The 44,489-nt window shown below is 69.8% G+C and carries 36 protein-coding genes and 1 pseudogene; 15 read left to right on the top strand and 22 right to left on the bottom strand.

The features are described from left to right. Positions 1 to 316: 316 nt before the first annotated feature. Positions 317 to 1,084 carry a hypothetical protein gene (locus AWB92_RS14900; protein ID WP_142282100.1) on the bottom strand — a complete coding sequence of 256 codons (768 nt, stop codon included), beginning with the start codon at positions 1,082 to 1,084 and terminating at the stop codon, positions 317 to 319. 143 nt (positions 1,085 to 1,227) lie between these two features. Between AWB92_RS14900 and AWB92_RS14895 the strand changes: the two genes are divergently transcribed. After that, a complete protein-coding gene (locus AWB92_RS14895) occupies positions 1,228 to 3,036 on the top strand; it encodes an MFS transporter (protein WP_085186619.1) in 1,809 nt (602 codons plus the stop codon). Here the strand turns inward: AWB92_RS14895 and AWB92_RS14890 are convergent. Continuing rightward, the gene (locus AWB92_RS14890; protein WP_085186617.1) at positions 3,033 to 6,425 is read right to left on the bottom strand and encodes a TM0106 family RecB-like putative nuclease; all 3,393 of its coding nucleotides are present in this window, start codon (positions 6,423 to 6,425) and stop codon (positions 3,033 to 3,035) included. The genes AWB92_RS14895 and AWB92_RS14890 overlap by 4 nt on opposite strands. 170 nt (positions 6,426 to 6,595) lie before the next feature. Between AWB92_RS14890 and AWB92_RS14885 the strand changes: the two genes are divergently transcribed. Together AWB92_RS14885 and AWB92_RS31070 are read left to right on the top strand one after the other, a co-directional pair. Further along, positions 6,596 to 6,952: a hypothetical protein gene (locus AWB92_RS14885; protein WP_085186623.1), complete on the top strand. Its 357-nt coding sequence runs from the start codon at positions 6,596 to 6,598 to the stop codon at positions 6,950 to 6,952. A 167-nt stretch (positions 6,953 to 7,119) separates the two neighbouring features. Further along, entirely contained in the window at positions 7,120 to 9,858 is a 2,739-nt protein-coding gene (locus tag AWB92_RS31070; RefSeq protein ID WP_085186615.1) for a PE family protein, read from the top strand. Positions 9,859 to 9,886: 28 nt separating this feature from the next. Here AWB92_RS31070 and AWB92_RS14875 read toward each other — a convergent pair whose 3' ends face one another. Further along, on the bottom strand, positions 9,887 to 10,480 hold the full coding sequence (locus AWB92_RS14875) for an LppP/LprE family lipoprotein (protein WP_085186613.1): 594 nt from the start codon (positions 10,478 to 10,480) through the stop codon (positions 9,887 to 9,889). 106 nt (positions 10,481 to 10,586) lie between these two features. Between AWB92_RS14875 and AWB92_RS14870 the strand changes: the two genes are divergently transcribed. Both AWB92_RS14870 and AWB92_RS14865 read left to right on the top strand, forming a co-directional pair. Then, entirely contained in the window at positions 10,587 to 12,254 is a 1,668-nt protein-coding gene (locus tag AWB92_RS14870) for a DEAD/DEAH box helicase (protein ID WP_085186611.1), read from the top strand. Next, positions 12,251 to 13,393: an acyltransferase gene (locus AWB92_RS14865; protein WP_085186609.1), complete on the top strand. Its 1,143-nt coding sequence runs from the start codon at positions 12,251 to 12,253 to the stop codon at positions 13,391 to 13,393. Before AWB92_RS14870 ends, AWB92_RS14865 begins: the two co-directional genes overlap by 4 nt. Positions 13,394 to 13,587: 194 nt before the next feature. Here AWB92_RS14865 and AWB92_RS14860 read toward each other — a convergent pair whose 3' ends face one another. Both AWB92_RS14860 and AWB92_RS14855 read right to left on the bottom strand, forming a co-directional pair. Then, the gene (locus tag AWB92_RS14860; protein WP_142282104.1) at positions 13,588 to 14,166 is read right to left on the bottom strand and encodes a TetR/AcrR family transcriptional regulator; all 579 of its coding nucleotides are present in this window, start codon (positions 14,164 to 14,166) and stop codon (positions 13,588 to 13,590) included. Beyond that, positions 14,157 to 15,377: a cytochrome P450 gene (locus AWB92_RS14855; protein WP_085186605.1), complete on the bottom strand. Its 1,221-nt coding sequence runs from the start codon at positions 15,375 to 15,377 to the stop codon at positions 14,157 to 14,159. The genes AWB92_RS14860 and AWB92_RS14855 overlap by 10 nt, the downstream gene beginning before the upstream one ends. 84 nt (positions 15,378 to 15,461) lie before the next feature. Between AWB92_RS14855 and AWB92_RS14850 the strand changes: the two genes are divergently transcribed. Together AWB92_RS14850 and AWB92_RS14845 are read left to right on the top strand one after the other, a co-directional pair. Beyond that, positions 15,462 to 15,932 carry a MarR family transcriptional regulator gene (locus tag AWB92_RS14850; protein WP_085186603.1) on the top strand — a complete coding sequence of 157 codons (471 nt, stop codon included), beginning with the start codon at positions 15,462 to 15,464 and terminating at the stop codon, positions 15,930 to 15,932. Further along, the gene (locus AWB92_RS14845) at positions 15,929 to 16,750 is read left to right on the top strand and encodes a class I SAM-dependent methyltransferase (RefSeq protein WP_085186601.1); all 822 of its coding nucleotides are present in this window, start codon (positions 15,929 to 15,931) and stop codon (positions 16,748 to 16,750) included. Before AWB92_RS14850 ends, AWB92_RS14845 begins: the two co-directional genes overlap by 4 nt. Before the next feature lie 11 nt (positions 16,751 to 16,761). Here the strand turns inward: AWB92_RS14845 and AWB92_RS14840 are convergent, their stop codons facing one another. Beyond that, the gene (locus AWB92_RS14840; protein WP_085186599.1) at positions 16,762 to 18,129 is read right to left on the bottom strand and encodes an FAD-linked oxidase C-terminal domain-containing protein; all 1,368 of its coding nucleotides are present in this window, start codon (positions 18,127 to 18,129) and stop codon (positions 16,762 to 16,764) included. 9 nt (positions 18,130 to 18,138) lie between these two features. Further along, complete coding sequence (locus AWB92_RS14835; RefSeq protein ID WP_085186597.1) at positions 18,139 to 19,380, bottom strand: MFS transporter; 1,242 nt, start codon at positions 19,378 to 19,380, stop codon at positions 18,139 to 18,141. A 62-nt stretch (positions 19,381 to 19,442) separates the two neighbouring features. Here AWB92_RS14835 and AWB92_RS14830 point away from each other — a divergent pair, with 62 nt between their 5' ends. The 3 genes from AWB92_RS14830 (at position 19,443) to AWB92_RS14820 (ending at position 22,582) form a co-directional block, all read left to right on the top strand. Then, complete coding sequence (locus AWB92_RS14830; RefSeq protein ID WP_085186595.1) at positions 19,443 to 20,270, top strand: uracil-DNA glycosylase; 828 nt, start codon at positions 19,443 to 19,445, stop codon at positions 20,268 to 20,270. Continuing rightward, positions 20,267 to 21,385, top strand: coding sequence for an FAD-binding protein (locus tag AWB92_RS14825; protein ID WP_085186594.1), 1,119 nt, complete (start codon positions 20,267 to 20,269; stop codon positions 21,383 to 21,385). The genes AWB92_RS14830 and AWB92_RS14825 overlap by 4 nt, the downstream gene beginning before the upstream one ends. 165 nt (positions 21,386 to 21,550) lie before the next feature. Further along, positions 21,551 to 22,582, top strand: coding sequence for an LLM class flavin-dependent oxidoreductase (locus AWB92_RS14820; RefSeq protein ID WP_085186593.1), 1,032 nt, complete (start codon positions 21,551 to 21,553; stop codon positions 22,580 to 22,582). On the opposite strand, the gene AWB92_RS14815 is transcribed toward AWB92_RS14820, so the two are convergent. From AWB92_RS14815 to AWB92_RS14805, 3 genes are all read right to left on the bottom strand, one after another. Then, positions 22,579 to 26,475, bottom strand: a complete 3,897-nt coding sequence (locus tag AWB92_RS14815) for a bifunctional diguanylate cyclase/phosphodiesterase (RefSeq protein WP_241523458.1) — start codon at positions 26,473 to 26,475, stop codon at positions 22,579 to 22,581. The two genes, AWB92_RS14820 and AWB92_RS14815, sit on opposite strands and share 4 nt — an antisense overlap. A 135-nt stretch (positions 26,476 to 26,610) precedes the next feature. Further along, positions 26,611 to 27,060: a nitroreductase family deazaflavin-dependent oxidoreductase gene (locus tag AWB92_RS14810; protein ID WP_085186589.1), complete on the bottom strand. Its 450-nt coding sequence runs from the start codon at positions 27,058 to 27,060 to the stop codon at positions 26,611 to 26,613. Positions 27,061 to 27,064: 4 nt separating this feature from the next. Next, positions 27,065 to 27,499: an HIT family protein gene (locus AWB92_RS14805; protein ID WP_085186587.1), complete on the bottom strand. Its 435-nt coding sequence runs from the start codon at positions 27,497 to 27,499 to the stop codon at positions 27,065 to 27,067. Between the two features lie 37 nt (positions 27,500 to 27,536). On the opposite strand from AWB92_RS14805, the gene AWB92_RS14800 reads away from it, so the two are divergent. The 3 genes from AWB92_RS14800 to AWB92_RS14790 all read left to right on the top strand — a co-directional run bounded on the left by AWB92_RS14800 (position 27,537) and on the right by AWB92_RS14790 (position 30,926). Next, entirely contained in the window at positions 27,537 to 28,928 is a 1,392-nt protein-coding gene (locus tag AWB92_RS14800; protein WP_142282099.1) for an amidase, read from the top strand. Positions 28,929 to 28,938: 10 nt separating this feature from the next. Further along, the gene (locus AWB92_RS14795) at positions 28,939 to 30,066 is read left to right on the top strand and encodes an adenylate/guanylate cyclase domain-containing protein (protein WP_085186583.1); all 1,128 of its coding nucleotides are present in this window, start codon (positions 28,939 to 28,941) and stop codon (positions 30,064 to 30,066) included. A 275-nt stretch (positions 30,067 to 30,341) separates the two neighbouring features. Next, positions 30,342 to 30,926 (top strand): hypothetical protein, encoded by a 585-nt coding sequence (locus AWB92_RS14790; protein ID WP_068109228.1) that lies wholly within the window; start codon positions 30,342 to 30,344, stop codon positions 30,924 to 30,926. A gap of 17 nt (positions 30,927 to 30,943) precedes the next feature. Here AWB92_RS14790 and AWB92_RS14785 read toward each other — a convergent pair whose 3' ends face one another. The 10 genes from AWB92_RS14785 to AWB92_RS14740 form a co-directional block, all read right to left on the bottom strand. Beyond that, entirely contained in the window at positions 30,944 to 32,830 is a 1,887-nt protein-coding gene (locus AWB92_RS14785) for a serine/threonine-protein kinase PknH/PknJ (RefSeq protein ID WP_085186582.1), read from the bottom strand. 88 nt (positions 32,831 to 32,918) lie between these two features. Further along, complete coding sequence (locus tag AWB92_RS14780; protein WP_085186580.1) at positions 32,919 to 33,560, bottom strand: class I SAM-dependent methyltransferase; 642 nt, start codon at positions 33,558 to 33,560, stop codon at positions 32,919 to 32,921. Beyond that, entirely contained in the window at positions 33,560 to 35,284 is a 1,725-nt protein-coding gene (locus tag AWB92_RS14775; protein WP_085186621.1) for a serine/threonine-protein kinase, read from the bottom strand. The genes AWB92_RS14780 and AWB92_RS14775 overlap by 1 nt, the downstream gene beginning before the upstream one ends. 87 nt (positions 35,285 to 35,371) lie before the next feature. Beyond that, positions 35,372 to 36,073 (bottom strand): C39 family peptidase, encoded by a 702-nt coding sequence (locus AWB92_RS14770; RefSeq protein ID WP_085186578.1) that lies wholly within the window; start codon positions 36,071 to 36,073, stop codon positions 35,372 to 35,374. A 175-nt stretch (positions 36,074 to 36,248) separates the two neighbouring features. Continuing rightward, on the bottom strand, positions 36,249 to 36,617 hold the full coding sequence (locus AWB92_RS14765; protein ID WP_085186576.1) for a DUF732 domain-containing protein: 369 nt from the start codon (positions 36,615 to 36,617) through the stop codon (positions 36,249 to 36,251). 93 nt (positions 36,618 to 36,710) lie between these two features. Continuing rightward, positions 36,711 to 37,844, bottom strand: a complete 1,134-nt coding sequence (locus AWB92_RS14760; protein WP_085186574.1) for a BTAD domain-containing putative transcriptional regulator — start codon at positions 37,842 to 37,844, stop codon at positions 36,711 to 36,713. An 87-nt stretch (positions 37,845 to 37,931) separates the two neighbouring features. Continuing rightward, the gene (locus tag AWB92_RS14755) at positions 37,932 to 38,618 is read right to left on the bottom strand and encodes a hypothetical protein (RefSeq protein ID WP_085186572.1); all 687 of its coding nucleotides are present in this window, start codon (positions 38,616 to 38,618) and stop codon (positions 37,932 to 37,934) included. Positions 38,619 to 38,641: 23 nt separating this feature from the next. Beyond that, on the bottom strand, positions 38,642 to 38,965 hold the full coding sequence (locus AWB92_RS14750) for a DUF732 domain-containing protein (RefSeq protein WP_085186570.1): 324 nt from the start codon (positions 38,963 to 38,965) through the stop codon (positions 38,642 to 38,644). Between the two features lie 50 nt (positions 38,966 to 39,015). Beyond that, complete coding sequence (locus tag AWB92_RS14745; protein ID WP_085186568.1) at positions 39,016 to 40,893, bottom strand: ABC transporter ATP-binding protein; 1,878 nt, start codon at positions 40,891 to 40,893, stop codon at positions 39,016 to 39,018. Continuing rightward, positions 40,890 to 42,644, bottom strand: a complete 1,755-nt coding sequence (locus tag AWB92_RS14740; protein ID WP_085186566.1) for an ABC transporter ATP-binding protein — start codon at positions 42,642 to 42,644, stop codon at positions 40,890 to 40,892. Before AWB92_RS14740 ends, AWB92_RS14745 begins: the two co-directional genes overlap by 4 nt. Before the next feature lie 140 nt (positions 42,645 to 42,784). Between AWB92_RS14740 and AWB92_RS14735 the strand changes: the two genes are divergently transcribed. Both AWB92_RS14735 and AWB92_RS14730 read left to right on the top strand, forming a co-directional pair. Next, positions 42,785 to 43,321, top strand: a complete 537-nt coding sequence (locus AWB92_RS14735; protein ID WP_173817424.1) for a DUF3558 domain-containing protein — start codon at positions 42,785 to 42,787, stop codon at positions 43,319 to 43,321. Continuing rightward, positions 43,318 to 43,863: a DUF3558 domain-containing protein gene (locus AWB92_RS14730; RefSeq protein ID WP_085186564.1), complete on the top strand. Its 546-nt coding sequence runs from the start codon at positions 43,318 to 43,320 to the stop codon at positions 43,861 to 43,863. Before AWB92_RS14735 ends, AWB92_RS14730 begins: the two co-directional genes overlap by 4 nt. On the opposite strand, the gene AWB92_RS14725 is transcribed toward AWB92_RS14730, so the two are convergent. Both AWB92_RS14725 and AWB92_RS30555 read right to left on the bottom strand, forming a co-directional pair. After that, positions 43,860 to 44,363, bottom strand: coding sequence for a histidine phosphatase family protein (locus AWB92_RS14725; protein WP_085186562.1), 504 nt, complete (start codon positions 44,361 to 44,363; stop codon positions 43,860 to 43,862). The two genes, AWB92_RS14730 and AWB92_RS14725, sit on opposite strands and share 4 nt — an antisense overlap. Positions 44,364 to 44,372: 9 nt before the next feature. After that, positions 44,373 to 44,489 (bottom strand): annotated as a pseudogene (locus tag AWB92_RS30555) (hypothetical protein); the annotation flags it as partial.

Genomic DNA, 44,489 nt, shown 5'->3' with positions numbered 1-44,489 from the left:
GGGCCGCGGGGGCGCTGGGGGCCGGCTCGGTGGTGGTCTCGGGGTTGTAGTCCACCAGGAACTCATGCCAGCTGGGGTCGACCGACGAGGGGTCGTCGCGGAACTTGCGGTACATCTCCTCGACCAGCCATTCGTTTTGCCCGAATGGTGAAATGTTGCTCACGGCCGCTATTCGCCTCAATTCTTTTGTCCTGCAGGCGCGCTGTACGCGTTATCGGCGGGCAACTCAATCCCGCGACGGTGCGGGAGCGTTTTCGCCCCAATAAAGGCTAACCTTTCGCGGGCAATCCGCGAGAGGCACCGGGTGAGGCCGCCGTTAGCCGGCCTCGTGGACCGGCGGCAGCAGCCGCAGCGTGGTCGGCCAGCGCGAGGGCGGCAAGCCGAACGCGTGTCGGGCGTTGTGGACGATCTTCTTGCCCACCATCCGGTTGCCGGCGCCGCCGACCACGGCGCCGATGCCCACCGGCAGCGCCTTGCCGAACATCAGGGCGCCCTTGCGCAGCGTGTAGCGCTTGACGAAGTAGCCGAGCATCCGGGTGTTCAACCGCGACAGCGTCGGCAGCGGCAGTGACGCCATGCCCTCGGCCAGCCAGCCGCCGTTGGTGCGGCCGGGCCCGATCAGCTCGCCGATGGCGCGCTGGCTGTCGTCGCCGACCAGGACGGAAAGGACCAGCGCGCGGCGGCGTTCGCGGTGGTCGGCCGGGATGTTGTAGACGACGGCCTTGGCCAGCACGAACAGCGCGGTGGCCTCGATGAAGAAGACGGTCTCCCCGGCGCCCGCGGACACCGCCGTCAGCGTCCCGACCCCGGGGAACGTCGCGGCCGAGCCGACCGCGGCGCCGCTGGCCGTCAGGGCCGCCAGGAAGCGTTTCTCCAGCTTGGCGTCGATTTGTGCCGGGGTGGCGGCCGGGTGCGCGCGGCGCAGTCGCGACACGTAGGCCTCCGCGGCGGGGCCGTGGATCCGCGTGCTGCGCTCGATGACCTGCGCCAATGCCCGCGCCGACGCCTTGGGCCGGCCGTCCTTGCCGGCCGCCACCTGCTCCGGGTTTGACATGCGTGACGCTCTGTTTCGTCGGGCGCGCATCCTGCTCATCCTGTTGGTCTTACCGATGTCCATTCCAGGCTAACCCGCGGTCACCGATCCGCGGCCGAGCGGCGCATTTGCCCAACCGGGATAATGCGGGCTGGGTGACGATTCGAGCCGTCGGTGCGAGGGGGTTGAGCCACATGAACACGGCGACGCCTTGGTCGCCGGGGGGGAACCGGCGCGCGGTGCCGAGTCGCGCGCAGTTCATGGAGGGCTGGAACTCGCTGCTCGCGGCGGGCCCGCGGAATCCGTGGAACGCGCTGTTCACGATGATCATCGGCTTCTTCATGATCATGGTCGACTCCACGATCGTCGTCATCGCCAACCCGACCATCAAGCTCGACCTGCACACCGGGTACGCCACCGTGGTCTGGGTGACCAGCGCCTATCTGCTGGGCTGCGCGGTGGTGCTGCTGGTGGCCGGGCGGCTCGGTGACCGGTATGGCACCAAGAACCTCTATCTCATCGGGCTGGGCCTGTTCACCGCCGCGTCGCTCTGGTGCGGGCTTTCGGGCAGCGTCGCGATGCTGATCGCCGCCCGGGTGGTGCAGGGCGTCGGCGCCGGGGTGCTGACCCCGCAGACTCTGTCGATGATCACCCGGGTCTTCCCGGCGGAGCGGCGCGGTGTCGCGGTCAGCGTGTGGGGCGCCACCGCCGGGGTGGCCACCCTGGTCGGGCCGTTGGCCGGCGGCGCGCTGGTCGACGGGCTGGGCTGGCAGTGGATCTTCTTCGTCAACGTCCCGATCGGCGTCGCCGGGCTGGCGCTGGCGGCGTGGCTGGTGCCGGTGCTGCCCACCCAGGCGCACCGCTTCGACCTGGTGGGCGTCGCGTTGTCCGCGGTGGGCATGTTCCTGATCGTCTTCGGCCTGCAGGAGGGCCAGGCCGGTCACTGGCAGCCGTGGGTGTGGGCGATGATCGTCGCCGGGGTCGGATGCATGTCAGTGTTCGTGTACTGGCAGGCCGTCAACACCCGCGAGCCGCTGATCCCGCTGCGCGTCTTCGCCGACCGCGACTTCGGCCTGTGCAACGCCGGGGTGGCCGTCACCGCGTTCGCGATGACGGCGATGATGCTGCCGCTGCCGTTCTTTTTGCAGGGCGGGTGCGGGCTGTCGCCGACGCGTTCGGCGCTGGTAATCGCCCCGATGGCGGTCGTGGGCGGCGCGCTGGCGCCGTTCGTGGGCATGATCGTCGACCGGTACCACCCGGGGCCGGTGCTCGGGTTCGGCTTCTCCACGATGGCGGTCGGGCTCACCTGGCTGTCGTTCGAGATGTCCCCGTCGACGCCGATCTGGCGGCTGCTGCTGGCGTTCGCCGTGATCGGCGTCGGTAGCGCCTTCGTGTGGTCGCCGCTGACGGCGACCGCGACGCGCAACCTGCCCACCGAACTCGCCGGCGCGGGTTCGGCGGTCTTCAACTCGGTGCGGCAGCTCGGGGCGGTGCTCGGGAGCGCGGGCATGGCCGCGTTCATGACGTGGCGGATCGGTTCCGAGATGCCGTCCGACGCACCCTCGGCCTCGGCCGAGGACGCCGCCGCCGTGCAGCTGCCCGAGTTCCTGCGCGAGCCATTCGCCGCGGCGATGGCGCAGTCGGTGCTGTTGCCCGCGTTCGTCGTGCTGTTCGGCGTCGTCGCCGCGGTGTTCGTGCTCGGGTTCGCGCCGTCGGCGGACGCGGGCGGTGAGCCGGCGGACGGGGGCGACGTCGTCGACGACGACTATGACGACGACGAGTACGTCGAACTTCGGCTGGTTCGTGAACCCGACGTCGCGCCCCAGCCGCCGGCCCGTCCGGTGCCGGTGCACCAGCCGGTGCCGGCCGGGCCGATCGGCTTCGCGCACAACGGGTCTCGCGTCGACGGCGGGAAGCGGTTTCGCCCGATGGCGTCGCCGGGCCACCGCTACCGCCCCGATCCCGACGACGACCCCGCCGGTTACGGCCGGCACTCGGGCTAGTCGCGCGTCAGCGCCAGGAACGCGCCGAGGTCGATCAGGCCGGCGGGCGTGCCGGGCAGGTACTCGGTGAGCAGCCGCGAGCGCACGATCACCGCCGCGTACTGCGCCCTGCTGATGGCGACATTGAGCCGGTTCCGGTTGAGCAGGAACGAGATCCCGCGCGGCACCACGTCGACCGACGAGGCCGTCATCGACACGAAGACCACCGGCGCCTGCCGGCCCTGGAGCTTGTCGACGGTTCCGACCCGGACCGCGCCGAGCTCGGCCTGGGCGAGCCGCCGACGGATCAGCGTCACCTGGGCGTTGTAAGGCGCCAACACCAGCACGTCGTCGGCGGCCAGCGGGCGGGTGCCGTGTTCGTCGGTCCACGCCCGGCCGAGCAGCCCGCCGATCTGGGCGGCGATCGCGTCGGCCTCCTCGGCGCTCTCCGTCGAATTGCCCTGGTGTTCCACGACACTCACGTGCACCCCGGGGCGTTGCCCGTCGAGGTGGCGCTCTTTGGTGCACTCGTGCGATTGCAGCCGGCCCTCGTAGGACAGCGCGGAGACCGCGGCGCAGACCGCCGGATGCATGCGGTAGGACAAGTCCAGGAAGTAGCCCCGCTCGTCGGGCAGCGTGCGCCGGCCGTCCACCAGCCAGTCCAGCGCCGACGTGTCGACCGGTTCGGGATGCGTGCCCTGGCTGACCTGTGGCAGCTGCTGCGGGTCGCCGAGCAGCAAGAGGTTGGCGGCCGCCGGCGCAACGGCGATGGTGTTGGCCAGGCAGAACTGGCCCGCCTCGTCGATCACCAGCAGGTCCAGGCTGCCCGGCAGCACCCGGTTGGCGTTGGCGAAATCCCAAGCGGTGCCGCCGATCACGCAGCCGTCGTGTTCGGCGATGAAGGACGGGTATTCGTTGGACTCGATCTCCCGCCAGCGCGGGGCGTCGTGCCCGGCGGACTTCTTGGCGACGCGGCCCGGATCCAGCCCGGCGTCGATCACGCAGCCCAACAGGTTCTCCACCGTGGCGTGCGACTGCGCCACCACGCCGACGCGCCAGCCATCTTCGGCGACAAGGCTTTTGATCACCCGGGCCGCGGTGTGCGTCTTGCCGGTGCCCGGCGGCCCGTGCACGGCGAGGTACGACGAGTCGAGATTGAGCGCGGCGGCGGTGATGTCGGCGACGGTGTCGCCGGTGCGCGGCAGCGGGGATTTCGTGCGTGGCGCGCGGCGCAGCAGGACGTCGATCACGGCGGTGAACGGCAGTGCCGGCAGGTCGGCGGCCAGGGCGGCGGCGGTGGTCTCGATCGATGCCCGCAACGCCGTGGTGGGAATGGGCGGCCCCGGGGTGAGCGCGAACGGCAGCTGGTCAAAGGTGTTGCCGTCGTTGCCGACTCGCTCGACGATGGTCACCTCGGTGGGCACCGCCGGATCGTCGACCGCCAGTATTTCGGCGCGACCGGCCGCGCGCCGGTCCGGGTTGTCGGCCATGCTCGGCGGGGCAGGGGGCTCGTAGAGCGCGAACACATCGGTCATCAATTCGCCGCGCGCCAGCTCACCCCTGAGGCGCACCTGCCGCCGCGGCTTGCGCGCGCGGGGCGGGGTATGCCAGTCGGCGTCGACCGATGCCGCATCGGCGATGAAGACGTCGGTGTCGTCGGCCCACTCCTCGACCGGGAAGTTCAGCCGGTCGAAGTGCGCCCACCAGAACGGCTTGTCCTCGCGCCGGTGGTAGCCGCGCGCCGCGGCCACCAGCGCAACCGCGGTCTGCTCCGGCGTGCGGTCGGCGACCCCTGCGTCGCCGGTGAACGCCGACAACGCCATCGCCAGCTGGTCGCGGTCCTCGACCCGGTTGCCCTCCGGAACCGGTTGCGCGCCAACGGGTACGACGCCGGATTCGTAGGCGCGCAGCATCAGCCAGTTGCGCAATGCCTGTGTCGAGCGGCAGTCGTAGTGGTTGTAGTCCTCGATCTCTTTGAGCAGGGACGCGGCGTCGTCCAGTTGGCCCTCGTCCTTGAGCTGGCAGTAGCGGGCGTAGGAGGTGATCGACTCGGCGGCCGTCGTGACGTCACCGGCGCGCAGCTGTGACCCCATGTACAGCGGCTCGAGCGCCTTGAGGCCGAACGACTCCGCCCCCACCCGAATGCTCTTGCGCACCAGGGGATAGAGGTCGACCAGCGTGCCGCTGCGCAGCAGTTCGTCGACGTCATCCTCGCCGACCCCGTACCGGCCGGCGAGCCGCAGCAGCGCGGTCTTCTCGTAGGGCGCGTAGTGGTAGATGTGCATGTTGGGGCGGCGCTTGCGGCGCCTTTTCACCATCGCGAGGAAGTCGATGAGCGCCTTGCGCTCGTCGACCCTGCTATGCGCCCACAGCGGGTGGAAATTCCCGCCGGCCTCCAGAACGCCGAACAGATACTCCAGGCCCCAGTCGTGCCCGTCGGCTGTCCACAGCGGGTCGCCTTCGAAGTCGAAGAACAGGTCACCGGGGTCCGGCTCGGGCAGCAGGGTCAGCGGCTGCGGGTCGACGACCTCGAACTGTGGGGTGCCGGTGTCGCGTTGACGGACTTGCAGTTTGGCCTGCGCGGTCAGCTTGGTCAGCGCGCTGGGCGCCAGCTCGGGCACCGGCGTCGTGCGGTCGGCCAGCTCGGCGACCGTGGTGATGCCGGCGTCGATCAGCTTGTCGCGCTGGGTGACTCGCATCCCGGCGACCAGCAGCAGGTCGTCGGTGGCGCGCAACTGCTCGGTGCACAGCGGGCAGTGGAAACACGCGCTGACGTTTTGGTCGTCCCAGCGCACCGCGGTGCCCGCGGCGTAGTGCTCGTCGAGCAGCCGCTGCAACAGCGCGCGCTGGGAACGGTAAACCGGGACCAAATCGCCGACGCGGTAGCGCAGGACGGCGCCGTCGCCCAGCTCCAGCTCGGCCTCGGGCGCGACCGGGACGCCCGAGCCGGCGAGCGCGTCGGCGTAGGCGGCCAGCTGCAGCAACGCGGGCACCTTGGGCGAGCGGGCCAGCTTCGTGTCGGCGACCCGATACCGCTCGCCGTCGCGCACCAAGAAGTCGGCGAATCCGACGAATCGGCCGTCGAAGATCGCGGCCTGATACACCACCGGGGCGCGGCTGGCGATCGCGCGCCGGGTTGCCTCGGCGGCGGCCGTAAAGCCGGTCGGCGTGTAGGCCGGGCGACCAATGACCGCGACCGCGTCGCCGAACTCGTCGCGGTATCGCTCGAGGCGGCGTCGTTCGTGTTCGGTGCCCAGGGCGGAGGTTCGGGCGAGTAGTTCATCCTCGATGCAGAGCGCGGGGCCGCGGCCGAGTTTCGCGTCGAAATCCCGCAGGAGCGCGTATTCGCACCGGGCGGCGGACGCGAGGTCCGACGCACTGTAGACGACGGTTTCACCGGTGACGAACACAGCTGCAACTGTAGGTGAGGGGACCGACACGGCTCGGCCCGGCGAGCGGGCTGACCGTTGGGCGCGCGCATTCGACGCCCCGCGTGAATTGCGCTGTGCGGCAGGGTAACCGGAGAAGTGCCTGGGGCGCATGCCACGGAGCCGTTGCTGGGCGGTAGCTTCGGCAGGTGATCGTTACGGGGGCCTTTCTCGCCGAAGCGGCCCAGGTGGTCGACAACAAGCTGAACGTCACCGGCGGCGTGCTGTCCCGATTCGTGGTCGGGCCCGACCGGTTCGCCAGCTTTCTGCTCGTGGTGCTCACGCAGTCCGATGCCGACGACGATGACCGGCTCGACGTCGAGATCTGGCCCCCGGCGGGTCAGAAGCCCCTTCGCGTCGCCTTCGAGATGCCCCCGGAGGCCACCGTCGGCGAAATCGGGTTCGCCTTCTTCCCGGTGTCGGTGGCGATGCCCGTCGACGGCCGCTGGGTGATCGTCGTCGCCGGGGGCCCCGGCGTGATCTCGCTTCCGCTGATCGTGACCAGCTGACCCGACGGGGTCGCGGTTCGGGCATCAATTGCCCAATAGCCATCCGGCCGGGCGACCGGCGAAATATATGAAAATACCAAAAGTCGCTTTACAAGTTCCCAAACATGCCTATAGTACGGTTCTGACGTAAATCACCTAATGTGCGGCATGTTCGATGGGAGTCCAAGATGTCCTACCTGATCGCAGCGCCTGAGGCCTTGGCCAGTGCCTCTACCGACTTGAGCGCGATCGGGGAGGCGATCCGGGAGGCCACCGCGGCGGCGGCCCCGTCGACCACGGGAATTGCGCCGGCGGCCGCAGACGAGGTGTCGGCGGTGCTGACGCAGTTGTTCGGCGGTTTCGGACAGCAGTTTCAGGCACTCAGCGCGCAGTCGGCCGCCTTCCATGACCAGTTCGTGCAGCTGATGTCCTCCGGCGGGTTCGCGTATGCGGCCACCGAGGCCGCCAACTCCTCACCGTTGGGCACGTTGCAGCACGACCTGCAGGCCCTTGCGGCGAACCCGTTCTCGCCGGTGAAGGACCTGACCGGGCGCCCGCTGTTCGGCGACGGCGCCAACGGCGCGGCCGGTACCGGCCAGGCCGGTGGCGATGGCGGGTGGCTCTTCGGCAACGGGGGCAACGGCGGGTCGGGCGCAAACGGCGCCAACGGCGGGAACGGCGGGGCCGGCGGGTCGGCCGGGCTGTGGGGCCACGGCGGCGCCGGTGGGGCCGGCGGCAACGCCACCGCCGCCGGCGGGCACGGCGGCAACGGTGGGGCCGGCGGTGCCAACGGGCTTTTCGGCGGCGGTAACGGTGGGGCCGGCGGGATCGGCGGTATGGGCGCTCAAGGCCTGGTCGGGTCGACCGGCACGGTGGGCGTCAGCAACGGCCACGGCGGTGACGGCTTTGCCGGTGGGGCCGGCGGCAACGGTGGGGCCGGTGGGGCCAACCAGGCGCTGTTCGGTGGGGCCGGCGGCGCCGGTGGGGCCGGCGGTCAGGGCGGCATGGGCGGCACCGGCGGTGCCGGGGCGAGCGGCGTGGGCGCCGGCGTGGCCGGCGGTGACGGTGGTACCGGCGGGACGGGCGGCGCCGCCGGTGCTGGCGGGGCCGGTGGCGCCAACAAGGGGATGATGGGCGGGACCGCCGGCGTGGCGGGTCACGCGGGCATCGGCGGCCAGGGCGGCACCGGTGGTGTCGGTGGCCAGGGTGACGTGGGGGCCCAAGGCGCGGTGGGCGTCAGCGCAGGCCAAGGCGGTCAGGGCTTCGCCGGCGGGACCGGCGGTGCGGGCGGCACCGGCGGCAGCGCGGGCGTCGGCGGCGTCAACGGCAGTGGTGGGGTCGGCGGCCATGGCGGCCAGGGCGGCGACGGTGGCGAGGGCGCCAGCGGAGTGGGCTCCGCCGTGGCCGGCGGCAACGGCGGCGGCGGCGGCACCGGAGGCGACGCGGGTGCCGGCGGGGCGGCCGGCACCGGTGCGGGTGGTGCGGGCACCGCGGGCCACGCGGGCACCGGCGGTGACGGCGGCAAGGGCGGCGCCGGCGGCGACGGTGATGTCGGGGCGGCCGGCGCGGAGGCCGTCAACGCAGGGCAGGGCGATACCGGCTTCGACGGTGGGACCGGCGGTGCGGGCGGCCACGGCGGCAACAGCGGGCCGGGCGGGACCAACGGTTCGGGCGGCCAGGGCGGTGACGGCGGTCGGGGCGGCAACGGCGGCACCGGCGCCGACTTCGCGACTACGGGCAATGACCTCGACCACGGCGGCATCGGCGGCAAGGGCGGCCACGGCGGCGCCGCGGGCGCCGGCGGCGCGGCTGGCACCGGCGGCACCGGCGGCACCGACGGCAACGGTGGCCACGGCGGCGACGGCGGCACCGGCGGCCACGGCGGCCAGGGCGGCCCGGGCGCTGCCACCCCCGACCCGTCGCGGTCCAGCGGCGTCGACTCGCCGTCCGGCGGCAGCGGCGGCATCGGTGGTGACGGCGGCACCGGCGGTGACGCGGGCGGCTCGACCGGCCACGGCGGCACCGGTGGCGCGGGCGGCACCGGCGGCATCGGCGGCACCGGCGGCACCAGCCCGGGCTACGGAGGCAGCTACGGCGGCTTCGGCGGCAACGGCGGACAAGGCGGGATTGGCGGCGACGGCGGCGGCACGCCTAACGGCGGGACCAACGGCGACGGCGGCGCCGGTGGCGGCGGCGGTGAGGGTGGCCTCGGCGGCTACAACACCTCCGACGTGGGCAACTTGATTACGGCCGGCGGAGGTGGCGGCGGCGGCATCGGCGGGGCCGGCGGCGACGCCGGCACTGGCACCGGCAGCGGCGGCGCCGGTGGCACCGGCGGCACGGGCGGCACCGGTGGCTCCGGCAACCAAGCCCTCGCCACCGTTGGCGGCAACGACCAGGCGATCGGGTTCGGCGGCGGCGGCGGCACCGGCGGTGCCGGTGACCTCGCCTCTGGCACCACTGGCGGCGCAGGCGGCGGCGGTGGCGGTGGCGGCGCGGGCGGTACCGTCGCGGCCGGTAACGCCGCGGGCGGCGGCGGCGGCGGTGGCGGTGGAGCCGCATCCGCCAATGGCGTCGCCGGGCACGGCGGCACCGGCGGCAACGCGGAGCTGTTCGCCGGTGACGGCACGACGACCACGACCAACGGCGGCCTCGGCGGCGCTGGTGGCACCAACGCCACCGGCACCGGCGGTGGTGGCGGCGGCGGCGCCTCGAACATCCCGGACCTGGTACAGGTCGGCGACGGTGCCCCCGGCGCCGATGGTGCTGATGGCGGCGCGGGCGGTCTCGGCATCGGTACGAACAACTCTGGCGGCCCCGGTGGCGCCGCCGGGAATGGCGGCACCGGCGGCCTGTCCTTCGGCGGGATCCAGAGCGGCGCGGAAGGTCGCCCGGGGACATACCCGTCGTGGACCGGCAACCCGTAACCCCGCGGGCTCGACCGGCCCGCTTGGCTCAGTGGCCCGGGGTGTTGCCGATCAGCTGGACGCCGTTGCCGTCCCAGTGGAACCGCACGTCGGTGTTGAGTCCGTTGACGCCGCCGGGATAGGTCAAAGCGACTGTGTCGCCGGTGGTTTGGGCCGCGTCGATGCCATTGAACCCGTAGGTGTCCGGCACGCCCTGCGGGATGAACTGGCCCAGATGGAACAGCACCGCCCGCGTCGTCGGGTTGACGGCGTTGGTGTTGGCCTTGATGATCACCGCCGACAGCTGGGCGCACTCGTTGTAGTTGCCGGCCACCGGTTCCGGACTCCAGGGCTGCTGGCTGCGCGGGTCTTTCGGTAGCTCGGACACCACCTTCGCGATGGTGGGCGAGGCCAAGTTGACCGCGCACGGGTCGGCCGGCGCCGCGCTACCGGGCGGCGCGGCGACCCCGGACGTCGGGATCGGCGTGGCGGGGGCGGTGATCGACGCCGTCGACGTCGTCGTGGTGGTGGCCTGCGGCGTCTTGGCGACCGTGGAATCTCCCGAACCGCAACCGGTCAAAGCAACGGAGGCCGACGCGAGAACGGCTACGCCCGTCAGCGCACGGCAGGGTAGCGAGCACACATCGCCAAACCGTACCGGCACCCACCCAGCCGGCGCAGCAGGCGCGGCCGTGACCCGCAGCGCCCAGCTTCGCCGGGCCCGCCATCACAACTAGACTCTTGACACGATGACCCTCCCAGACAGCCCGCCCGAGGCTGCCTCTCCCACGTTCTCGGACCTGCAGATTCACCCTGCGGTCCTGAAGGCGACCGCCGACGTCGGCTACGAGACGCCGACGGCCATCCAGGCGGCAACGATCCCGCCGCTGCTGGCCGGATCCGACGTCGTCGGGCTGGCGCAGACCGGCACCGGCAAGACGGCGGCGTTCGCGATCCCGATCCTGTCCAAGATCGACGCCAAGAGCACCGCGACGCAGGCGCTGGTGCTTGCGCCCACCCGCGAGCTGGCCCTGCAGGTGGCCGAGGCGTTCAGCCGCTACGGCACCCACCTGCCTGGGATCCACGTGCTACCGATCTACGGCGGCTCGTCCTACGGCGTGCAGCTGGCCGGGCTGCGGCGCGGCGCGCAGGTGGTGGTCGGCACCCCCGGCCGCGTCATCGACCACCTGGAACGCGGCACGTTGGACCTGTCCCACCTCGACTACCTCGTGCTGGACGAGGCCGACGAGATGCTCACCATGGGCTTCGCCGAGGACGTCGAACGGATCCTGTCCGAAACGCCCGAATACAAGCAGGTCGCGCTGTTCTCGGCGACCATGCCGCCGGCGATCCGCAAGCTCACCACCAAATACCTGCACGACCCGGTGGAAATCACAACCAAGTCGAAAACCGCCACCGCGCAGAACATTTCGCAGCGCTACATCCAGGTCGCCGGCCCCCGCAAGATGGACGCGCTTACCCGCCTGCTCGAAGTGGAGCCGTTCGAGGCGATGATCGTGTTCGTGCGCACCAAGCAGGCCACCGAGGAGGTCGCCGAAAAGCTGCGGGCCCGAGGCTTTTCCGCCTCCGCCATCAACGGCGACATCCCGCAGGCGCAGCGCGAGCGGACCATCGCGGCCCTGAAGAACGGCAGCGTCGACATCCTGGTCGCCACCGACGTGGCGGCCAGGGGCCTTGACGTGGAACGCATCTCGCACGTCCTGAACTACGACATCCCGCACGACACCGAGTCCTACGTGCACCGCATCGGCCGCACCGGCCGGGCCGGGCGCAGCGGCACCGCGGTGCTGTTCGTGTCCCCACGGGAGCGCCACCTGCTCAAGGCGATCGAGAAGGCGACACGGCAAACGCTCACCGAGGCCGAGCTCCCCACCGTCGAGGACGTCAACGCCCAACGGGTGGCGAAGTTCGCCGACTCCATCACCGACGCGCTCGCCGCCCCGGGAATCGACTTGTTCCGCAAGCTGATTCAGGACTACGAGCGCGAGCACGACGTCCCGATGGCCGACATCGCCGCCGCGCTGGCGGTGCAGTCCCGCGACGGCGAGGCGTTCCTGATGGCGCCCGAACCGCCGCCGGAACGGCGCGAACGCCGGGAGCGTCAAGAGCGCCCCGAAAGACCCAGGCAGTCAAAGAACTTCGCCACCTACCGGATCTCGGTGGGCAAGCGGCACAAGATCGGCCCGGGCGCGATCGTCGGCGCCATCGCCAACGAGGGCGGCCTGCACCGCAGCGACTTCGGCCACATCGCCATCGGGCCGGACTTCTCGTTGGTGGAGCTGCCGGCCAAGCTGCCCAAGTCGACGCTGAAAAAGCTTGAGCAGACCCGCATCTCGGGCGTGCTGATCGACCTGCGGCCGGACCGCTCACCGGGCAAAACGAAATCACGCCGGTGACGCTCTCCGAGGAACGCGACGCCCAGGGCGGGCTCGAGCAGGTCGCCCACGTCGACCGCGTCGCGTCGCTGACCGGCATCCGCGCCGTCGCCGCGCTCACCGTCGTCGGCACCCACGCGGCCTACACCACCGGCAAGTACACCCACGGCTACTGGGGACTGGTCGGTTCCCGGCTGGAGATCGGCGTGCCCATCTTCTTCGTGCTGTCGGGCTTCCTGCTGTTCCGGCCGTGGGTCAAGGCGGCCGCCACCGGCGGGCCGCCCCCGTCGCTGAGTCGCTATGCGCGACACCGGGTTCGGCGCATCATGCCCGCATACGTCATCACCGTGCTGGTCGCCTATGTGCTCTACCACTTCCGCGAGGCCGGCCCGAACCCCGGGCACACGTGGCTGGGGCTGGTGCGCAACCTGACGCTGACGCAGATCTACTGCAACGGCTACCTCGGCAAGTACCTGCACCAGGGCCTGACGCAGATGTGGAGCCTGGCGGTGGAGGCCTCGTTCTACGTCGTGCTGCCGTTGCTGGCCTACCTGCTGCTGGTGCTGATCGCCCGGCGGCGCTGGCAGCCGAACCTGATGCTGGCCGCCCTGGCGGCGATGGCGCTGATCAGCCCGGGATGGCTGGTCCTGGTGCACACCGACCACTGGTTCCCCGACGGCGCCCGGCTCTGGCTGCCGACCTACCTGGCCTGGTTCCTGGCCGGCATGGCGCTGGCCGTGCTGCAGGCGATGAAGGTGCACTGCTACGCGTTCATGGCCATCCCGCTGGCCGTCGTCTGCTACTTCATCGCCTCCACGCCGATCGCCGGCGCACCCACGACGTCGCCGGCCACGCTGAGCCAGGCCGTCTGCAAGACCGTGTTCTACGCCGTCATCGCCGCGCTCGCGGTGGCGCCGCTGGCATTGGGAAATCAGGGCGCGTATGCGCGGCTGCTGGCCAGCCGGCCGATGGTGTGGCTGGGCGAAATCTCCTACGAGATCTTCCTGATCCACCTCATCACCATGGAATTCGCGATGGTCTACATCGTCCGCGCGCACGTCTACACGGGCTCGATGGGCTACCTGTTCGTCGCGACGCTGGCGGTGACCATCCCGCTCGCCTGGCTGTTACACCGCTTCACCCGGGTCAAGGACGGATAGGTGGCCGACGACGAACGCGGGGCGGCTGCTGGACCTTTCTGCCCCAAGACGATTCGCCGTCGTCACATCCGCCCCATTCGTATCTGCGCTGAGCGGCCGACGTTTTGCCCGCCTCACAGCGACTATCCGGTTGCGCGGCGCCGCGGCGGCTCGCTGTCGCTGTGAGGCGGGCACAACGGCTATTGGTCCTCGGTCTACCTCCGAGCGCCGACCGGCGCCACGATCGGGACGACGAACTCCTCGATCATCGCCCGCTCGTCGGCCTCGTCCCGACCGGGGTAGGTCAGCAGCGACGTGAGCACCCGCACCATCCAGCGGGCCCGGCGCTCCACGACGCCGCGATCTTCCGGGCCGAGCGAGCCGACGAACGCGGCGGCCAGTGCGGTGATCACCTCCGATTGCGCCAGCTCGCCGCCGACCGGCGGGCGGCTGACGGCGAACCACGCTGACAACGCGGGGCTTTCGCGCACCATCCGCAGTGCGGCGGTCATGCTCGCCACCAGCCGTTCGCGCGGGTCGTCGACGCCGCCGATCTCGTCGGCGATCGCGCGGCCGAGCCGGCGCGCCTCGCGGTGGACGTACGCGGTCCGCAGTGCCTCGCGGTTCTCGAAGTACCGGTACAGCGTCGCGCGGGAACAGCCCGCCGCCCTGGCGATCTCGTTCATGCCGATTGAAGCCTGGTCCCGCCGCGTGTAGAGCGCCTCGGCCGCGTCGAGTATCCGGTCCACGGCCGCCTCGCCGCGGCGGTCGGCCAGCCAGTCGGTCATCGGGATTTCACCCGGATCGGCACCGACAGCGGCCGGCGCACGTAGCTGCCGCCGGACCACACGATGCCGGGCACGTCGACCTCGAATTCCGGGCAGCGAGAGAGTAATTCGGTCAGCGCGACCCGCGATTGCATCCGGGCCGCCGCCGCGCCCAGGCAGTGGTGCGCGCCATGGCTGAAGGTCAGGATGTTGCGGGGACAGCGGGTCACGTCGAGTTCGCCCGCGTCCGGCCCGTACTGGCGCTCGTCGCGGTTGGCCGACCCGTAGAGCAGCAACACCTTGCGACCGGCCGGGATGGTGGTGCCCTCAATAGTCACGTCGCGGGTGGTCGTGCGCGCCAGCCCCTGCACCGGCGACGTCAGCCGCAGCAGCTCCTCGACCGCGTCGGGGATCAAGCCCGGGTCGTCGGCCAAGCGCCGCCGCTGGTCGGGCCGCTCGTGCAGCAACGGCATTGAGCCGCCGAGCATTCCGGTGACGGTGTCATTGCCGCCGGTGACCATCGTGAACGTGAACGCCAGCACCGACAGCGTCCCGGCGATGTCGCCGTCCGCGCCCACCCCGGCCGCCACCAAATGCGAGATCGTGTCGTCCTCGGGTTCGCTGCGCCGACGCTCGATCAGCTCGGTGAAGTAGGCCATCATCGACCCGACCGCGTCCAGTGACGTGCCGATTCCCCCCTCCGACGTGTTGGCCGCGACGATCGCCTGCGTCCAGCCGTCGAACTGCGCCCGATCTTCCTCGGGCACACCGAGATAGTGCGCGACGACCATCGAGGGCAGCGGCTTGAACAGTTCGGTGACGATGTCGCCGCCGCCGTCGGCGCGGATCTTCTCGATGCGCTCGACGACGAACTCGCGCACCTTGGGCTCCACCGCCTCGACCTGTCGCGGCGTGAAGCCGCGGGACACCAGCTTGCGAAAGTCGGTGTGCACCGGCGGATCCTGCATCACGAACGGCGGATTATCTTGCAGCCCAATGATCTCCAGTTCGCCGTACTCCACCGTCAGGCCCTGAGCGGAGGAGAACGTCTCGTGGTCGCGTGCGGCGGCCCAGACGTCGGCGTGCCGGGATAGCACGTAGTAGTCGCGGTCGGGCCGGCCGTCGGGGACGACGTGGTGCACCGGGTCGTGGTCGCGCAGCGCGCGGTACATCGGCCAGGGATTGGGCCACGTCTCTGCGGTGGCCAGTCGAAAGCCGTGAGACATCACCGGTGACATGTCTCATTCCTAAGGCATTTCGCGACACATGTCAATAGCTGTACACTTCGTTCAGTCCGTACTGAACGAACAAGATGGAGCGAGATGACTCCGGAGGAAACCGAGTTCGTCGACCGTTTGGGCCTGTTCTTCGAACTGCTCGGCGCCACCCGCACCATGGGCCGCGTCTACGGGTGGCTGCTGATCTGCGATCCGCCGGCGCAGTCGTTGACCCAGCTGGCCGGCGCCCTGTCGGTGAGCAAGGCCTCGGTCAGCACCGTCGCCCGCCAGCTGCTGGAGGGCGGCATGGTGGAGCGGTTGCCCAGCCCCGACCGTCAACACCTCTACCGCGTCGCCCCGGGCGGGTTCACCAGCGTGATGGAGACCCAGCTGTCGCTGATGCGCCTGGGCATCGAGCCCGCCGAGTACGCCCTGTCCGTGCTGGGGGAGGATCGCGCCGAACAGCGTGAGCGGGTCGAGGACTTCCGCGATTTCTGCGAGTTCTGCACCCGCGACTACCGCGACCAGCTGATGCGGATGTGGACCGAATATCGGGAGGGAAAAAGGAAGCCATGACAAAGACGGACAAGGTCGACTTCACCGACGTGGCCTGGGGATCGGTGGAATGGACCAACCTGTGCACGCTGTACCTGCGGGCCTACGAAACGCGTTCGCCCGAACCGATTCTCGATGATAAGGCCGCGGCCGAGGCGGTGGACCGCATCGCATACGACTGGGCGCGCATGCGCCGCGCCTCCTTGCCCCGGTCCAACCAGTACCTGGTCACCATGCGCGCCAAACAGTTCGACGACTGGAGCGCCGATTTCCTGCGCCGCCACCCGAACGCCGTCGTGCTGCACCTCGGGTGCGGAATGGACACCCGGGCGTTCCGGCTGCATCCGCCGGACACCGTGCTGTGGTTCGACGTCGATCAGCCGGGCGTAATCGCGTTGCGGCGCAAGCTGTACGACGACGCTGATGCGTATCGGATGATCGGCTCGTCGGTGACCGACGCGGCGTGGCTGGACGAGGTGCCCACCGACCGCCCGGCGCTGATCGTCGCGGAGGGCCTGCTCATGTACCTCACCGGGGCCGACGTGCGTACGCTGCTGCAGCGCCTCACCGATCGATTCGGCAGCGGCGAAATCGCTTTCGACACCGCGTCGCCGCTGGCACCGCGGCTGTCGAAGGTGCTCACCAAGGGCATCACGAAGTGGGGCATCCGCGACGCACGCGAACTCGAGCGGTGGAATCCGCGGCTGCGCTTCCTCGAGCGCTCGCCGGTCGGGGCGCTCTACCAACGGATACCCTCGGCGCCGCTACGGCTGCTGTGGCGGCTGGTCAACGCGACGCCGATGGGCAACTACGACGTGCTCAACCGCTTCGCGTTCTGAGCCGTTGTGCGCTAGATGGCCGCGCCTGGGTTCAGGATCCCGAGCGGGTCCAGCGCCCGCTTGATGCGTTGGTTCAACTCCATCACCTCGGGGCCGAGGTAGCCGTCCAGCCACGGCCGCTTCAACCGGCCGACGCCGTGCTCACCGGTGATCGTGCCGCCCAGCCCGACTGCCAGGTCCATGATCTCGCCGAAGGCGAGGTGGGCGCGCTCGGTCATTGCGGCGTCGGCGGGGTCGTAGACGATCAGCGGATGGGTGTTGCCGTCGCCGGCGTGCGCGATCACCGAGATCATCAAATCCCGTTCCGACGCGATGCGCTCGATCCCGGAGACCAGCTCGCCCAGCGCCGGCAGCGGCACCCCGACGTCCTCCAGCAGCAGCGACCCCTTGGCCTCCACCGCGGGGATGCAGAACCGGCGGGCGGCCACGAAGGCCTCACCCTCGTCCGGGTCGTCGGTCGAAAACACCTCCGTGGCACCGTTTTCCGCGAACACCTCGGCGATCACCGCCGCATCCTCGCCGGACGCGCGGCCCCGCTCGTCGGAACCGGCCACCAGCATCGCGGCCGCCCCGCGATCCAGGTCCATGCGCAGGCTGTCCTCGACGGCGTTGATCGCCACCGCGTCCATGAACTCCAGCATCGAAGGGCGAAGCCGCGCAACGACTCCCAGCACCGCGTCGACGGCCGAGGTGACCGAGGCGAACGTCGCGACCACCACACTGGACACGTTCTGCGCGGGCAGCAGCCGCAGTGTCACCTCGGTGACGACACCCAACGTGCCCTCGCTGCCCACGAACAGCTTGGTCAGCGAGAGGCCCGCGACGTCCTTCAGCCGCGGCCCGCCCAGCCGCACCGCGGTGCCGTCGGCCAGCACCACTTGCATGCCCAGCACGTAGTCGGTGGTGACGCCGTACTTCACGCAGCACAATCCGCCGGCGTTGGTGGCGATGTTGCCGCCGATGCTGCAGATCTCGAACGACGACGGGTCGGGCGGATACCACAGCCCGTACTCGGCGACTGCCTTTTTCACCTCGGCGTTGAACAGGCCCGGCTGGCAGACCGCGGTGCGCGTGACCGGGTCGACGGTGATGTCGCGCATCTTCTCGGTCGACAGGACGATGCCGTCGTCCAGCGCGGTGGCCCCGCCGGACAGGCCGCTGCCGGCTCCGCGCGTCACCACCGGCACCCGGTGCGCGGTGGCCCAGCGCAGGACCGTCTGCACCTCCTCGGTGCGCCGCGGCCGCACCACCGCCAGCGGCTTGCCGGCCGACGGGTCGAAGGCGCGGTCCTGCCGGTAGCCCTCGGTGATGGTCGGGTCGGTGACGACCATCCCGTCGGGCAGCTTGGCGATCAGCTCGGCCAGGGCATCGGCAATCACGAACCGATCCTACGGCGACGGGTCGACCGCCAACTCCGGTTCGCGGTCCAGTTCGCGCAGCGACGGCAGACCGCAGGCGACCAGGCCGACCAGCAGAATCGGCACCGCCAACGCCAGGAACGTCGTCCGCAGCCCGGCGGCGTCGGCCAGCGGACCCGCCACCAGCAACCCCAGCGGCCCGGCGGCGTACATCAGGCCCGTCATCACGCCCACCACCCGGCCGCGCAGATGCTGCGGGGCCCGGGTTTGCATCACGTAGTTGTAGATCGGCTGGATCGGCCCGTAGACCAGGCCGGTGACCCCGCAGAGCACCAGGATCACCGGCAGCGGTGGCAGGAACGCGATGCCGACCGTCGCCAACCCGAAGGTGAGGGTCGCGGTCAGCACCGCCGTGCGTCGCCGGGTGTGTTTCGACAGTGCCGCGTAGCCGAGCGCGCCCGCCACGCCCCCGACCCCGAGGGCCATCAGCGCCCAACCCAGCTGGGCCGGTTGGTGGTGGTCGGAAAAGTACTTGGGAAACAGCACGCTTTCCATCGGCAGGTACAGCGCGGTCACGACCAGGTCGATCAGGCCCAGCGTGCGCAACACCCGCAGGTTCCAGACGAATCGCAGGCCCTCGGCGATGCCGGACACCAATCCCTCGGGTCGGGTGGCTTGGTGTGGCCTGCCGGCGCCCTCGAGCCGCAGCACCGCGACCGCCAGGAAGGACAGCCCGAACAACCCCGCGGTCACCCACATCGTGTTGATGCCGCCCACCGTGGCGATCATCAGGCCGCCGATGCCCGGGCCCACGATGTACGCCAGGTTGAGAATCGCCTCGTAGATGCTGTTGGTGCGGTCCAGCGACCAGCCCGCGCGGGCGGCGGCCTCCGGCAGCATCGACTGGCGCGCCGTCGTGCCGGCGGGATCGAAAGCGGCGGCGAGGAACGCCAGCACGGCCAGCTCGACCAGGTTGATCGCGGCGGCGCCGAAAAACCAGGCGGTCAGCGGCACGGCGGCCACCGCCGCGCAGGACAGCGAATCGGAGACCAGCGAGACACGGCGGCGCCCGAAGTAGTCGACCGCGGTGCCGGCGACCAGCGTCGAGGCCACCAGGGGCAGCGTCATGCAGGCGGCGACGATCGACGCGTCCTTGGCGCTGTCGTGGTGCTGCAACGCCAGCCACGGGAACGCGACTATCGAGATGCCGGTACCCGCAGTCGCCATCAGCGTGGCGAACAGGATGAGGAACGTCGGGCCGCCGCTTTTCATGGGATATCGCGGCTGAATCTAGCGCCAAGGCGGTATTGGCGGCGACCGATTTTTTGCGGCTAATGCAGGATGTTCATGTGCTCGCCCACCCCAAGACCGGCCAGGCGTTCGGTTCTCCGGTTCCGCCCGGCGTCGGATGGCCGGGTGATCCGGCGACACCGCAAACGCCGGTGGCCACCGACCCGACCCAGGTCGCCGCGCTGGCGGCCCAGGCCGGTTCGATCGCGGAACTGGACGCCGCGATCAGCGTCTGCCGCGCCTGCCCGCGGCTGGTCACCTGGCGCGAGGAGGTCGCCGTCACCAAGCGCCGGGCCTTCGCCGACCAGCCCTATTGGGGGCGGCCGGTGCCGGGCTGGGGCTCGGAGCGGCCCTGGCTGCTGATCGTGGGGCTGGCGCCCGCCGCGCACGGCGCCAACCGGACCGGACGGATGTTCACCGGCGACCGCTCCGGCGATCAGTTGTACGCGGCGCTGCACCGGGCGGGGCTGGTCAACCAGCCGACCAGCGTGGACGCCGCGGACGGATTGCGCTCCAACGGGATTCGGATCGCCGCGCCGGTGCGCTGCGCGCCGCCGGCCAACGCGCCGACGCCGGCGGAGCGGGACACCTGCTGGCCGTGGCTTCAGGCCGAGTGGCGGCTGGTCTCCGACGACGTCCGCGTGATCGTCGCCCTGGGCGGGTTCGCTTGGCAGATCGCGCTGCGACTGCCCGGCCTGTCCGGGCTGCGCAAGCCGCGGTTCGGCCACGGCGTGGTGGCGGAGCTGGAATCCGGCGTGCGATTGCTCGGCTGCTACCACCCCAGCCAGCAGAATATGTTCACCGGTAGGTTGACTCCGGTAATGCTGGACGACATCTTCGTGGACGCAAAGAGGTTGGCAGGAATCACGTGACCGACATTCTGGTTTCCGGTGCGAGCGTGGCCGGTATGACGGCGGCGTATTGGCTTGCCCGCCAAGGCTATTCGGTCACCGTGGTGGAACGGCATCCCGGCCTGCGGCCGGGCGGCCAGGCGATCGACGTGCGCGGTCCGGCGCTGACGGTGCTGGAACGGATGATGTTGCGGGCGGCCGCCGACCACGCGCGGACCCGGATCCGCGGGGCGTCCGTCGTCGACGCCGATGGCAACGAGCTGTCCGAGGACATCGCATCGACACCCACCGGCGGTCGCCATTATATGCCTGACATCGAGCTGCTGCGCGACGACCTCGTCGAATTGCTATACGACGCAACCAAACTGGACACCGAATACATCTTCGACGACAGCATCGCCGCGTTGGAGGACGACGGCACCGCCGTCAACGTGACGTTCGATCGCGCCGGGGCGCGCAGCTTCGACCTGGTGATCGGGGCCGACGGTTTGCACTCCAACGTGCGCCGGCTGGTCTTCGGCCCCGAGGCGCAATTCATCGAGCGGTTGGGCACCTACGCGGCTATTTTCACCGTGCCCAATTTCCTCGACCTGGACTACTGGCAGACCTGGCATTACGGCGAGGCCACCATGGTCGGCGTCTACAGCGCGCGCAACAACACCGAGGCCCGGGCCATGGTCGGCTTCATGGAGGCCGACCTGCGGATCGACTACCGCGACACCGAGGCGGTGTTCGCCGAGCTGGAGCGGCGGATGGCCGACGACGGCTGGGTCCGTCCGCAGCTCCTGCAGTACATGCGCAGCGCTCCGGACTTCTACTTCGACGAGATGTCGCAGATCAAGATGGATCACTGGTCGAAGGGCCGGGTGGCGCTGGTCGGGGACGCGGGCTACTGCTGCTCGCCGCTGTCGGGGCAGGGGACCAGTGTTGCGCTGCTGGGTGCCTACATCCTGGCCGGCGAGCTCGGCGCGGCCGGTGGCGACTATGAAAAGGGCTTCGGCACCTATCACGCCGAGTTCCACGACTACGTCAAGCGCAACCAGTGGCTGGTGATCGACAACATCCCGGGCGGCGCGCCCATCCCGCAGGAGGTGTTCGACCGCATCGTCAACTCCCTCACGCTGAAGGACTACTGACCCGGCTTTGAGTGTGAAGCCTCGGCTTTGAGTGTGAAGTCTCGGCTTCGCGTGTGAATCCTGGGCACAAAAATCGCCGGAATCCCGCCCTGCGTACACACCGAAAACCGTGAGTGCACCCGCAAGCGCGGGAACGTTCGCAGGCAAAACGGCGTTGACGCCATCGTGCGACTTTCCGTCCTTGACCTCGTCCCGGTCCGCAGCGACCAGACGACCGGCGACGCGCTCGCGGCCACCGTGCAGCTGGCGCAGGCCGCCGACCGGCTGGGCTTCACCCGCTACTGGGTCGCCGAACACCACAACATGCCGTCCGTGGGCGCCACCAGCCCGCCGGTCCTGATCGCCTACCTGGCCGCCCAGACCACGCAGGTCCGCCTCGGCTCGGGCGGCGTGATGCTGCCCAACCACGCGCCGCTGGCGGTCGCCGAGCAGTTCGCGCTGCTGGAAGCCGCCGCGCCGGGCCGCATCGACCTGGGCATCGGGCGCGCGCCTGGCTCCGACCCGGTGACGTCGTACGCGCTGCGCGGCAGCCGCGGCGACGAGGACATCGAGCGCTTCCCCGACTACCTCGACGACGTGGCCGCGCTGATGAGCGCGCGCGGCGTGGTGGTGCCGCTGCGCTCGGGGGACTATCGGCTGAAGGCCACCCCGGCGGCCGCGAGCGAACCGCGGCTGTGGCTGCTGGGCTCGTCGATGTACTCGGCGCACCTGGCCGCGGCCAAAGGGCTGCCGTACGTGTTCGCGCATCACTTCTCGGGCCAGGGCACCGAGGAGGCGCTCGAGGTGTACCGCTCTCGATTCAAGCCGAGCGCGCTGACGCCCGAGCCGGTGACGTTCTTGACGGTCAACGCCACGGTGGCCGAAACCCGCGACGAGGCAACGGCTTTGATGCTGCCCAACCTGCAGATGATGGCGCGCCTGCGCACAGGCCAACCGCTCGGGCCGGTGCCACTGGTCGAGGAGGCCGAAGTCGCCCAGCTCGGCCCGGAACAGCAGCGCATCGTGGAGAGCGGGCTCATGCGGGCCGTCGTCGGCACGCCGGAGGAGGCGGCCGGGCAGGTGCGCGCTCTGGCCGAACGGTTCGACGTCGACGAGGTGATGGTCCACCCCGTGGCGTCGGCCCACCTGGGTACTGATCCCGCGACGGCGCCGGCTCGGGTCGCGACGCTGGAGCTGCTGGCCAAGGAGCTGTTCTAGTCGGTCACGCCCGCCTGCGACGTGGTACTGGGAGCGTGCTCGGCGATCCAGTCGCGCAGGTCGTTCGCCGGCAACGGCGGGCTGTGCACGAAGCCCTGGGTGATGGTGCAGCCGTATCGCCGCACCGCGCGCAGGGTGAGCTCGTCTTCGACGCCCTCGGCCACCAGGTCGGCGCCCAGGCTGCGGGCCAGGGCCACCGTCGACCGCACGATCGCGACCGATCGCGGGTCCTGGGCCAGTCGCGCCACGAAGATCCGGTCGAGTTTCAGCTCGTCGACCGAGACGTCCTGCAGCCGCGCCAGCGACGACCACCCCGTGCCGTAGTCGTCGAGCGAAATCCGCACGCCGAGGCGCTGCAGCGCGGCGACGGTGTTGCGTGAGCGTGCCGAGTCCACCAGCGCGCTCTCGGTGATCTCGACGATGAGGGCGTCGGGGGGCAGTGCGTGCGTGTGCAGCAGTCGCTCGACCGTGCTCACCAGGTCCAGGTCGAGCAGGTTGGTGGTGGACAGGTTCACCGCGACGGTCAGCGGCATGCCCTGGTCGCGCCACGACCGGACCTGCTCCAGCGCGATGTCGATGGCGCGGTTGGCCACCTGACGCATCAGGCCGCCGCGTTCGGCGGCGTTCAGGAATTCGTCCGGGAGCAGCAACCCGCGGCTGGGATGCCGCCACCGCAGCAGCGCCTCGACGCTGTGAACACTGCCGTCGCTCGCGTTGATCTTCGGCTGGTAGTGCACCGTCAGCTGGTCGTCGTCCAACAGCGCGACGCGCAGTTCCTCGACGAGGTTGGGGTCGTTGTCGCGGTACATCTCGTATGCCGAGTCATAGACCGCGATCCTGCTGACGGCCGATTTCGCGTGCGGGATCGCGATTTCCGCGCGGCTGAGCAGCTCCTGCGGATGATCGCAGTGGTCGGGGCAGAGCGCGATGGCGATGCGGGCATCGACCTGCACGGTGATCGGGTCGAGCGCGAACGGTTCGCTCAGTACCTCGAGCAACCGGCCCGCCTGGGCGCGCGCGGCGATGAGGTCGGACCCCTCGCCGAGCAGGAGCGCGAACTCGTCCTCGCCCACCCGCGCCAGCAGGTCTTCGCGACGCACGCACCGCGCGAGCCGGTGCGCAACGTCGCGCAACAGCTCATCGCCGAAATGCTGGCCGACGGAGTCGCTGATCTCGTCGAACTCGTACAGGTGCAACAGCAACAAGGCCCTCCGCGACGGCGTCCCGGGCGCCGACAGCGGTCCGACCGGCGCCGAGTCGGGCAGCCCGGTCAGCGCGGTCGCCAGCGACCGCCGATTGGGCAGGCCGGTCAGTTCGTCGGTCATCGCCTGCTTGTGGTTTTCGGCCAGCATGCTGACGTCGCGGAAGGTCGCCGACAGCCGCGCTGCGACCGCGACCAGGCTCAACGCGGCGAGAGTCGTTGCCAGCCTTGAGTTGTGACTCACGACGACGCCGAGCGCCACCAGGGTGCACGCTAGTGGCACCGCGTAGGAACCGAGCCCGCGTCGCGGTGCGGGCGGCGTCGACGACCACGGCGCCCAGCTGGCGATGGCCACCAGTAGCGACGCCGCGGGCCAGAGGGCGTCCAGCGTGGTGCCGACCCGGTAACTGCCCTCGGCTGTCTCGAAGAGGTACGCCGTGTCAGCGACGGCAAAGGCGATGAATCCGACGACGAGCAGGGCCCAGCGGAATCCCTTGCGCCAGCCGAGGATTGGCAACATGCCGGCGGTCAGGGCCAACAGGACCAAGTCGCCCCACGGGTAGACCAGGCCCACCAGCACGGTCGCCGGCGCCCGGACCGCGGCCGCGTGCATCGGCCCCGCCCGGAGCGCCACGCCCACCGCGGCCGCGGCGAGCGCGCACACCAGGGCATCGAGCCGGATCGGAAGCGGCACCACCTTCAGCCGCGATCGCATCAGCAACAGCAGCCCGGCGTAGAGGAGCGGGTAGAACGCCAGGTACTCCGGATCGGCGGCCGACGGCGACTGGCCGTTGGGAACCCATGCGGCGTAGACGATGTCACCCACGGCAGACACGGCCATGCCGGTCGCGATCAAGGCCCAGGCGAGGCGATCGGCCGTAACGCGGTGGGCGCGAACGGCGATCAGCGCCGCGGCCGCCAGGTTCAGGGTGGGGTACAGGCATTTGGCGAAGAACGCGTTGCGTGCGACATCGGGAGCCACCACGCTCGTCACGGCGAAGGTGGCCACACCAATCCCCAACGCCGCCAAGGCGATCCGGATCGACGCGGGAGGCCACCGCACACCGTCGGGCACATCGTGCGGTCGGCCCCGCGGTGCCGTCGCGGCCTCGGCGATCGGCGCCAGCGACCGTGCCAGCCTCGTCTCCCTACCGAATGCGCCGGTGGTTACCCGGTCCACGCTCGCCGGCGTGGGCTCCGCCGACTCGGCCAACTGGGGGAACGCATAGGGGAACGGCAGGTTCGGCACGAATCCCCGAATGCATTGTCCGCCTTCGCGTTTGGCGGCATACATGGCGAGGTCGGCGTGCTGGAGGAGCTGATCCACGGTGCAATTCGACGCGGCCGTGGCGACCGTGTAGCCGATACTGGGCCTGACGTCGATGGGAACGCCGTCGATCACGATGGGCGTCCCGAACGCGTCGAGCACCCGATCCGCGGCCGTCTGCGATTCGTCGAGCGATGCCTCGAGGAGGACGGCGAACTCGTCGCCGCCGAGGCGCGCCACCACGGTGGCGGTGTCCTCCAGCGCGGCGGTGAGCCGGCCGGCCACCCGGACGAGGAGTTCGTCGCCGGCCGGATGCCCCAGCGCGTCGTTGACCGACTTGAAGTTGTCGAGGTCGAGGCACAGCACCGCGATCGGTCCACCCTCGAGGCGTTGCCGCGTGACGGCCTGTTCCAGGCGATGCAGGAAGTGCGCGCGGTTGGCGAGCCCGGTCAGGCTGTCGCGGAACGCTTCCCGCGCGACTTCGGACAGCAGGCCCTGGTTTTCCATCAGCACGATGAACTGCCGGGCGAGCACGGCGGCGACCAGGATCGCCAGCGCGGCGAGCATCGGTCCATGCGCCATCAGGTTCACCGCCTGGCCCAGGCCGACGGCGGCGGCCAGCATGAGCGGCAGGTAGGGCAGCCAGAGCAAGGCAGGGGACATGATCTCGGTCCGTACCGGGTCCGTGGCGGTCTCGTGCACGCTGGCCAGGCCCGCCAGCGAGAGCAGTGCGAATCCGGCGACCCGCCCCAGATCGGTCAGGTCGCCCAGGTGATAGCTGCCCACTCCGGTTTGGAAAACCATCGCGATGTCTGCAGTGGTGATGGTCGCGATTCCGGCCGCCAGCAAACCCCGGCTCGGCAGGTCGTTGGACCGGATCCGGGACAGCATCAGGATTGCCGTCGTCAGCAGAACGACGTCGGCGAAGACCTCGATGAGCGTCGCAAGCCGCGAGCCGCTGTTCTCGCGTAGCTGCTTGTCGAGGACGAACACCCACGAGATGACGAACAGCGAAGTCGCCACGATGAGGCCGTCCAGCACCAACCGCCGAGGGCTGTGGCGGGACAAATGCGACAGCAGCGCTAACGAGACCATCGCGCCGATCGGGTACAAAGTGAACACCGCCTCCGCCGCGGCGGGGTGGGTGGCGTGCTCGATATCCGGACGCACCTCGTACACCGACCACAGGACCTCACCCGCGGCCCAGCCCAGCAGGCCGATCACCAGCGCCAGCCATCCGAATCTGCGGCGCCCGGTCGAGAAGCGGGCCGCGTAGCCGGCAGTTGCGGCCGTCACCAGCAGGCACAGCGCGAACACAATTTCGTCCACTGGCCGCGTTCCGTACGCGCCGCGCCATCTGTTCACCGACGAGGCGACAACCAGCACCGCCGCCGTGCCGTAAACAGCGACGAGGAGCCAGCCCATGCGCGCGGACAGCCCGAACCGCCGCCACGGATTTCCCGTCCAGCGTGTCATAGCCGCCCCAGCCGATCCCGCGCTTCGTCGCGCGCTACAGGAGAATAAACCGCCGCAGGGCAATGCGGGCGGACGCCGCAATATTCACCGCGGAGTCAATAAAAAGACGGGGATGGGCCGCGACGTCCGGGTCTGATAGCTGCTGTAGCGGTTGCCATTGTTCCGGTTAACCAGCTCCCACAGCCGCGCGTAGTCGGGGTCGTCGGGGCCGACTTTCCGTGCGGTCACGCCGATGCGCTTGGCGCCGACGTTGATCTCGCAGTCGGGACGCTTCTGCAGGTTGTGGTACCACCCGGGGTTGTGGTCGTCGCCTCCCTTGGACGCGACGATCACGTACGAGTCGCCGTCCTTGGCGTAGGTCAGCGTGGTGGTGCGCTGCTGGCCGGTCTTCGCGCCGACGGTGTGGAGCAGCAGGCTGGGCGGCATCCCCGGTATCTGGTGGCCGATCCTGCCGTCGGTCTTGCGGTAAATCGTGTCGTGCAGGCGCAGGAACGGGATAAGCACGAATTGTTCTAGCGGGGTCAGATTGCTCATGAGCTCAGTCTGTCTGACTCGCGTCGATCCGGGCCATCGCCTCCCGCAAGATCCGTGCGGTGGCCTCCCGGTCCGGGTCGCGGCGCAAGAGCATCCCCTTGGCGAACGACAGCTTGTCACCGTTGCGCCGCGGCAGCACGTGCAGGTGGATGTGCATCACCGTCTGGAAGGCGGGGCGGCCGTCGTTGATCGCGATGTTCGTCGCGTCGGCCAACTCCGTTGTCCGCGCGGCACGCGCGACCCGCTGGCCGATGGTCGCCATGTCGGCGAGCGTCTGCGGCGGGGTGTCGGTCAGGTCGACGGTGTGCCGTTTGGGGATCACCAGCGTGTGGCCGCGAGTGAACGGTCGGATGTCGAGGATCGCCAGGTATCCGTCGTCTTCGTAGATCCGGTGGGCCGGGGCGTCGCCGGCGACGATCGCACAGAACACGCAGGACATGTCGCCCACGGTACTGATCGCCGGATACGCTGCGGCGGTGGACGCTCGCGAAGTGGCCTTTGCCGGCGCGGCCGAACAGGCCCGGATGCTGGCCGACGGCGAACTGACCGCGCCGGAGTTGCTCGAAATCTATCTGGACCGGATCGCGCGGCTGGACAGCGAGTTGCGCTGCTACCGCGTAGTGCTGGCCGACACCGCGCGGTACGAGGCGGCGGTGGCGCAGGAGCGCCTCGACGCGGGGGAGCGGCTGCCGCTGCTCGGGGTGCCGATCGCGATCAAGGACGACGTCGACGTCGCGGGCGAGGTGACGGCGTGCGGCAGCGGCGGGCACCGCCCCGCGGTGACGTCCGACGCGGAGGCGGTGCGGCGGCTGCGCGCCGCGGGGGCGGTCGTCATCGGCAAGACCAATGTGCCCGAGCTGATGATCTTTCCGTTCACCGAGTCACTGACCTTCGGAGCAACGCGCAACCCGTGGGACCTCAGGCGCACCCCGGGTGGCAGCAGCGGCGGCAGCGCGGCCGCGGTGGCCGCCGGGCTGGCGCCGCTGGCGCTGGGATCCGACGGCGGCGGGTCGATTCGCATCCCGTCGTCGTGGTGCGGGGTGTTCGGCGTGAAGCCGCAACGCGACCGGGTGTCGCTGGAGCCGCACGACAACGCGTGGCACGGGCTGAGCGTCAACGGCCCGATCGCCCGGTCGGTGCGCGACGCCGCGACGTTCCTGGACGCGACCTCAACCGTGCCGGGTCCGGAGGGCGAGTTCGTCGCCGCAGCCGGCCGCCAGCCGGGCCGGCTGCGAATTGCGTTGAGCACCAAGGGCCCAATGCCGGTCGCCGTCCGCGTCGGCAAGGCGCAGCTGGCCGCGGTGCACGAGGCGGGCGCGCTGTTGCGCGACCTGGGGCACGACGTCATCATCCGCGACCCCGAGTACCCGCCGGCCGCGGTGCTGACCAATTACCTGCCCCGCTTCCTGCGCGGCATCAGCGACGACGCGGACGCCCAGGCGCACCCCGAACGCCTCGAGGCCCGCACCCGCAGCCTGGCGCGCGCCGGCGCGCTCTTCTCGGACCGCAGGATGGACGCGATCCGCGCCGCGGAGCCCGCGGTGGCCGGCCGGATCCAGGCGATCTTCGACGACGTCGACGTCGTCGTCACGCCGGGCAACGCGACGGGGCCCCCGCGCGTCGGCGCCTACCGGCGCCGCGGCGGCGTCGCGACGCTGCTGCTGGTGGCGCAGCAGGTTCCCTATTTCCCTATCTGGAACCTGACCGGTCAGCCCGCCGCGGCCGTGCCGTGGGACCTCGACGGCCACGGGTTGCCGATCGCCGTGCAGCTGGTCGGCCGGCCGTACGACGAGGCAACGCTGCTGTCGCTGTCGGCGCAGATCGAGGCCGCCAGGCCATGGGCCCACCGGCGCCCGCCGGTGTCATAGGGGAAACCGAATGCCCGACGCCGCCGAGGAAAACATCGACGATCTGCTGGAGGGGCTCGAGGGCGCCGCGCGCGCCGAGCGGGCGGAACTCGTGCGGTGGCTGCTCGAGCAGGGGATCACGCGCGAGGAGATCCGGAGCACCAACCCGCCCCTGCTGCTGGCCACCCGCCACCTGATCGGCGACGACGGGACCTACGTCTCCACCCGTGAGATCAGCGAGACCTACGGCGTCGACCTGGCGCTGCTTCAGCAGGTGCAGCGCGCCATCGGGCTGGTGCGGGTCGACGACCCCGACGCGGCCGTGCACATGCGCGCCGACGGCGAGGCCGCCGCCTTCACCCAGCGCTTCGTCGAGCTGGGCCTGGATCCCGAGCAACTGGTCCTCGTGGTCCGGGTGCTCGCCGAGGGCCTGTCCCGCGCCGCCGAGGTGATGCGGTACGCCGCCCTTTCGACGATCATGCGACCGGGCGCCACCGAGCTGGAAATCGCCCAGGCGTCAAAGGCTTTGGTCAGCGAGATCGAGCCGATGCTCGGCCCGATGATCCAGCACATGCTGTTCATGCAGCTGCGGCACATGATGGAGACCGAGGCCGTCAACGCCGCCGAACGGGCCGCGGGCAAGCCGCTTCCCGGCGCGCGCCAGATCACCGTCGCCTTCGCCGACCTTGTCGGCTTCACCCGGATAGGGGAGGTGGTGTCGGCCGAGGAGCTGGGGCAGCTGGCCAACCGGCTGGCCCACCTTGCCCGGGACGTGACCGTCCCGCCGGTGCGGTTCGTCAAGACGATCGGCGACGCGGCCATGTTCGTCTGCCCCGAGCCGCTGCCCATCCTGGACGCCGTGCTCAAGCTCGTCGAGGCCGTCGACACCGACAACGACTTCCCCCGGCTGCGGGCGGGGGTGGCCTCCGGCATGGCGGTCAGCCGGGCCGGCGACTGGTTCGGCAGCCCGGTCAACGTGGCAAGCCGGGTCGCCGCCGTGGCGCGACCGGGCACCGTGCTGGTCGCCGATTCGGTCTGGGAGGCCCTCAACGCGACGGGTCACGCCGGGAACCTGCAGGGTTCGTTCGCCGGTGCGCGCCGCCTCAAGGGCATCAAGAACGAGGTGAAACTTTTCCGGGTCCGCCGCGGCGACGCATAGGCAGGCCCGGGCGACTCTAGGGGGCGTTTGACGCTTAGGTCGTACGCGGCTGGTTTCCTACCCCGTTTCCCAGCGCTTCGAATCGGTCGCTTCCGGGCCTGCTTCGCTACCAAAAATACAACTCCGAACAGCCCCGGACAAGGGCGCCGAAGGTGGGTCCTAGGTACGGTTGCGGCCCCGAATTCGTCCCTAGCCCCCACCCTCGACGGGCCTGCCAGAATTCGCCCCCGGTGAACGCCATTCCATTACACGTGTAACGGTGTAATTATGTAATCATGAAGACACACCACACCCACGGGCGGCGCTACGGCCGGCCCGGCGGCTGGCAGCAGGCCCAGCAGCCCGACGCGAGCGGCGCGGCGGAATGGTTCGCCGGACGCCTACCGGAAGCCTGGTTCGACGGCGACCCCACCGTCATCGTCGACCGCGAGGAGATCACCGTCATCGGCAAGCTGCCCGAGCCCGCGGGCTCCGGCGAGGAAGAGAGCGAGGCCCGCGCGGAAGGGCGCGTGTCACGGTTCCGCGAAGAGACCCGTTCGGAGCGCATGCGCATCGCCGACGAGGCGCAGGATCGTTACGGGCGCAAGGTTTCCTGGGGCGTCGAAGTCGGTACCAAAACCGGCACCGAGCGAATCCTGTTCACCCACATCGCCGTACCGGTGATGACGCGCCTGAAGCAACCCGAGCGTCAGGTGCTCGACACGCTGGTCGACGCCGGCGTCGCGCGGTCGCGCGCGGACGCGCTCGCGTGGACGGTCAAGCTGGTCGGCGAGCACACCGAGGAGTGGCTGGCCAAGCTGCGCGACGCCATGTCGGCGGTCGACGACCTGCGCGCCGAGGGCCCCGACCTCCAGTCGTAAGCCGAACTGGCCCTTGGTTATTCGTTGCCGACCTTGGCGAGGATCTTGTCGGTGATCTGCCCGCCCTGATCGGTGATGTGGTAACCGCAGGCGTTGACGTCGACGACGACGTTGTTGGCCACACCCATCGCGCGCTGGCACTCCCAGCCGTCGGCGCCCTCCTGGGTGTCCATGATGGTGATTTTCGGCGGGCTGCCGTTGAGTTGGGCGAACGTCCACCGGTACTGCTTGCTCTTGTTCGTCACCGTCACCGTCTTGCCGGCGCAGCCCTTCCACTTGTCGGACGACGCCTGCACGAACGCCTTCGCCTTGTCGGCGGACGGGAATGCGACGGCGGCCTGGTTGACCCAGTGGTCGTAGTTGTCGCCGGATTCCGAGGACACCAGCCCGCTCACGCCCGTGTAGCCGGTCCCCGCGTACACCGGGTCCTGGCTGGTGTAGAGCGCCCCCAGGCAGTTCGGCAGCGACAGCGTCACCGTTGAGGTGTCCATCGACGTGATGGGCTTGCCGGGCGTCATCTCGGAGGAGCCCATGATGCTGTTGATCCCCGACGGATCCAGCAGCAGGGCGCTGAGCCGGTCGGGCGCTACCGGTTCCGGCGGCGGCGGCGCCGGCTTGGGCTTCAGGATCAGCCACGCCCCGACCCCACCGACGGCCAGGACGATCACGACCGCGACGGCGGCGACGATCGGCCACGGGTTGCGTTTAGGCTTGGCGGGCGGCTGATTCCACGACGAGGACGCCGGCCCGGTGAACTGCGGCGGCGGGCCGCCCCAGCTGCCGCTGCCGCCCTGGTAGTACGGCGGGGTGGCTTGGTTCGCCCCGGGAATGGGCCCGCTTTCGGGGGCCCACGGCGGTGGCGTTTGGGCGGCCTGCGGAATGGGACCGGACGCGGGGTAGCCCTGGGCGGGCGCCGGCGGCGGGGTGGTGACCTGTTGTGGTTGGGGCGGGGTCACGGGCGGGGCCGCCACCGTGGGGTCGAGGACGTCCGCGGTGCTGGCCTCGGCGGTGGCGGGCAGCGTGGCTTCCTGGCTGCGACGCACGATGTTGTTGGCGTGGTCTTGGTCGGGGTCGCTGAGGGCTTCGTGCGCGGCCAGGGCCAGGTCGCCCGCGCTGGCGTAGCGGTCTTCGGGCTTCTTGGCCATGCCGCGCGCGATCACCGCGTCGAACGCCTTGGGGATGCCCGAGCGGACGTCGCTCGGCTTCGGGATGGGGTCCAACAGGTGGGCGTGGACCAGGGTGCCGGCGCTGTCGGCGCGGTAGGGCGGCGATCCGGTCAACGCCTCGTGCAGCACACAGGCCAGCGCGTAGATGTCCGCGCGGTAGGTGACCTCATCGTTCGAAAACCGTTCCGGCGCCATGTATTTCCAGGTGCCCACCGCGGTGCCGAGCTGGGTCAGCTTTTCGTCGGTGGTCGCACTGGCGATGCCGAAGTCGACGAGGTAGGCGAAGTCGTCGCGGGTGACCAGGATGTTGGGCGGCTTGACGTCGCGGTGCATCACCCCGGCCGCGTGGGCGGCGTCCAGGGCGGAGGCGATCTGGGTGATGATGGCCACCGCGCGCGGCGGGGTCAGCGGGCCGAACCGCTTGAGCAGGGTGTCCAGGTCGACACCCTCGATCAGCCGCATCTCCATGTACATCTGGCCGTCGATCTCGCCGTAGTCGTGGATGGGCACCACATGCGGTTCCTGCAAACGGCCGGCGATGCGGGCTTCGCGCTTCATCCGCTCGCGAAACACCGGGTCCTTGCTGAAGGTGTCGGACATCAGCTTGACGGCGACCGTCCACTCTTTGACGGTGTGCTCGGCCTCGTAGACCTCGCCCATCCCACCGCGGCCCAGCAGCCGTTTCAGGTGATAGGGCCCGAACATCGAGCCCACCCGTGAGGCCTGCGCGTCGCTCATCCCTGACCCTCCAAACCAACCCCGGACCCGCCGACCATATCAACACCCGCCGACCCGAGCGGCCAACCGCGAGACCCCGGCTCAGCAATCAAGACGGTAGTCGCCGACAGTCCCACCGCAGGAGGTAACGCCAAAACAGCAGCCGGCGCACGCGCGCGCCCGGCAGGGTGGCGGCCGCGACCGCGCGGGCCTCGCGGGTGGTCAGCGGCGCATCGAGGACCTTCGGCATCGCCTCGTTGACCGGGTCCAACCGGTACCGGCCGCCGAAGCCGGTCGCCCGCAGCCCGGCGAAGAGCGCGCCCAGCGCCCGATCGGCCACCGCCGCAACGACTTCGGTGGGCACCTCGCGGGGCAGGTCGGTTCGCGGCAGTACCACCGCGACCAACACGCCGCCCGGGCGCAGTGCCGGCGCCAGGTGCCGAAGCGCCTCGTCGAGGGGCAGGTGGTGCAACGCGGTGATCGACACGATCGCGTCGTAATGATCCGCCGGCAAGGGCATTTCCAGTACGTCGGCGAGGATGGGTGTGACGTTGGCCGTGGCGCGGCGCCGCGTCGCCTCGATCATCGCCGCCGACTTGTCGACCGCGTCGACGTGTTCGGCCCGCTCGGCCAGTCGCGTCGCGAATGCTCCCGCGCCACAACCGACCTCGAGCACCCGCCCGCATCGCGGGGGCAGCTGGTTCAGCAGCACCCGCTGGTAATACGCGTTGTGGTCCCAGTCAAGCGCCACTACGAGTGCGCGGCCCACCACTTGTACAGCTGATCGAGGTTCGGCCCGTTGGTATCTCCGCCGACGACCGCGAATACCAGGGTCTGCTGGTTAGTCCACATCACCTTCGGCTGATCGCCCTTGTAGTGGCCGCAGGCGATCTGCCCGAGGATGGTGTTCGGGTCTTTGTTATGCCACCAGGTGCCGGGCGAGGCCTTGTCGCCCGGGCACTTGACGATCGTGTCGGTTCCGGTGAATTCGGTGAACGCGCCCTGCACCGTTTGCAGGTCTCCGAACAGCGCGTAGGACGAGATCGTGGGGCCGTTGGGGTCGGTATTCGGCCCGCACGAGACGGACACGATCGCACCCGCCATCGGTTGGGGGTCCGGCGTGCACGTGCCGGGTGGGTAGCCGGCGGGCAGCAGGCCCAGCAGCTTGCTCGCGGCGACGGACGGCGCGGTGGACGTCGGCGCCGGGGTGGTGCGGGTGGTCGTCCTCTTGGTCGTCGTGGTTGCGGTCGTGGTGGTGGCCGCGTCGGGGGTCTCGTTGTCGTCGTGCCCGACGGCCATCGAGATGCCGATCACCGCGGCCACCAGGACGACGACGGCGGCGGCCGCGGCGGCGACGATGGGCCACGGGTTGCGTTTGCGCGACGGCGCCGGCGGATGCCCATAGCCGAAGGGGGGCGGGCCGGTGAACTGCGGCGGCGGACCGGCCCACTGGGGTTGGTGCGCGGCACGATTGGGCGCCGGCGGGGCCGCGCGGGGGATGGGTCCGCTGTTGGGGGCTGGGTTCCGGCCCTGTAGTGGCTGCGGGGCCCCGGGCCGAACGGCCCCTTGGGCTGCATTCAGTCCCGGCAGCGTGGACTCCTCGCCGTGGCGCAGGATGTTGACCGCCTGGGTCTGGTCGGGGTTGGTGAGCGCGTCGTGGGCGGCGCGGGCCAGGTCGCCGGCGCTGGCGTAGCGGTCTTCGGGCTTCTTGGCCATGCCGCGCGCGATCACCCCGTCGAAGGCCCGGGGGATGCCCGACCGCTTGGCGCTGGGCTGGGGGATGGGCTCCAGCATGTGGGCGCTGACCAAGACCCCGGCGCTGTCGGAGTGGTAGGGCGGCGACCCGGTCAGGCATTCGAACAACACACACGCCAACGAGTAGATGTCGGCGCGGTAGGTGACCTCGTCGTTCGAAAACCGTTCCGGCGCCATGTATTTCCACGTGCCGACGGCGGTGCCGAGCTGGGTCAGCTTCTCGTCGGTCTTCGCGCTGGCGATGCCGAAGTCGACGAGGTAGGCGAAGTCGTCGCGGGTGACCAGGATGTTGGGCGGTTTGACGTCGCGGTGCGTCACCTCGGCGGCGTGCGCCGCGTCCAGCGCGGAGGCGATCTGGGTGATGATGGCCACCGCGCGCGGCGGCGACAGCGACCCGAACTGCTTGAGCAAAGTCCCGAGATCGGTGCCCTCGATGAGGCGCATCTCCAAAAACATTTGCCCATCGATCTCGCCGTAGTCGTGGATGGGCACCACGTGGGGTTCCTGCAAACGGCCGGTGATGCGGGCCTCGCGCCGCATCCGCTCGCGGAACACGGGGTCGCTGCTGACAGATTCCGACATCAGCTTGAGCGCGACGGTCCACCCCTTGACGGTGTGTTCGGCCTCGTAGACCTCGCCCATTCCGCCGTGGCCGAGGGCCCGCTTGAGTTCGTAGGGTCCGAACATCGTCCCTACCCGCGAGCCCGGCGCCCCGCTCATCGATCCTCCCAACAACCGCGACCCGCCGACCATATCAACACGTTCCGATCTGGCCGGCCGGTCGCAGCCCGTCACCGCTAGCCCGCGCTAGTGGCCGATCGGGCTGGTGACGATCATCATTTCGTCGGTGGCGTCCCACGCCTTCAGGAAGACCTTCGCCGGGATCTGGGAGTCGCGTCCGGCGCGGATGCCGCTGTCGTTCAGGTGGACCATGTTGGTGGCGGTGTCGACGCCGGTCACCACCACCGCGTGGTCACCGCGCGGGTTCCCGAGCTCGTCCTTCTTTTCGATCGGCTCTTGCCAGATGACTTCGGCGTTGACCCCGACGATGATCTTGTTTCCCGCGGCGAGTTCCTTCTTGAGGCCCTCGATGCCCGGGAGGAAGCCGTCGGCCGGAGCGTGCTTCTTGTCGGTGAGCACCGACCCGATCTGGTATTGGGCGAGCAGCGTCGGGATGTCCAGAGGGCTGGTGCCCATGCCCGAGTTGGGGTTCCTGGTGTCGGCGGGTTTGGCGTAGATGGAGCCGGGATGGTCGGTGCTCGGCGTCGCTTGGGCCATCTTGATGATGGCCTCCTCGGAGGGCTCTTTGCCGGTGACCTGACCGATCACGTCGGCGCTCGCCATCAGCACGCAGTCGTCGTATTTCTGGTAGCGCCACCACTTGGCGGCGGCGGCGGGGTCGCCGTACATGGTGCCCGCGACGGCGCCCGACGGTGCGGCCACTCCCAACGCGACGGCTCCGGCCACCACGGCGAGCGTGGCGGTCTTGGCGATGTTGATGATGTTCACTGCTTGTCCTTTCCTCGTTCCGCTTGATTGCGGTTTGGTTGAGAAAAGGTTCCGATATCCGCCTTGTCGTAATCTCAACGAATTCTTGAAAAGATCGGTGCGGCAGCGCTTTTGGGATCAAACGAAGAATGGGGGACCCCGTGATCGGGATCCCCCATTCGGGTGGGCGGGTTGGTCAGGTCAGTTGGGTGGAGAGCTGCGGGCAGTAGGCCTGCGCCGCGTCGACGACGAAGTAGGCGGCTTGCTTGGTGGTGAGGTTCGTCTGGCTCAGCACCTCGGTGGCGACGTCCGTCCCGGTCTTGCCGGCGGCCAGCTCCTTGCACACCTGGTGGCCTTCCTTGATGGCCTCCTGCGGCGAGGTGAAGGTGACGCCGAGGCCCCTCATCTCGGTGATGAAGGTGTCGTCGGCGGTGCTGGCCCCGGCGGCGCCGGCGGTGGCGATGGCCAGCCCGGCGGCGGCGGCGCCGATGGCCGTGGTGACGACTGCGGTGATGCGGGGAGAGAACCGGGGAGAGAACCGGGGAGAGAACCGGGGAGAGAACATTGTCGAGATCCTTTGCTGTGGGTTTGGCCCGTTGGTGTGCTCAGCTTCGGGCCCCACCCTTGGAGGATTCTCAACGAAATCTTGATGCCCGCGTTATCCCTGGCTGACCTCGAAGGTGAACTCGTGCTCGCCGATGCGGATGCGGTCGCCGTCCTGCAGCGGGGTCGCTGAGCGGATGCGCTCGCCCTGCACCTGCACGCCGTTCGAGGAGCGCAGGTCGTTGATCACCCAGCTGGTGCCGGTGTCGACGATGACGGCGTGGTGGCGGCTGACCTTGGGGGTGTCCAGCACGATGTCGTTGGCGCTGAGGCGCCCGATGCGGGTCGCGGCCTCCTGCACCGGATAGCTTTTCCCCGACGCTTCGCGCAGATGCGCGACGGCGTTGCGCTCGGAAACCCTGGTGTGCTGATCCATGACCGTCTGCGTGACCGCGGCGGTGGTCACGGCGATCTTCTTGACGTCCAACGGCTCCTGGCGCAGGATCCGCTCGTTGAGAGCGCGCAGGTTGGGGGCCGGGTCGATCCCGAGCTCGTCGGCGAGCGTCTCCTTCACGCGGCGGTAGGCCGCCAACGCGTCGGATTGGCGCTCGGTGAGGTAGTACGCCGTGATCAACTGGGCCCACAGCGGCTCGCGGTAGGGGTGCTCCACGGTCAGCGCCTCGAGCTCGGTGATCACGGCAAAGGCACGCCCGCAAGCGATTTCGGCCTCCGCCTTGGCCGTGTGCACCAGAATCTTCTCCTCGACCAGGGAGGTGGCATAGGTGTCGACGAACTGGAAGTCGCGCAGGTCCTCGAGCACCGGCCCGCGCCACTCCGCCAGCGCCGCCGACAGATGCTTGCTCGCCTGTTCGAACCGGGACGCGGCGGCCGCATGCACGCCCGCGGTCTTCTCGGCGATGAATCGCCCGATGTCGCAAGCGTTGTCGCGGATGCTGAGGCGGTAGCCCGGGGGCGCCGCGGCCAGCACCACCCGGGGGTCAATTCCGGCGCCGCTGAGCAGCTTGCGCAGGTTGGAGACGTAGGAGTGGATGCTGGCCCGCGCCCCCGACGGCGGCGACTCCTCCCACAGAGCCGTGATCAGCCTGTCAACGCCGACCGGGCTGTTGCGGTTCATCAGCAACATGGCCCCCACGGCCCGCTGCTTGGGGGTGCCGAGGGGAACCAGGTTCCCGTCAACGCTCATTTCCAGCGGCCCGAGCAGACCGAACTCGAGGCGTTTCTCGACCATCGCGCGTCACACCCTCCCGTCTTCCGCGGCGTTGCGTTCATTGATTGTGATACGAACTTCGCGAATTCGGTAACACCCCAACGCGATCTACAGCGTGACCACCATCAACTCGTCGCTCGTGTCCCAAGCTTTGACGAAAAGCTCGATGGGAACCTGCTCGTCACGGCCCTCGGCGATGCCGCTGTCGTTGAGGTGGACGATGCCGTGGGCGACGTCGACACCGGTCACCACCACCGCGTGGTCGGACACCGGGTTGCCGCTCTTGTCCCTCGCGTCGACGGGCTCGTGCCAGATGATTTCGCCGTTGACGCTGGCGATCACCTTGTGGCCGCCGCCGAGCGCCTGCTTGAGCCCCGCGATGCCCGAGCGGATTCCGCTCACCGCGCGGTCGTCCCTGTCGATGACCACCGCGGCCACCCGATAATGCGCGAGCAACGCGGGAATGTCCGCCATGCTGGCGCCGTCCCCCGAATTCGGGTCGTCCGGGTTGGCCGGCTTGGTGTAGATCGGGCCGCCGTGAACCACGCTCGCAGTCGAGTGGGCCTTCTCGATGATGGCGGCCTCTGACGGCGACTCGCCGGTGATCTGACCGATGACGTCGGCGCTGGACATCAGGACGCAGTCGTCGTACTGCTGCTGGTGCCAGAACTTGCCGGCGGCGACGGGGTCGCCGTACACGGCCTCGGAGGCCGCATTGGCCGGGGCGGCCACACCGAACGCAATCGCGAGAACCGCGAATGTGACTGTGGCCGTGGCGATCCGGTTCGGCTTCATGGCCAGTCCTTTGCTTCTCGGCGTCACTTGGCGAATTGCGGACAGTAGGCCTTGGCGGCGACGACGACGAAGTAGTCCGCCTGCTTGGTGGTCAAATTGGTCTCGCTCAGCACCTGACGGGCGATCTCCGGCCCGCTGCTGCCGGCGTTGAGCTCCACGCACACCAGGTAGCCGTCCATGATCGCGGCCTGCGGCGAGTCGATTCCGATGCCGGCGCCCCTGATATCCGTGATGAAGGCGTCGTCGACGGTGCCGGCCGATGCGACGCCCGCGGTGGCCACCGCGAGCCCGACGGCGGCGCCGACGAGAGCGGTTGCGACGGCTGCGGCGATGCGAAATGCGAACATGCGCCAAGGTTGCAGCCGGACCCTTGACGGATCCTCAACGATTTCTTTGATTAAGCCCGAGTCATCGCGTAGTAGGCGCCGCGCCGCGCCAGCAGTTGGGCGTGGCTGCCCTGTTCGACGATGCGGCCGGCCTCGACGACGACGATGCGGTCGGCGTCGCGGATGGTCGAAAGGCGGTGCGCGATAATGAAACTCGTGCGGCCGCGACGTAGCTCGCGCATGGCGTGCTGGACCAGGACCTCGGTGTGGGTGTCCACCGAGCTGGTCGCCTCGTCCAGGATCAGCAGCTGCGGCCGGGCGAGGAACGCGCGGGCGATGGTGATGAGTTGGCGCTCACCGGCGCTGATGTTCGCGCCGTCGCCGCTGACCCGGGTCTGGTAGCCGGACGGCAGGGTGCGCACGAACCGGTCCACGTACGCCGCCTTGGCGGCCTCGATCACCTCGTCTTCGGTGGCTTCCGGGCGGCCGTAGGCGATGTTCTCCGCGATCGTCCCGTCGAACAGCCAGGTGTCCTGCAGCACCATGCCGATTCCCGATCGCAGCGACTGCCTGCTCACGGCGGTGATGTCGACCCCGTCGATCAGTATTCGGCCCGAGTCGACGTCATAGAACCGCATCAGCAGGTTCACCATCGTGGTCTTGCCCGCCCCGGTCGGGCCCACGATCGCCACCGTGCTGCCCGGCTCGGCCACCAGCGACAGGTCGTGGATCACCGGCGTGCCCGGCCGGTACGCGAAGTTCACGTGCTCGAACTCGACCCGGCCGCCGTTGGACCGCGGCAATGCCCGCTCCAGGTCCGGCGGCTCCTCGGGCTCGTCGAGCAGCTGGAACACCCGCTCGGCGCTAGCCACGCCGGATTGCAGGGTGTTGTACATCCCGGCCACCTGGCTCACCGGCGCGTTGAACTGCCGCAGGTATTGGATGAAGGCCTGGATGCTGCCCAGCGTGATCTGCCCGGTGGCCACCTGCAGGCCGCCGACGACGGCGACCGCGGCGTAGCCGATGTTGCCGATGAACCCCGTCGCCGGCGCCACCAGGCCGGAGAAGAACTGGGCGCCGAAGCTGGCCCGGTAGACCTCGTCGTTGAGGCGGCGGAACTGCTCGCGCGCCGCGGCCTGATGGCCGAACGTCCGGACCACCGTGAATCCGCTGTAGGTCTCCTCGATGTGGGCGTTCAGGCGCCCGGTGCTTCGCCACTGGGCGACGAACAGGCGCTGCGAACGCCGCGCGATCGCCCGCGTCGCCAGCAGCGAGATCGGCACGGCCAGCAGCGTGATGCCGGCCAGCAGCGGGGAGATGGACACCATCATCGCCAGCACAGCCACCACCGTCAGGGCCGCCGTCAAAAGCTGGCTGATCGTCATCGACAGCGACGACTGCACGTTGTCGATGTCGTTGGTGACCCGGCTCAGCACCTCGCCGCGTTGGCGCCCGTCGAAGTAGGCCAGCGGCAGCCGGTGGATCTTGTCCTCGACGTCCGAGCGCAGCGCGACCATGGTGCGCTGCACCGTGACGTTGAGCAGCCGGACCTGCGCCCAAATCAGCAGCGCGGAAACAACATACAGCGCCAGCGCCAGCGCCAGCGTTCGGGCCACCGCCCCGAAGTCCACACCCCGCCCCGGCACCACGTTCATCCCGGACAGCAGGTCGGCGAACGCGTTCTGGCCCCGGGCGCGGGCGGCGGCGACGGCCTGCGCCTTGCTGACCCCGGCCGGCAACTGCCGCCCGATGACGCCGTCGAACAGCAGGTCGGTGGCGTGGCCCAGGATTCGCGGCACGACCACCCCGATCGCCGTGCCGGTGACGCCCAGCGCGATCACCGCGACACTCAGGCGCCGTTGCGGCGCAAGCCGTTTCACCAGCCGGGTCGCCGATGCCCAGAAGTCGCGGGAGCGTCCCGCCGCCGGTGCCACGGGCGCCACGGTCATTGCTCACCCCCCACCCCGGCCCCCACCGACTGCGAGTCGGCGAATTCCGCATAGGTGGGACATTCCGCGAGCAGCGATTCGTGCGTGCCCGCGCCCACCAGTTTCCCGCCGTCGACGACGATCACCTGGTCGGCCTGGGCCGCGGTGGAAACACGTTGGGTGACAACGATTATCGTGGCGTCACCGCGCGCCCGCGCCAGCGACGCGCGCACCCGGGCGTCGGTGTGCACGTCGAGCGCGGCGAAGGAGTCGTCGAACAGGTAGATCGCGGGGCGGCGGATGACGGCCCGCGCGATCGCCAGCCGCTGCCGCTGGCCACCGGAGAAGTTGATGCCGCCCTGGGCGACGCGCATGTGCAGCCCGTCATCGTGGGCGCGCACGAACCCGTCGGCGTCGGCTATCCGCAACGCCTCCCACATTTCGTCGTCCGTCACCACCTGGCCGGGAGCCGCGCCGTAGCTTAGGTTCTCGGCCACGGTGCCGGAGAACAGGTAGCCGCGCTGGGGCACCAGCCCGATCGCCGACCAGAGCCGCTCGGTGTGGTAGTCGCGGACGTCGACGTCGTCGATCAGCACGGCGCCCGAGGTGACGTCGTAGAGCCGGCAGATCAGGGAGATCAGCGTCGACTTGCCCGAACCGGTGCTCCCGACGATCGCGGTCGTCGTCCCGGGCGTCGCAGCGAACGAAATGTCTTGCAGCACCGGGCGATCGGCGCCCGGATAGGTGAAGGCGGCGCCGTCCAACCGCACGACGCCCGCGATCCCGCCGCGCGGGAACCTCGGGTTCGGTGGGTCCTGCACGGCGGCGCGGGTGTCGAGCACCTCGGTGATCCGTTCGGCGCACACCGCCGCGCGCGGCAGCACCACCAGCGTCATCGTGGCCATCAGGACCGCCATCAGGATCTGGGTGAAGTACACCAGGAAGGCGGTCAGCGAACCGACCTGCATCTGGCCCCGGTCGATGCGCAGGCCGCCGAACCAGATCAGCGCGACGCTGGACACGTTGATGGTCAGCGTGGTCAGCGGGAGCATCAGCGCCTGTAAATTGCCGGCGGCCAGCGCGGTGTTCGACAGCGCGGTGTTGGCGCGGGCGAACCGGTCGCGCTCGTAGCCCTCGCGGGCGAACGCACGGACCACCCGGACGCCGGACAGTTGGTCGCGCACCACGCGGTTGATGCCATCAATCAGGCCTTGCAGCCGGCGCAGCAGCGGCAGCATGCGCGACATGACGAAGTAGTTGGTCACCGCCATCACCGGGACGCTGACCAGCAGCAGCCAGGCCAGCGCCGCCTCCTGGTGCAGGGCCATGACGATGCCGCCCACGCACATGATCGGAGCGGTGATCAGCACGGTGCCGCCGATCTGGACAAGGTACTGGATCTGCCGGACGTCGTTGGTGCTGCGTGTCAGCAGGGTTGGCGCGCCGAATCGGTCGGTCTCGTGCTCGGAGAAGGTGGTGACGTGTTCGAAGATCGCCTGGCGCAGGTCGCGGCCGAAGCCCATGCCCGCCCGCGAGCCGACGTAGACGGCGCCGACCGCGCACAGCACCTGCAACCCGGTGACCGAAAGCATCACCATGCCGAGCCGGACGATGGTGGCGGTGTCGCCCTTGGCGACGCCCTCATCGATGATCGAGGCGTTGACCGTGGGCAGGTACAGCGACGCCAGGGTGCTGGTCAGCTGGAGCACCAGCAGCACCGCAACCAGCCGCCGGTACGGCCGGATGTACTGGCGCAGCAGTGCCAGGAGCATCTGGTAACTGTCGCATACGGCGCGCCCCGCGCTCGTCAACACGGGGCCGAAATGCCTGCTCAGGCGCGGCGTCAGCGGTTGGCCGCCGCGATCCCGCTACAGTGCATCGTGTGACGAGCAGAAGGCGAGGCGCGAGGGCGCTGGCTCTCGTGGCGTCGGCCTTAGCGATTCTGATCCCGACGATTGCGGGATGCTCGGGTTCCGGCGACAACAAACCGGGAGCGACGGCATCGTCGACGCCGGGCAACGGCGAGGGCCACCACGGGCCGATGTTCCCGCAATGCGGCGGCATCAACGATCAGACCGTGTCGGAGCTGACGAAGGTGACCGGGCTGGTGAACACCGCCCGGAACTCGGTCGGGTGCCAGTGGCTGGCGGGCGGCGGGATCCTCGGCCCGCACTTCTCCTTTTCCTGGTATCGCGGCAGCCCGATCGGACGTGAACGCAAGACCGAGGAGCTGTCGCGCGCCAGCGTCGATGACATCAACATCAACGGCCACGGCGGCTTCATCGCCGTCGGCAACGAGCCCAACCTGGGCGACTCGCTCTGCGAGGTGGGCATCCAATTTCAGGACGACTTCATCGAATGGTCGGTCAGCTTCAGCCAGAAGCCGTTCCCGCCGCCCTGCGACATAGCCAAGGAACTGGCCCGTCAGTCGATTGCGAACTCCAAATGAGCCGACGAGCCGCGCGAGCCGCCGTTGCCGTGGTGTTTGCCGCGCTGTTGGTGTTGACCGGATGTTCGAGGTCCATCGGGGGTAACGCCATCAAGGCGGGCGGCAACCCCCCGCGCAACAACACCTCTCAGCAGCAGTACCCGAACCTGCTCAAGGAGTGCGAGGTGTTGACCAGCGATATCCTGGCCAAGACCGTCGGCGCCGATCCGCTGGACATCCAGAGCACGTTCGTCGGGGCCATCTGCCGGTGGCAGGCGGCGAACCCGGCCGGGCTGATCGATATCTCCCGGTTCTGGTTCGAGCAGGGCAGCCTAGGCGAAGAGCGCAAGGTGGCCGACTTCCTCAAGTACAAGGTCGAGAACCGCTCGATCGCGGGTATCGAGTCGATCGTGATGCGCCCGGACGACCCGAACGGCGCGTGCGGCGTGGCGAGCAACGCGGCCGGGGTGGTCGGGTGGTGGGTCAACCCCCAGGTGCCCGGGATTGATGCCTGTGGGCAGGCGCTCAAGCTGATGGAGCTGACGCTGTCCACCAACAGCTAGCGCGGGACCTCGAAGCCGGTCAGCGCGGCCCCGCCCGGTTCGAGTCCCTTCCACGCGCCCGGCACCGCCAGCACGGCGATGGCCGACGTCGGGAATTTCGTCGAGATGCGTTCCAGCACAGCGACGTCCGTGCCGTCATCGGCGGCCAGGATTATCGCGAGCCCGGACATCGTGGGCTCGTGACCGACGACCAGCAGAGTGCCGACATCGTCGCCCGTCTCGTTGATCTCCGCGATCATCGTCCCCGGGGTGGCGCCGTAGAGCCGCTCGCTGTAGCGCACCGGGGCGTCGATGCCCGTCCTGTCCAACGTCTGCCGCGCCCGCGTCGCGGTGGAGCACAGCACGGCGTCGATCGCGTGAACATTGGCGCGCAACCAGTCCCCGGCAAGCCCGGCCTCCCGGATGCCGCGCGGCGCCAACGGCCGATCATGATCCGGGACGCCCTCCGGGTAATCGGATTTCGCGTGCCGCATCAATAGCAGCGTGCGCCGTTCAGTCACGCGCTCACGCTACGCCGCGTCGTCATCGTCGTCGTCGTCTTCCGCGTCGGTGTGGAGGAGTTTTTCGGGGTGCCAGTAGGTGTTGGTGCGGGGTTGGCCGTGGTCGAGGTGGGGTGGGGGGATCCA

The sequence above is a fragment of the Mycobacterium sp. IEC1808 genome, assembly GCF_002101935.1.
Taxonomy (GTDB): Bacteria; Actinomycetota; Actinomycetes; order Mycobacteriales; family Mycobacteriaceae; genus Mycobacterium.
Note: the sequence above shows the minus strand (reverse complement) of the source record. Positions and strands in the feature narration are given on the sequence as shown.

What these genes read in the sequence shown, in the direction of transcription:
- AWB92_RS14900 (WP_142282100.1), bottom strand. Translation starts at nt 1,084, where the DNA reads ATGCGCGCCCGACGAAACAGAGCGTCACGCATGTCAAACCCGGAGCAG.
- AWB92_RS14895 (WP_085186619.1), top strand. Translation starts at nt 1,228, where the DNA reads ATGAACACGGCGACGCCTTGGTCGCCGGGGGGGAACCGGCGCGCGGTG.
- AWB92_RS31070 (WP_085186615.1), top strand. Translation starts at nt 7,120, where the DNA reads ATGTCCTACCTGATCGCAGCGCCTGAGGCCTTGGCCAGTGCCTCTACC.
- AWB92_RS14870 (WP_085186611.1), top strand. Translation starts at nt 10,587, where the DNA reads ATGACCCTCCCAGACAGCCCGCCCGAGGCTGCCTCTCCCACGTTCTCG.
- AWB92_RS14855 (WP_085186605.1), bottom strand. Translation starts at nt 15,377, where the DNA reads ATGTCACCGGTGATGTCTCACGGCTTTCGACTGGCCACCGCAGAGACG.
- AWB92_RS14850 (WP_085186603.1), top strand. Translation starts at nt 15,462, where the DNA reads ATGACTCCGGAGGAAACCGAGTTCGTCGACCGTTTGGGCCTGTTCTTC.
- AWB92_RS14845 (WP_085186601.1), top strand. Translation starts at nt 15,929, where the DNA reads ATGACAAAGACGGACAAGGTCGACTTCACCGACGTGGCCTGGGGATCG.
- AWB92_RS14835 (WP_085186597.1), bottom strand. Translation starts at nt 19,380, where the DNA reads ATGAAAAGCGGCGGCCCGACGTTCCTCATCCTGTTCGCCACGCTGATG.
- AWB92_RS14830 (WP_085186595.1), top strand. Translation starts at nt 19,443, where the DNA reads ATGCAGGATGTTCATGTGCTCGCCCACCCCAAGACCGGCCAGGCGTTC.
- AWB92_RS14815 (WP_241523458.1), bottom strand. Translation starts at nt 26,475, where the DNA reads ATGGGCTGGCTCCTCGTCGCTGTTTACGGCACGGCGGCGGTGCTGGTT.
- AWB92_RS14810 (WP_085186589.1), bottom strand. Translation starts at nt 27,060, where the DNA reads ATGAGCAATCTGACCCCGCTAGAACAATTCGTGCTTATCCCGTTCCTG.
- AWB92_RS14805 (WP_085186587.1), bottom strand. Translation starts at nt 27,499, where the DNA reads ATGTCCTGCGTGTTCTGTGCGATCGTCGCCGGCGACGCCCCGGCCCAC.
- AWB92_RS14795 (WP_085186583.1), top strand. Translation starts at nt 28,939, where the DNA reads ATGCCCGACGCCGCCGAGGAAAACATCGACGATCTGCTGGAGGGGCTC.
- AWB92_RS14790 (WP_068109228.1), top strand. Translation starts at nt 30,342, where the DNA reads ATGAAGACACACCACACCCACGGGCGGCGCTACGGCCGGCCCGGCGGC.
- AWB92_RS14785 (WP_085186582.1), bottom strand. Translation starts at nt 32,830, where the DNA reads ATGAGCGACGCGCAGGCCTCACGGGTGGGCTCGATGTTCGGGCCCTAT.
- AWB92_RS14775 (WP_085186621.1), bottom strand. Translation starts at nt 35,284, where the DNA reads ATGAGCGGGGCGCCGGGCTCGCGGGTAGGGACGATGTTCGGACCCTAC.
- AWB92_RS14765 (WP_085186576.1), bottom strand. Translation starts at nt 36,617, where the DNA reads ATGTTCTCTCCCCGGTTCTCTCCCCGGTTCTCTCCCCGGTTCTCTCCC.
- AWB92_RS14760 (WP_085186574.1), bottom strand. Translation starts at nt 37,844, where the DNA reads ATGGTCGAGAAACGCCTCGAGTTCGGTCTGCTCGGGCCGCTGGAAATG.
- AWB92_RS14755 (WP_085186572.1), bottom strand. Translation starts at nt 38,618, where the DNA reads ATGAAGCCGAACCGGATCGCCACGGCCACAGTCACATTCGCGGTTCTC.
- AWB92_RS14750 (WP_085186570.1), bottom strand. Translation starts at nt 38,965, where the DNA reads ATGTTCGCATTTCGCATCGCCGCAGCCGTCGCAACCGCTCTCGTCGGC.
- AWB92_RS14745 (WP_085186568.1), bottom strand. Translation starts at nt 40,893, where the DNA reads ATGACCGTGGCGCCCGTGGCACCGGCGGCGGGACGCTCCCGCGACTTC.
- AWB92_RS14740 (WP_085186566.1), bottom strand. Translation starts at nt 42,644, where the DNA reads ATGCTCCTGGCACTGCTGCGCCAGTACATCCGGCCGTACCGGCGGCTG.
- AWB92_RS14730 (WP_085186564.1), top strand. Translation starts at nt 43,318, where the DNA reads ATGAGCCGACGAGCCGCGCGAGCCGCCGTTGCCGTGGTGTTTGCCGCG.